This is a genomic window from Mangrovimonas spongiae (genome assembly GCF_003944795.1).
Classification (GTDB): Bacteria; Bacteroidota; Bacteroidia; order Flavobacteriales; family Flavobacteriaceae; genus Mangrovimonas; species Mangrovimonas spongiae.
This window is the reverse complement of sequence record NZ_RWBG01000005.1, coordinates 173,015-230,685: the sequence shown is the minus strand read 5'-3', so window position 1 is coordinate 230,685 and position 57,671 is coordinate 173,015. Positions and strand designations below refer to the sequence as shown.

At 32.6% G+C, this 57,671-nt stretch carries 61 protein-coding genes (1 of these 61 cut by a window edge); 35 read left to right on the top strand and 26 right to left on the bottom strand.

The genetic code is table 11. The features are described 5' to 3' along the window. A protein-coding gene (locus tag EJA19_RS11750; RefSeq protein ID WP_125468568.1) for a DUF5916 domain-containing protein crosses the window boundary here: on the bottom strand, positions 1-1,213 show its beginning. The gene continues 1,214 nt to the left of window position 1, outside the view; 1,213 of the gene's 2,427 nt are visible here — the first part of the coding sequence; it begins with the start codon at positions 1,211-1,213; the stop codon falls past the left edge of the window. 197 nt (positions 1,214-1,410) lie between these two features. On the opposite strand from EJA19_RS11750, the gene folE reads away from it, so the two are divergent. Both folE and EJA19_RS11740 read left to right on the top strand, forming a co-directional pair. Further along, positions 1,411-2,007, top strand: a complete 597-nt coding sequence (folE, locus tag EJA19_RS11745) for a GTP cyclohydrolase I FolE (protein ID WP_125468567.1) — start codon at positions 1,411-1,413, stop codon at positions 2,005-2,007. A 51-nt stretch (positions 2,008-2,058) separates the two neighbouring features. Beyond that, on the top strand, positions 2,059-2,328 hold the full coding sequence (locus EJA19_RS11740) for a hypothetical protein (protein ID WP_125468566.1): 270 nt from the start codon (positions 2,059-2,061) through the stop codon (positions 2,326-2,328). Positions 2,329-2,370: 42 nt separating this feature from the next. On the opposite strand, the gene EJA19_RS11735 is transcribed toward EJA19_RS11740, so the two are convergent. The 8 genes from EJA19_RS11735 to EJA19_RS11700 form a co-directional block, all read right to left on the bottom strand. Beyond that, entirely contained in the window at positions 2,371-4,638 is a 2,268-nt protein-coding gene (locus EJA19_RS11735) for a TonB-dependent receptor (protein WP_125468565.1), read from the bottom strand. Positions 4,639-4,684: 46 nt separating this feature from the next. Next, on the bottom strand, positions 4,685-5,017 hold the full coding sequence (locus tag EJA19_RS11730; protein ID WP_125468564.1) for a hypothetical protein: 333 nt from the start codon (positions 5,015-5,017) through the stop codon (positions 4,685-4,687). After that, the gene (locus EJA19_RS11725; protein WP_125468563.1) at positions 5,018-5,506 is read right to left on the bottom strand and encodes a DUF6787 family protein; all 489 of its coding nucleotides are present in this window, start codon (positions 5,504-5,506) and stop codon (positions 5,018-5,020) included. A gap of 26 nt (positions 5,507-5,532) precedes the next feature. Continuing rightward, positions 5,533-5,964 (bottom strand): DUF6146 family protein, encoded by a 432-nt coding sequence (locus EJA19_RS11720; RefSeq protein WP_125468562.1) that lies wholly within the window; start codon positions 5,962-5,964, stop codon positions 5,533-5,535. Between the two features lie 116 nt (positions 5,965-6,080). Beyond that, complete coding sequence (locus tag EJA19_RS11715; protein WP_125468561.1) at positions 6,081-6,719, bottom strand: DUF937 domain-containing protein; 639 nt, start codon at positions 6,717-6,719, stop codon at positions 6,081-6,083. Positions 6,720-6,816: 97 nt separating this feature from the next. Continuing rightward, the gene (locus EJA19_RS11710) at positions 6,817-7,767 is read right to left on the bottom strand and encodes a D-2-hydroxyacid dehydrogenase (protein WP_125468560.1); all 951 of its coding nucleotides are present in this window, start codon (positions 7,765-7,767) and stop codon (positions 6,817-6,819) included. A 14-nt stretch (positions 7,768-7,781) separates the two neighbouring features. Further along, the gene (serC, locus tag EJA19_RS11705; protein WP_125468559.1) at positions 7,782-8,843 is read right to left on the bottom strand and encodes a 3-phosphoserine/phosphohydroxythreonine transaminase; all 1,062 of its coding nucleotides are present in this window, start codon (positions 8,841-8,843) and stop codon (positions 7,782-7,784) included. 141 nt (positions 8,844-8,984) lie between these two features. After that, complete coding sequence (locus tag EJA19_RS11700; protein ID WP_125468558.1) at positions 8,985-10,043, bottom strand: acyl-CoA reductase; 1,059 nt, start codon at positions 10,041-10,043, stop codon at positions 8,985-8,987. 120 nt (positions 10,044-10,163) lie between these two features. Between EJA19_RS11700 and EJA19_RS11695 the strand changes: the two genes are divergently transcribed. The 4 genes from EJA19_RS11695 (at position 10,164) to EJA19_RS11680 (ending at position 14,246) form a co-directional block, all read left to right on the top strand. Further along, positions 10,164-10,517 (top strand): 4Fe-4S dicluster domain-containing protein, encoded by a 354-nt coding sequence (locus EJA19_RS11695; protein WP_125468557.1) that lies wholly within the window; start codon positions 10,164-10,166, stop codon positions 10,515-10,517. 103 nt (positions 10,518-10,620) lie between these two features. Next, on the top strand, positions 10,621-11,136 hold the full coding sequence (locus EJA19_RS11690; protein WP_125468556.1) for a DUF3124 domain-containing protein: 516 nt from the start codon (positions 10,621-10,623) through the stop codon (positions 11,134-11,136). Between the two features lie 101 nt (positions 11,137-11,237). Further along, positions 11,238-12,332, top strand: a complete 1,095-nt coding sequence (gene ychF / locus EJA19_RS11685; RefSeq protein ID WP_125468555.1) for a redox-regulated ATPase YchF — start codon at positions 11,238-11,240, stop codon at positions 12,330-12,332. A 129-nt stretch (positions 12,333-12,461) separates the two neighbouring features. Beyond that, positions 12,462-14,246 (top strand): hypothetical protein, encoded by a 1,785-nt coding sequence (locus EJA19_RS11680; protein WP_125468554.1) that lies wholly within the window; start codon positions 12,462-12,464, stop codon positions 14,244-14,246. 58 nt (positions 14,247-14,304) lie between these two features. Here EJA19_RS11680 and EJA19_RS11675 read toward each other — a convergent pair whose 3' ends face one another. Both EJA19_RS11675 and aroB read right to left on the bottom strand, forming a co-directional pair. Beyond that, complete coding sequence (locus tag EJA19_RS11675) at positions 14,305-14,601, bottom strand: hypothetical protein (protein ID WP_125468553.1); 297 nt, start codon at positions 14,599-14,601, stop codon at positions 14,305-14,307. Between the two features lie 116 nt (positions 14,602-14,717). Then, positions 14,718-15,785: a 3-dehydroquinate synthase gene (aroB, locus tag EJA19_RS11670; protein WP_125468552.1), complete on the bottom strand. Its 1,068-nt coding sequence runs from the start codon at positions 15,783-15,785 to the stop codon at positions 14,718-14,720. A gap of 94 nt (positions 15,786-15,879) precedes the next feature. Here aroB and EJA19_RS11665 point away from each other — a divergent pair, with 94 nt between their 5' ends. Further along, the gene (locus EJA19_RS11665) at positions 15,880-17,055 is read left to right on the top strand and encodes a proline dehydrogenase family protein (protein ID WP_240640283.1); all 1,176 of its coding nucleotides are present in this window, start codon (positions 15,880-15,882) and stop codon (positions 17,053-17,055) included. 6 nt (positions 17,056-17,061) lie between these two features. On the opposite strand, the gene EJA19_RS11660 is transcribed toward EJA19_RS11665, so the two are convergent. The 8 genes from EJA19_RS11660 to porX form a co-directional block, all read right to left on the bottom strand. After that, positions 17,062-18,510: a polysaccharide biosynthesis protein gene (locus EJA19_RS11660; RefSeq protein ID WP_125468551.1), complete on the bottom strand. Its 1,449-nt coding sequence runs from the start codon at positions 18,508-18,510 to the stop codon at positions 17,062-17,064. Then, entirely contained in the window at positions 18,497-19,645 is a 1,149-nt protein-coding gene (locus tag EJA19_RS11655; protein WP_125468550.1) for a DegT/DnrJ/EryC1/StrS family aminotransferase, read from the bottom strand. The genes EJA19_RS11660 and EJA19_RS11655 overlap by 14 nt, the downstream gene beginning before the upstream one ends. A 20-nt stretch (positions 19,646-19,665) precedes the next feature. After that, entirely contained in the window at positions 19,666-20,259 is a 594-nt protein-coding gene (locus EJA19_RS11650) for a sugar transferase (RefSeq protein ID WP_125468549.1), read from the bottom strand. A gap of 45 nt (positions 20,260-20,304) precedes the next feature. Next, entirely contained in the window at positions 20,305-20,676 is a 372-nt protein-coding gene (locus tag EJA19_RS11645; protein WP_125468548.1) for a hypothetical protein, read from the bottom strand. Between the two features lie 30 nt (positions 20,677-20,706). After that, a complete protein-coding gene (locus tag EJA19_RS11640) occupies positions 20,707-21,906 on the bottom strand; it encodes an alanine dehydrogenase (protein WP_125468547.1) in 1,200 nt (399 codons plus the stop codon). A gap of 58 nt (positions 21,907-21,964) precedes the next feature. After that, positions 21,965-22,516: a G-protein coupled receptor family protein gene (locus EJA19_RS11635; protein WP_240640282.1), complete on the bottom strand. Its 552-nt coding sequence runs from the start codon at positions 22,514-22,516 to the stop codon at positions 21,965-21,967. 247 nt (positions 22,517-22,763) lie between these two features. Further along, entirely contained in the window at positions 22,764-23,171 is a 408-nt protein-coding gene (gene tsaE, locus EJA19_RS11630; RefSeq protein ID WP_125468546.1) for a tRNA (adenosine(37)-N6)-threonylcarbamoyltransferase complex ATPase subunit type 1 TsaE, read from the bottom strand. A 91-nt stretch (positions 23,172-23,262) separates the two neighbouring features. Further along, positions 23,263-24,816 (bottom strand): T9SS response regulator signal transducer PorX, encoded by a 1,554-nt coding sequence (gene porX / locus EJA19_RS11625; protein WP_125468545.1) that lies wholly within the window; start codon positions 24,814-24,816, stop codon positions 23,263-23,265. Positions 24,817-24,852: 36 nt separating this feature from the next. On the opposite strand from porX, the gene EJA19_RS11620 reads away from it, so the two are divergent. The 18 genes from EJA19_RS11620 to hisIE all read left to right on the top strand — a co-directional run bounded on the left by EJA19_RS11620 (position 24,853) and on the right by hisIE (position 42,763). Further along, positions 24,853-26,082, top strand: a complete 1,230-nt coding sequence (locus tag EJA19_RS11620; RefSeq protein ID WP_125468544.1) for an HD domain-containing protein — start codon at positions 24,853-24,855, stop codon at positions 26,080-26,082. 24 nt (positions 26,083-26,106) lie between these two features. Beyond that, positions 26,107-27,135: a UDP-3-O-(3-hydroxymyristoyl)glucosamine N-acyltransferase gene (gene lpxD, locus EJA19_RS11615; RefSeq protein WP_125468543.1), complete on the top strand. Its 1,029-nt coding sequence runs from the start codon at positions 26,107-26,109 to the stop codon at positions 27,133-27,135. Further along, complete coding sequence (locus EJA19_RS11610; protein WP_125468542.1) at positions 27,122-28,528, top strand: bifunctional UDP-3-O-[3-hydroxymyristoyl] N-acetylglucosamine deacetylase/3-hydroxyacyl-ACP dehydratase; 1,407 nt, start codon at positions 27,122-27,124, stop codon at positions 28,526-28,528. The genes lpxD and EJA19_RS11610 overlap by 14 nt, the downstream gene beginning before the upstream one ends. A gap of 4 nt (positions 28,529-28,532) precedes the next feature. Beyond that, entirely contained in the window at positions 28,533-29,318 is a 786-nt protein-coding gene (gene lpxA / locus EJA19_RS11605; RefSeq protein ID WP_125468541.1) for an acyl-ACP--UDP-N-acetylglucosamine O-acyltransferase, read from the top strand. Positions 29,319-29,321: 3 nt separating this feature from the next. Continuing rightward, the gene (gene efp, locus EJA19_RS11600; RefSeq protein WP_125468540.1) at positions 29,322-29,888 is read left to right on the top strand and encodes an elongation factor P; all 567 of its coding nucleotides are present in this window, start codon (positions 29,322-29,324) and stop codon (positions 29,886-29,888) included. Between the two features lie 6 nt (positions 29,889-29,894). After that, positions 29,895-30,839: a UDP-3-O-(3-hydroxymyristoyl)glucosamine N-acyltransferase gene (locus EJA19_RS11595; RefSeq protein WP_125468539.1), complete on the top strand. Its 945-nt coding sequence runs from the start codon at positions 29,895-29,897 to the stop codon at positions 30,837-30,839. A 92-nt stretch (positions 30,840-30,931) separates the two neighbouring features. Further along, a complete protein-coding gene (sucD, locus tag EJA19_RS11590; protein WP_125468538.1) occupies positions 30,932-31,804 on the top strand; it encodes a succinate--CoA ligase subunit alpha in 873 nt (290 codons plus the stop codon). Between the two features lie 110 nt (positions 31,805-31,914). Then, the gene (gene fabG, locus EJA19_RS11585) at positions 31,915-32,661 is read left to right on the top strand and encodes a 3-oxoacyl-[acyl-carrier-protein] reductase (protein WP_125468537.1); all 747 of its coding nucleotides are present in this window, start codon (positions 31,915-31,917) and stop codon (positions 32,659-32,661) included. Positions 32,662-32,664: 3 nt separating this feature from the next. Beyond that, on the top strand, positions 32,665-34,689 hold the full coding sequence (locus EJA19_RS11580) for a VWA domain-containing protein (protein ID WP_125468536.1): 2,025 nt from the start codon (positions 32,665-32,667) through the stop codon (positions 34,687-34,689). A 12-nt stretch (positions 34,690-34,701) separates the two neighbouring features. Further along, entirely contained in the window at positions 34,702-35,517 is an 816-nt protein-coding gene (locus EJA19_RS11575; protein WP_125468535.1) for a prohibitin family protein, read from the top strand. A 238-nt stretch (positions 35,518-35,755) separates the two neighbouring features. Beyond that, the gene (gene hisG / locus EJA19_RS11570; protein ID WP_125468534.1) at positions 35,756-36,613 is read left to right on the top strand and encodes an ATP phosphoribosyltransferase; all 858 of its coding nucleotides are present in this window, start codon (positions 35,756-35,758) and stop codon (positions 36,611-36,613) included. Further along, positions 36,613-37,911: a histidinol dehydrogenase gene (hisD, locus tag EJA19_RS11565; protein WP_125468533.1), complete on the top strand. Its 1,299-nt coding sequence runs from the start codon at positions 36,613-36,615 to the stop codon at positions 37,909-37,911. The genes hisG and hisD overlap by 1 nt, the downstream gene beginning before the upstream one ends. 2 nt (positions 37,912-37,913) lie before the next feature. Beyond that, entirely contained in the window at positions 37,914-38,960 is a 1,047-nt protein-coding gene (gene hisC / locus EJA19_RS11560) for a histidinol-phosphate transaminase (RefSeq protein WP_125468532.1), read from the top strand. Next, positions 38,960-40,096 (top strand): bifunctional histidinol-phosphatase/imidazoleglycerol-phosphate dehydratase HisB, encoded by a 1,137-nt coding sequence (gene hisB, locus EJA19_RS11555; protein WP_125468531.1) that lies wholly within the window; start codon positions 38,960-38,962, stop codon positions 40,094-40,096. Before hisC ends, hisB begins: the two co-directional genes overlap by 1 nt. Beyond that, positions 40,096-40,677, top strand: a complete 582-nt coding sequence (gene hisH / locus EJA19_RS11550; RefSeq protein WP_125468530.1) for an imidazole glycerol phosphate synthase subunit HisH — start codon at positions 40,096-40,098, stop codon at positions 40,675-40,677. Before hisB ends, hisH begins: the two co-directional genes overlap by 1 nt. Positions 40,678-40,687: 10 nt before the next feature. Further along, positions 40,688-41,410 (top strand): 1-(5-phosphoribosyl)-5-[(5-phosphoribosylamino)methylideneamino]imidazole-4-carboxamide isomerase, encoded by a 723-nt coding sequence (gene hisA, locus EJA19_RS11545; protein ID WP_125468529.1) that lies wholly within the window; start codon positions 40,688-40,690, stop codon positions 41,408-41,410. Between the two features lies 1 nt (position 41,411). Continuing rightward, entirely contained in the window at positions 41,412-42,167 is a 756-nt protein-coding gene (hisF, locus tag EJA19_RS11540) for an imidazole glycerol phosphate synthase subunit HisF (protein ID WP_125468528.1), read from the top strand. Beyond that, the gene (gene hisIE / locus EJA19_RS11535) at positions 42,167-42,763 is read left to right on the top strand and encodes a bifunctional phosphoribosyl-AMP cyclohydrolase/phosphoribosyl-ATP diphosphatase HisIE (protein ID WP_125468527.1); all 597 of its coding nucleotides are present in this window, start codon (positions 42,167-42,169) and stop codon (positions 42,761-42,763) included. The genes hisF and hisIE overlap by 1 nt, the downstream gene beginning before the upstream one ends. Before the next feature lie 40 nt (positions 42,764-42,803). On the opposite strand, the gene EJA19_RS11530 is transcribed toward hisIE, so the two are convergent. Beyond that, positions 42,804-43,226 (bottom strand): hypothetical protein, encoded by a 423-nt coding sequence (locus EJA19_RS11530; protein ID WP_125468526.1) that lies wholly within the window; start codon positions 43,224-43,226, stop codon positions 42,804-42,806. Between the two features lie 91 nt (positions 43,227-43,317). Between EJA19_RS11530 and EJA19_RS11525 the strand changes: the two genes are divergently transcribed. Together EJA19_RS11525 and EJA19_RS11520 are read left to right on the top strand one after the other, a co-directional pair. After that, on the top strand, positions 43,318-44,109 hold the full coding sequence (locus EJA19_RS11525) for a tRNA pseudouridine synthase A (protein ID WP_125468525.1): 792 nt from the start codon (positions 43,318-43,320) through the stop codon (positions 44,107-44,109). 62 nt (positions 44,110-44,171) lie between these two features. Beyond that, the gene (locus tag EJA19_RS11520; protein WP_125468524.1) at positions 44,172-45,002 is read left to right on the top strand and encodes a CvfB family protein; all 831 of its coding nucleotides are present in this window, start codon (positions 44,172-44,174) and stop codon (positions 45,000-45,002) included. A gap of 3 nt (positions 45,003-45,005) precedes the next feature. Here EJA19_RS11520 and EJA19_RS11515 read toward each other — a convergent pair whose 3' ends face one another. Next, positions 45,006-45,434 carry a hypothetical protein gene (locus EJA19_RS11515; protein WP_125468523.1) on the bottom strand — a complete coding sequence of 143 codons (429 nt, stop codon included), beginning with the start codon at positions 45,432-45,434 and terminating at the stop codon, positions 45,006-45,008. A gap of 104 nt (positions 45,435-45,538) precedes the next feature. On the opposite strand from EJA19_RS11515, the gene EJA19_RS11510 reads away from it, so the two are divergent. The 3 genes from EJA19_RS11510 (at position 45,539) to EJA19_RS11500 (ending at position 48,168) form a co-directional block, all read left to right on the top strand. After that, positions 45,539-46,378 carry a 1,4-dihydroxy-2-naphthoyl-CoA synthase gene (locus EJA19_RS11510; protein WP_125468522.1) on the top strand — a complete coding sequence of 280 codons (840 nt, stop codon included), beginning with the start codon at positions 45,539-45,541 and terminating at the stop codon, positions 46,376-46,378. 21 nt (positions 46,379-46,399) lie between these two features. Then, complete coding sequence (gene menA, locus EJA19_RS11505) at positions 46,400-47,302, top strand: 1,4-dihydroxy-2-naphthoate octaprenyltransferase (protein ID WP_125468521.1); 903 nt, start codon at positions 46,400-46,402, stop codon at positions 47,300-47,302. Positions 47,303-47,490: 188 nt separating this feature from the next. Then, entirely contained in the window at positions 47,491-48,168 is a 678-nt protein-coding gene (locus EJA19_RS11500) for a metal-dependent hydrolase (protein ID WP_125468520.1), read from the top strand. 62 nt (positions 48,169-48,230) lie between these two features. Here the strand turns inward: EJA19_RS11500 and EJA19_RS11495 are convergent, their stop codons facing one another. Together EJA19_RS11495 and EJA19_RS11490 are read right to left on the bottom strand one after the other, a co-directional pair. After that, a complete protein-coding gene (locus tag EJA19_RS11495) occupies positions 48,231-49,082 on the bottom strand; it encodes a universal stress protein (RefSeq protein ID WP_125468519.1) in 852 nt (283 codons plus the stop codon). An 82-nt stretch (positions 49,083-49,164) separates the two neighbouring features. Next, positions 49,165-50,028 carry a winged helix-turn-helix domain-containing protein gene (locus EJA19_RS11490; RefSeq protein WP_125468518.1) on the bottom strand — a complete coding sequence of 288 codons (864 nt, stop codon included), beginning with the start codon at positions 50,026-50,028 and terminating at the stop codon, positions 49,165-49,167. Positions 50,029-50,129: 101 nt separating this feature from the next. Between EJA19_RS11490 and EJA19_RS11485 the strand changes: the two genes are divergently transcribed. Then, complete coding sequence (locus EJA19_RS11485; protein WP_125468517.1) at positions 50,130-50,771, top strand: YceI family protein; 642 nt, start codon at positions 50,130-50,132, stop codon at positions 50,769-50,771. Positions 50,772-50,777: 6 nt separating this feature from the next. After that, a complete protein-coding gene (locus EJA19_RS11480; protein WP_125468516.1) occupies positions 50,778-51,374 on the top strand; it encodes a hypothetical protein in 597 nt (198 codons plus the stop codon). Positions 51,375-51,383: 9 nt separating this feature from the next. Here the strand turns inward: EJA19_RS11480 and EJA19_RS11475 are convergent, their stop codons facing one another. Together EJA19_RS11475 and EJA19_RS11470 are read right to left on the bottom strand one after the other, a co-directional pair. After that, positions 51,384-52,178 carry an SDR family oxidoreductase gene (locus EJA19_RS11475; protein WP_125468515.1) on the bottom strand — a complete coding sequence of 265 codons (795 nt, stop codon included), beginning with the start codon at positions 52,176-52,178 and terminating at the stop codon, positions 51,384-51,386. A gap of 45 nt (positions 52,179-52,223) precedes the next feature. Further along, positions 52,224-52,970 (bottom strand): LytR/AlgR family response regulator transcription factor, encoded by a 747-nt coding sequence (locus tag EJA19_RS11470; protein ID WP_125468514.1) that lies wholly within the window; start codon positions 52,968-52,970, stop codon positions 52,224-52,226. Between the two features lie 120 nt (positions 52,971-53,090). On the opposite strand from EJA19_RS11470, the gene EJA19_RS11465 reads away from it, so the two are divergent. The 3 genes from EJA19_RS11465 to EJA19_RS11455 are packed head-to-tail and all read left to right on the top strand — an operon-like array spanning position 53,091 to position 56,695. After that, complete coding sequence (locus EJA19_RS11465) at positions 53,091-55,967, top strand: tetratricopeptide repeat-containing hybrid sensor histidine kinase/response regulator (RefSeq protein WP_125468513.1); 2,877 nt, start codon at positions 53,091-53,093, stop codon at positions 55,965-55,967. 6 nt (positions 55,968-55,973) lie between these two features. Next, on the top strand, positions 55,974-56,360 hold the full coding sequence (locus tag EJA19_RS11460) for a response regulator (RefSeq protein ID WP_125468512.1): 387 nt from the start codon (positions 55,974-55,976) through the stop codon (positions 56,358-56,360). Next, positions 56,360-56,695 (top strand): Hpt domain-containing protein, encoded by a 336-nt coding sequence (locus EJA19_RS11455; RefSeq protein WP_125468511.1) that lies wholly within the window; start codon positions 56,360-56,362, stop codon positions 56,693-56,695. Before EJA19_RS11460 ends, EJA19_RS11455 begins: the two co-directional genes overlap by 1 nt. 16 nt (positions 56,696-56,711) lie before the next feature. Here EJA19_RS11455 and EJA19_RS11450 read toward each other — a convergent pair whose 3' ends face one another. Further along, positions 56,712-57,635 (bottom strand): sterol desaturase family protein, encoded by a 924-nt coding sequence (locus EJA19_RS11450; RefSeq protein WP_125468510.1) that lies wholly within the window; start codon positions 57,633-57,635, stop codon positions 56,712-56,714. Positions 57,636-57,671 lie beyond the last annotated feature (36 nt).

Sequence of the window (57,671 nt, the reverse complement as noted above, 5' to 3'; positions counted from 1 at the left end):
TAAATTGCTGGTCGACTACAAAAATGTTATAGTTAGTTAGTGGTTCTACCACTTCGTTTCTGGTTTCTCCTGTTACTGTATTTTTAATTTTTGCGTTTGTTTTTTCGGTAATAGCATTAAAAAAACCAATACCTAAACCATTTTTTGTACGTCCAGACACTTTAATAGCATTAAGAACTTTTACTTTTGAAGGATAATCGGTAATTTCTTCATCGCTAGATAAGTTAGGTCTTCCTACTGGCGCACTTCCCACGCGTCTGGAATAAAATAAGCCTCCTTTATTAAAAAGGTCGACTCCTTCGGTAAAAAACTGACGTTGTTCGGCAAAAGTCTGCTCAAAAGGCCCTAAATTAAGTTGCACATCATCAAAACCTGCTTGACTAAAATCCGGGATTAAAGTGGCATCAAGCGTGAAGTTTTCGCTAATCCCGTATTTTAAATCTAAGCCAAGCGTAAACTTGTCTTCAGAGTTGCCATCTTGTGTAGTATATAAGCCAGATGCAAAAGGATAAAAGCTTAATCGGGTAGGAGGTTGGATGTTTTTTATTCCTGTAAGTTCGCCATGATAAAGACCAATATTACCTTTTGTAGGGTCGATAGGATTCCAGGTATATTGTGATCTATCGGTACGAAAATGTCTATGAAATTGTATGCCCCAAGTTTGCACTTCTTTATTTGAAAAACGCAAACAACGATATGGTATTTTCACTTCAATAACCCAACCATTACTTACTATTTTAACAGCACTTTCCCAAACAGCATTCCAGCCAAAATCTTCTCCTATGCTTGGCGATGCTAAAGCATCGGCTTGGTTTCCAGAAGGAAATACGAAGAATTCGGTGTCGTTTTGTGCATCATTATTAGGATTGAGTATAATACCAAAGAAATCCTGTTGTCCAAAATTGTCTCTTTGGTTAAATTGTTTCATAATATCCTTAGGCTTATCATGCAAAAATGCCGCAAAATATATGGCATCATCATCGTAAGTAGCTTTTACACTTGTTTTTTGGTGTGATGGCAACGTGTTACCAACATCTGGTTTAAATTGAATAAAATTAGTAGCTTCTTGGGCGTCTTTCCAAGCCTTATCATCAATAACACCATCTATTTTAGGTGGTGTAGTAGTACGTTTTATATTAAGATGTTTTTTTTCTTGAGCTTGTATGCTAATACATATAATAAAAAAGTATATGAAGACGGTTACCAGTCTCATTGTTAGTTGGGATTGTTTAGTTGTTAAATACCATAAAGACTACGGTAGTGTGCAAATGTTACAAGGTTAATCGCAAAACTAGGGTTGTTTTTTGGTTTTAGGTGCTAAGTAAACGTTAAAACATTGTTTGCAGTATAAAACACACCTTATTTGTACTATTATTTTTTTGTCTATTTTTATACTTTATAAGACTTAATATGCTATATAAACATTTTGAAGAGTATAATATGCAAGTAACCGACGATGTTAAAGATCGTTATAAGCATATTATAGAAGATTTAGGAGAGGATACTTCTAGACAAGGATTATTAAAAACACCAGAACGTGCCTCGAAAGCCATGCAGTTTTTAACGCAAGGCTATCATCAAGATGCTGCAGAAATTTTACGTAGCGCCATGTTTGATGAATCGTATAATGAGATGGTAATTGTAAAAGATATTGAGTTATACTCGTTGTGCGAACATCATATGTTGCCCTTTTTTGGAAAAGCTCATATTGCTTATATACCAAATGGAAAAATAGTAGGCCTAAGTAAAATACCTAGAATCGTTGATGTTTTTGCAAGACGTTTACAAGTACAAGAACGCCTTACCGAGCAAATTTTAGATTGTATAAACGATACCTTAAAACCTCAAGGTGTTGCCGTAGTTATAGAAGCTTCGCATATGTGTATGATGATGCGTGGTGTACAAAAACAAAATTCTGTGACAACTACTTCAGGGTTTAGAGGGCAATTTGAAAAGATTGAAACTCGTAACGAGTTTTTAAAACTTATTAGTGAAAAGCTGTCTTAAGTTTGGTGCGATTTTTGTCTTAATATTAATAAAACCAAAATATTATAATGAATGACAAAATATAAAAAACTAGGTTTAAGCTTACTTTTAGATGCTTGTGGTTATATTTCTTTCGTGTTTCCTCCGTTTGATTTTGTGTGGGCACCACTTTCCGCATGGATTATGACCAAATTATACAAAGGCAAACAAGGAAAAGTAGCTGCAGTAATCTCTTTTATTGAAGAAGCTTTACCGTGGTTAGATGTTATACCAACTTTTACTTTAATGTGGTTATACACTTATGTATTTAAACAAGAACAACTAGTTAAAGAGCAAGATTAAATATAAAAAAGGCAGTTATTAATAAACTGCCTTTTTTAATTTTTATATGCTATAATGTAATCCTATTGTAATATTTCGTCCCATATTATTTAAGCCATCATATTTTAAACGAGATAAATGATTAACATAAGATTTGTTAGTAAGGTTGGTTCCTGAAATGGTAATTTCTAACGGATTATTAAAAACCTTAACCATACCTCCAAATCCAGCACTTAATAAATTGTAACCATTGGTTTTGGTTTCAAAAGTGCTGACATTATTTTGTTGAAAAGTTGACTTTAATCTTACAAAAGCAAATCCGTTATTCAACCAATTCGTATTGTACTCTACACGTAATGTGTTGTTAATAGAATTAGCTGGTATAAGCGGTAAATAGTTGCTATTATCTTGCTTACCCGTCACTGTTTCAAAACTACTTTCTAAATGTAGCCAATGTACAGGATGTGGATGCAAATGAAATCCTATTTCACCACCATATAATTTAGCATTATCTTGAATATAGTTGTATACAGGATTTTCTTCTATTTCGGTACCATCGGGTGATAAGAAAATATAATTGTTAATATGGTTATAGAAACCGTTAACAAATAACTCTACATGCTTATTTTTGTATTCTAAGTTTACATCTAGCTGTATATTTTGTTCATTATCCAAGTTGATATTTCCAATTTCGTAACGATTAGAACCATGATGTATACCATTTGATGTTAGTTCGGCTAAATTAGGTGCTCTAAATCCAGATGCTACATTTAAACGTGCGCTAATACTTTTTGTTAGGTTTGTTTTAAAACCAATAGCTCCATTAAAACTGTTAAAGTTTCTGTTTAAAGTATTGTAATCTAAGGTGATTTTACGGTTATCGTATCTTGCCCCAAGTTGTACATCGAGATTAGTAAAGTGAATGTGTGTAGTTGCAAGTATACCTATGTCATTAGTTGTAGCATTTGGTATTAATTCTTCTTCGCCATAATTTGTATTGGTTTGATGCATACCTTGTATACCAACTATAGTTTCAAACCTTCCCATTTTGGGTAAGTTGTACTTGACATCGTAATTAAATGTTTTTAATTTCATGTGAAGCGATGGATGTTCTTCTTCATGATTTTCCTCTTCATGAGAATCATGCTCGTCTTCATCTTCGTGATGATCCTCATCGGCATGGTCATCATGCGCGTCGTGTTCATGATGGTGTTCATCTTCAAACTCCTTTCGGTCGTTATAGGTATATCCTAAATTAATATCTAAGCTCGAATTGTTAAAAAACACAGTAGATTTAGAACTAAAAATATGATTTGTTAATTCTTGATTAGGCAGAAGTGGTGTTACATTTGTCGATTGGTCGCCTATTTCTTCTGGAATTCCAATTTTAGAGGCATTAATATTATAACGAAGCTCTGTTTTAAAATTGGTATCTTGAAATCCTAATCCTGCTTTAAAGTCTTTTTCTGTAAATCTAGTATTAGTAATACGATAATCTTTAGTATCATAATCGGCGTGTTCTGCCATACTTCCTCTAAATAGGACTTTAAATTTTTCACCTGACGCTTTATACCCTGCAGATGTGTTAAACCCTTGTGTGTTAGAAAAATATCGACCTGATATATTAGCTTGAGATTCGTTTGAATTTGCAAACCTTTCAGGATTTAAATATAAAACACCTCCTAAGGCATCGCTACCGTAAAGTAGAGAAGAAGGGCCTTTAATAACCTCGACACTTTCTATACCGGCATCGTTAATTCCCAGTCCATGTTCGCTACCAAATTGTTGGTTTTCTAACCTAACGCCTTGTGTATAAACTAATACCCGATTAGAGCTTAAACCACGAATAACAGGTTTTCCAATACCTGTTCCAGTAGTAACACTTTCAACTCCAGCTATGGTTGTAATACCATCGGATAGCGTAACTGCTCCTTTGGTTTTTAGTTCTTGAATACTTTTACGTTCAACTTTCATCACATTTTCACTTTGCAATTTGTGAAAAGGTGTAGAGATAATGACTTCTTCCATTTCGATAGCTGAAGGTGTTAATGAAAAACTAAACGTCTTTTCAGTAGGAAATGTTATTGTAGAGGAATAGGTTTCGTATCCCATAGAAGATATAATTATTTTATAGTCTCCGGTGGGAATATTTTCTAGAGAGAAATCTCCATTTTCGTTGGTTGTTGTGCCTTTTTCTAATTCTGGTAAATATACCGATGCATATATTATAGGTTGCGATGTTGATGCATCAAACACTTGCCCTTTTATTGTGTTTTGGGCATATAAAGCGGGTAATACTAATAGTAGTATTACACTTAAAATACTTTTCATGTAATAAAATTTTAAATGGTTTTTTGTTTAAAAAATGTTCTAAATATTAACCATTTTGTGGAGGCCCACGGAGTGAAAAGGGGAGTTTTTGATAATCGCTTACAAAATGATATTGCGATAAAATTGGACTGTGATTGTCCTTAAACTCGAGTATTTGGTATGAATGTGCTGTAAATGTAAAACTAGAGTTTACTTTAAATTTATAAAACTCACATTCCATATCGAAGTTATGAATATGTGCACCATCAGTACCTAAACATACTTCGTGTTTGTGATGACTAAAGATGTGAGCAAACTTTTGCACAGTAGGCACTAGTAATGTAACTACAAGAAGTATTGTAGTTATTTTATAACCTATGTGTTGTTTTGTTTTGTGCATTTAGTCTATAAAACGTTTTAGGCCAAAACGGCGTAACATTTTCTTTTCAAATTCCCAAAAAAACTTAAATTGTCCAAATAGCCACCCAAAGCTGACTAAGAGAATTTGGTAAAAAATAAGGCCAATGATAATAAAAAGCACCCAATAAATGATAGGGTTTAAGTTTTCTTTAGTAATTCCTAACAATTTTAAAATAGGTCTTCCTATATATGCTGATGTAGACCCTGTAATGGCAAATACAATAAACACGCGAATCATCTCCCAACGGTAATCGAGAATCCATTTGTGTTTTAATTTTTCAAAAATCCAAAGTGTTAGCTTAATTAAAGTAAAGCTTATTGCTATTGTACCAAAGGGAATTAAGTACACCTTATCTATTAAAAGGGATGTTAATTTAAAGGCACTATAACCTATACCTACTATGCCAAGGGCAGGAAATAGGAGTTGCCAATTCTTTTGAATTTCCCAACGTTTTTTAAATTTATCCATAGCTTTTTTAGCTATGCAAATATACATTAAATCCTTGGAACAAATCCTGCTAATTGTTGCTTATACTTTAGTTGAAAGTAAATGAAGTAATTATAGAGCTTATAGTTAAGCTCGTAACCGTAATCGATGTTTTTTTGATAGTTTATCTGCATTTCGTATAGGTTAGGATTGTAACGTTGTGGTTGTAACACACGTTGATTCCATTCGGTGACATAAATCCAATTCCTATTTTCCAAAAAAGATTGCGAGTAGAACCCTTCTGGTTTTGCAGTAGATACTAACCATGTATTAAATCCTGGTTCAATAATAATAATTTCGTATTCAATTTCATCACTGGATATTCTTACGGTGTCGTTTTCTACCGTTTGTTTAGTTTCATGATTAGAGGTTACTGTTTTTGATGTTTTACACCCAATAAGTAACACACAAACTATTATTGCTAAATGCCATGTTTTCATGGGATTACTTTCTTATAAAAATACAAAAAATAAATGATGTTTTTAATAGATGAATTAAAAAAGCCAAACAAATCTGTTTGGCTTTAATACTTGTTTTACTAGTCTAAATATCTATGTTACTTTCCAAATAATCCGCCAAGTAAACCACCTAAACCGCTTTTCTTTTTACTGGCTCCAAGAACCATACCTGCAACATCATCAACAACACTGCCATCGCCATCAGCATCTAAGATAGACTCTAAAAAGCTTTGTTCGTTTTTAGTATCATTACCACCAAGTAACCCACTAAGCATACCGCCTAAATCGTTTTGCGAACTTACATTGTTTTGACGGGCTTGTTTACCTAAAACGCCCATTAAAATTGGCGCAGCAACTTTAAGTATATTGGCAACCGAACTCGTATCTAATCCGGCTTTTTGTCCTATAACTTGCTCAACGCCTTCTTTTTTGCTTCCTAGTATGTGTCCTAAAATTTTATCGCCATCATTTTTAACTTCATCATCAACGCCACCGCCAAATAAACCACCTAGGTTATTTAATATACTACCATCGTGTTTACTGCTATTTATGGCTCCCATAAGGTTTTGTGCGCCTTCATCTGTAGAGGCGTTTCGCTCCATGGCTTTCATGAGTACGGGCAAAGCCATAGTTAAAACGCTATTCGTTTTACTTTGATCGGTTCCTGTAGAACCTGAAACACCGCTAATAATGGTTTTTCCAACATCGCTGTTTAATAAGTCTAATATTCCTGACATAAGTTTATTTTTTATTGATTAAATGAATAAATAACAAGGTACAAAAAAAGTCCTAATGGTAATTATTAGGACTCGTTTTTAATGATTTGGTCACATGTTATTTTAGTAATTCTATTATTTGTGACGCTAGTTCTGTACCTATTCTATCTTGAGCTTCATTGGTAGCTGCACCTGTATGTGGTGTTAAGGATAAAGAAGGGTTCATTAATAGTTGTACTTCTGGCGATGGTTCTTTTTCAAAAACATCTAAGGCAGCACGAGCTACTTTGCCAGATTCTATAGCATTAACTAAAGCAACTTCATCAATTACACCACCACGAGCAGCGTTAGCGATTATAACACCTTCTTTCATAGTATTAAACTCTTCAGCACCAATAATGTACTCTTTTTGTGCTGGAACGTGAAGTGTAATAAAGTCAGATTGTTTTAAAACGTCATCTTTAGCTACCGTTTTTATGTTGAAGACTAGTTTTTGGCCATCGAAAAATTCTAGTTCTAAATCTGCTGTTTCAATGTAAGGATCGAAAGCAACTACTTTCATGCCTAAACCAATGGCAACTTTAGCAGCGGCTTGTCCAATTCTACCAAAGCCAATAACACCAATGGTTTTTCCTTTAAGCTCTGTGCCTTTAGCATAACTCTTTTTTAAATCTTTAAATTTTGAGTCACCTTCTAAAGGCATATCACGATTGGCATTGTGTAAAAACCTGGAAACTCCTAATAGGTGAGCAAAAACAAGTTCTGCTACCGAGTGTGAAGATGCAGCAGGTGTATTAATAACATGTATGCCTTTTTCTTTGGCATAGGCTACATCTATGTTATCCATGCCAACACCGCCACGACCAATTAGTTTAAGGTTAGGGCAACCATCTATGACATCTTTTTTAACTTTTGTAGCACTACGTACTAAAAGAACATCAATATTATTGTCGTTTATATAATTGATTAGTTGCTCTTGGGCAACTTTTGTTGTGATAACTTCAAATCCTGCTTTTTCAAGTGCATCAATTCCACTTTGCGACACACCATCGTTTGCTAGTACTTTCATTTTTTGGTTTTGTTTTATGCTTTTCTTTCTAATTCGCTCATAATTTCAACAAGTACTTTTACACTATCTAATGAAAGTGCATTGTACATAGAGGCTCGATAACCACCAACACTTCTGTGGCCATTAAGACCATTTATTCCGGCTTCTTTCCACATGGTGTCGAAGGTGTCTTTTAGGTTTTCGTTTTCTAGTGTGAATGTTGCATTCATAAAAGAACGGTCTTCTTTTGTAGCGTAGCCTTTAAATAAAGGATTCAAATCAATTTCTGAATACATTAATTGTGCTTTCTTTTCATTTTCTTTCTCAATAGCAGCAATACCTCCTTTATTTTTTAGCCATTGTAGGGTAAGCATAGAAGTGTAAACAGCAAAAACAGGCGGTGTATTAAACATACTACCTTTGCCTATGTGTATTTTATAATCCATCATAGATGGAATTTTACGCGACACTTTACCTAAAACATCTTCTTTTACAATAACTAATGTTGTTCCTGCAGGCCCCATATTTTTTTGGGCTCCTGCATAGATGATATCAAATTTTGTAAAATCTAGAGTGCGTGAAAAAATATCGCTACTCATATCGCACACCATTGGGATAGGCGAGTTTGGAAAGGCTTTCATTTGGGTCCCGAAAATGGTGTTATTAGACGTGCAATGAAAATAATCGTAATTTTCTGGGATGTCGTAACCTTTGGGAATGTAATTAAACCCCGCGTTTTCTGATGAGGCAACTTCATAGATGTCATCAAAAATTTTGGCTTCTTTTATGGCTTTGCTACTCCAGGTTCCTGTATTTAAGTAACCGGCTCTTTTTTCAAGCATATTTAAAGCTACCATTAAAAACTGTGTACTAGCACCACCTTGTAAAAATAAGGCTTTGTAACCTTTTCCTTCTAAACCTAGAAGTTCTAAAGCTAAAGATCTTGCTTGTTCCATAATATCGACAAAAGCTTTACTGCGATGCGATATTTCTATTAAAGATAATCCGTTGTCGTAATCTAGTACTGCTTGCGCAGATTTCTCCATGACTTCTCTAGGCAAAACACATGGTCCAGCGCTAAAATTATGTCTTTTCATTAGTTAAATATGTTGTTTGATTTAGCCCTAAGAGTATTTTTTATGATTGATGATACTAATAGTCTAAAATTAGTTTTTTATCCTGTAACAAATTTTAAAAATTCTCCTTAGATAGCCGTTAATTATTTGATAATTTATCACCTAAATTGTTAACAAAAAATCAATGATATCGATATCGTCTGCGTAATCATGCAGTTCTGGTTGTTGTGTATTACCAAATTCTATTTCTGAATTTAAAAAGTTTTTAGCCACTACACACTGTATTTTCTCTTTATCGGATGCTAACTTGGTTTTTAACGCGTCTAAATCATCATAATATTCATAAAATACAGTAGCAATAGGTGACGCATAGCTACGATCTTCTTTAATCATAAGGAATCCATTTTCTAGCATCTCAAACTCGCTCATTAAATAAACAGCTTTGTTGTAATCGTAATTGTTAGCATATTTTGCTTGATTAATAATAGGATGCCAGTGGTAAATGCCTTTAAAAAAGTTATCGAAATCATATCCTTTAGGCACAAATAACTTGGAAACACTTCTACAGCCTAATCCATAATAAGTAAAAATATCTTGTGATAACGCTTTTAAATCTGCTTCAGATTCATTTCCTGTCAATACGGCAACCGAATTTCTGTTTTTTCTAATAATGGCCGGTTTATCTTTAAAATAATATTCAAAGTATCTGGCTGTATTGTCGCTTCCTGTAGCAATAACGGCGTCAAAATTTTCTAGCTTATCATTAGTAAACGTAATTTTACCTTTAAAAGTTGGTTGAACGTGTTCTAAATATTTTGCTAAAAAGGGAAGTAGTTGCTTATCGTTACTAGAGGGTTTTACTAATACATTATGACCACTAATTAAAACACATAAAAAATCGTGAAATCCAACTAACGGAATGTTTCCAGCCATAACAACTGCCACTGTTTTGGGGTGAATATCGTCTAACTTATAGTGGTTTAACCAATTAGATAGGTTCTCTTCTGTAAGTAGATCACTCCAACCTCTTAGCGCAAATTGAATGTTAGCTTTTGTAAACCACCCGTTGTGTTCTTCAGCTAATTGAATTTGGTGTTTAAATCCATCAAAAAATAAATCATTAAAAGGAATATCATCATTCTTTTTAAAGTTATTATTAGAAAACTGACTTAAAAAGTCGCCTAATTTGGAGAAAGCACTAATTCTTTGCTGTAAATCCATTCTGTGTTTGGTTATGAATAGTTTTGGCTTTATTTTTGTTGTGCAAAGTTAGAAAAATGAACGTGAACACGAGTTTTATTTTAATGGAATATAAAGCTCATAAAAAAAGAAAACCTTATTATGGCAATAATAATAACTGATGAATGTATAAATTGTGGTGCTTGCGAGCCCGAATGTCCTAATACTGCAATTTATGAAGGAGCAGATGATTGGCGTTACTCAGACGGTACAAGTCTAGAAGGTGATGTAGTGTTACCTAATGGTAATGCTGTTAATGCAGACAATGCTCAAGAACCAATAAGTGACGAAATTTATTACATTGTTCCTGATAAATGTACCGAATGTCAAGGATTTCATGAAGAACCACAATGTGCGGCTGTATGCCCTGTAGATTGTTGTGTTCCAGACGAGGATCATGTAGAAACCGAAGAAGTATTGCTTGGTAAGCAGGCTTTTATGCACCCAGATGACTAAAAATGGACTAGCATTATAAATTAACATTATAAAAACCTTAAGCATAGACTTAAGGTTTTTTTTGTTTAAAAAGTGTTATTTTAGCTTGGGTAAACTTATTTGTATGAAATATTATTTAATCGTTCTTGTTTGTGCATGTTGTTTGCTTTCATGTAACGAAACTACTAAGCAAACCGAGGATCCTTTGCCATCAATTAATTGGAAAGCCAGAAAAACAACAGTATTTGCAGATTCTACATTTGTTACAGGAGCTACATATCTTTCGGTGTATTCTCAAATATATAGTCTTACCGAGCACAGGACTCACAACTTAACAGCAACTGTAAGTATGCGAAATGTGAGTCCAACAGATACAGTTTATATAGATAAAGCCGATTTTTACGACACTCATGGCGATTTAGTTAATTCATACATAGAATTTCCAGTATACCTAAAACCACTTGAAACTTTAGAAATAGTTATTAAAGAATCGGATAAAAGTGGAGGCACAGGAGGGAATTTTATTTTTAATTGGCATGTTCCTAAAACAACTCACGATCCTTTATTTGAAGCAGTAATGATTTCCACTATGGGACAACAAGGCTTATCATTTTCGACAGAAGGTAAGCGTATAGAATAATTTAAACGTATTATCGAGTTGTCTTAAAAAAACAATTTCATTTCATTAAAATACTAAGCAAGGAATTAATTACATTTGCAGCCTTAAAAAATACTAATACAATGAAAGCAGGAATTGTAGGATTACCTAATGTAGGAAAATCAACGTTATTTAATTGTTTGTCTAATGCCAAGGCACAAAGTGCCAACTTTCCTTTTTGTACGATAGAACCTAATGTTGGGGTTGTAAATGTACCAGATCCTAGATTATCTAAATTAGAAGAACTCGTAAATCCAGAGCGCGTTATTCCTGCTACAGTAGAAATAGTCGATATTGCTGGTTTAGTAAAAGGTGCTAGTAAAGGTGAAGGTTTAGGGAATCAGTTTTTAGCTAATATTCGTGAAACCGATGCTATTTTACACGTATTACGTTGTTTCGATAACGATAATGTAGTGCATGTTGATGGTAGTGTTGATCCAATTCGTGATAAAGAAACTATCGATATCGAGCTTCAACTTAAAGACTTAGAAACGGCAGAAAAGAAACTAGATAAAGTAAAACGAGCAGCCAGAACAGGCAATAAAGAAGCTCAAGCCGAAGAAACAGTATTGTTAAAAGTTAAAGACGGTTTAGAATCTGGTATTTCTGTTAGAGCTTTAGAGTTTAGTGACGAAGATTATGAGGAATACGTTAAACCACTACAATTTATTACAGACAAACCTGTGATGTATGTTTGTAATGTAGATGAAGGTTCTGCAGTGTCTGGTAATGCTTATGTTGACAAAGTACGAGATACCGTAAAAGATGAAAATGCTGAAATTTTAGTATTAGCCGTAGGAACAGAAGCCGATATTAATGAGCTAGACGACTACGAAGAGCGTCAAATGTTTTTACAAGATATAGGACTAGAAGAACCAGGATCATCAAAGTTAATTCGTTCGGCATACAAACTTTTAAATCAACAAACTTACTTTACTGCAGGTGTTAAAGAAGTGAGAGCTTGGACGGTAAACGTTGGTGCTTCTGCACCACAAGCAGCAGGTGTAATTCATACCGATTTTGAAAAAGGTTTTATTCGTGCCGAAGTTATTGCTTATAACGATTATGTAAGCTACGGTAGCGAAACTAAAGTTAAAGAAGCTGGAAAAATGCGTGTAGAAGGAAAGAATTACATTGTAAAAGATGGCGATATTATGCATTTCTTATTTAATGTGTAAACATTTTTTTATACTAAATAATAAAGTCCCCATTTACTTATGTAAGTGGGTTTTTTATGAAATATACTCAAATTGAGTATTGCCTAAACACTCTGTATTCAATAGATTTGTAGGAAAAGTCTATATTTTATGAAACGATTTATCTTACTTTTTACATTAATTACTCTATTAGGTTGTAGCTCAGACGATAGTTCAGATAATCCCCCAGAAACAACTATTATAAATGGAGGCGTTATACGTACCTCTCAATTTGTTAAGATTAATTTACAGCAAAACATTACTCAAGACACCTATACTGGAACACTTGATGATATGTCAATTTCTTTAGTGAAACTTAGCGAAAACTCAATAGGATTTATTGTAGGTGAAGACTTTCCTTTTGGCGAAAGTACTTTAAATATACCTAATTTTAATACAAAGGTAAAATATACTATAGAAGATACTGTACTAACCCAAACAGTAGATGAGGTATTAACAGAATATACGACCAATTTAACTACTTTTGGAGAAAACTTTCCTTACGGCAATAGTGTATATGACCAAGAAGCAATTGCAGCATTGAATGATTATAACACTACTATTTCTCAATTAAATGAATTAGAAAAAGCGCAATTGGCTAAATTTTATGTTGCCAATGAAGATTTAATAAACGATTTATTAAATACAGATTATTTAGCACCATTAGAGAATGCTAGGTTTGGACGAGATAATTATATTGATGACCTTATAAATGGTATGAATGAAAACCAATTATACGTTGCCATGGGCGGGGCTATTTTTACATTTGGCGAAAGTGTTTGGTTAGCATATGGTTGTATTACACTTGGTCAACCATGGGCAGCAGCTGGTTTTGCCACAGTAGCTTTAACAGCTTATGTAACTACAGGCAAACTTATGACAGAGATTGAGTCTCGAAAACTAAAACGAGTAGATGCCGCTATTGATGGTATTATTTCTGATACGGGAAGAGGATCTACTATGTTATCATTTAACTCTGGTGAACAGAAAATGATGGATTTAAATATTGCAGCAAGAACATTAAATTCTGACGATAGAAATGATTCTTCAAGCATTATTTCTGGATTTTTTACGGCTTTTGACGATCTTAATGAGTTAATTGATAAAATTAATGAAACTATTTTATGGATTAATGAGAATACTTGGTTTACACTATCAGAGAAAGAACATGTTGGACCAAATAACTCTACCCCAACTTTTGAGTCAGTAACATCAAATACTTTTAATGGATTCTCATTTTCCGTTTCCCATAATGATTTATCAATAAACTCTATCAGTTTTGAAAATAACCAATTAGTTATGGCTATTGATGTTAGTGAAGATGCCAATGTTGGCGAAGATGAATTTATAGAGTCTACTTTAAACTACTCTTATAATGATGAATTAAATAGCTTTAACGGTAGTTTTCCTATTAGAGTTTATCCTGAGGAGATAAATATAGATTTATCAGGTAATTGGATTATGGAAATTAGTGGCGGCTATCTATTTGGAACCTATGATGATGAAGCGGCATTATACCGTTTTGAATTTAATGCTAGTTCCATAACATTTAATCAAGTCACGATATTAAGTGATGGATACCAAGAAGGAGGAAACGAATTAAATTCTGCGTTTAGTAATAATGCTTATACGCTTGAAGGCACTCAATTAAGTATGGATTTTTCTGGAGATAGTGCAATAACACCTAGTTGCTATAATTCAGATACAGAAGAATGGGAAGATTATTCACGTGATTTTACATTTATTTTTACTGTAGAAACCCAATATAATTTTGATACCGAAATGTTTACTGGAACTGTAAATGAAATTATAGATTATAGCACAGGAGAAGTAATTCCATGTGAGTCTACTACTGATTATGATGGCACGAGTGCTATTCAAATTTATAGAGAATAACTTAATAAAATAGTTTAATATAATTTAAAACAGGTTGCTATTTTTCAACCTGTTTTTTTTATTCTTCCTCACCATAAGCATCTTCTTGTAAATCGTAATTTAAAATAACGTGTCCATCATCGTTAACTTCTAACTCATCTGCAGAGAAATTTGTTAAGGTATAATGTAGCTTACTGTTAATTTTTACAAGATAAATACATGCGTCAGTTTTAAGTTCAACTGCTTCAATAGTGTGATTATGATGGTCATCAAATGTTATAACATCGCCATCATTATAGCCGTCAGGAAATTTTTGGTTTAGTAACTCAAGAATTTCCGGAGTGATCTTTTTGTAGTCTACGATTACTCTTTTCATTACTAAAGATTTAAATTAATATTCGTCTCTATCTTCTTTAGCAATTTTTATAAAGTTACGAAAAAAAATGATTCGTTTTTACTTGATTATCAGTATTTAAGTGTAATTTGTTTTTATTATGAGTTGTAAAACTGAAACGCTTCGTGTAATAAAGATGTTTCTACTTGGCAATCTATTTTTGGCTGACTAATATTTTCTAATAGCACAAAATTAATATTCCCATGTTCGTTCTTTTTATCGTATTTTAAAAGGTCGATTATAGGCGTTATATCATTGTTACCAATATTAACACGGCCAAATATTTTAAGAATGGTTTCTTTTATGTCTAAAACAGTTGTTTTAGGAAGTCCTTCTTGTTTTGAAGCAATATAACTTTCCATAATCATGCCAATGGCAATAGCTTCACCATGCAATAAGGCTTCTTTTTCGGTGTTGTTTAAAAAGTAAGTTTCGATAGCGTGGCCAAGTGTATGGCCAAAATTTAGTATTTTTCTTAAACCTAATTCGTTAGGATCTTCTTCAACAACGGCTTTTTTTATAAGGATAGATTCGTAAATTAATGTATCAAACTTTTCTTGTGTCATGCTTTCCAATGTCTTAAAAGCATTCCAGTGTTTTTCATCTTGAATTAATCCATGTTTTAGCATTTCGGCAATGCCAGATCGCATTTGGTTTTCTGGAAGACTACTTAAAAAAGCTGTGTCTATTAAAACCATATCACCAGAATTAATAACACCTATTAGGTTTTTTAGTCCGCCAAGGTCAACCCCTGTTTTTCCACCAATAGAGGCATCTACCATGGCTAATAAAGACGTTGGAACATTTATATAAGCCAGACCACGTTTATAGGTTGAGGCAATAAATCCACCAATATCGGTTATAACACCACCGCCAAGATTTATCATAAGGCTTTTTCTGTCGGCATTAAGTTCGGTTAACGCTTTCCAAACACCTAAACACGTTTCAATATTTTTATGTTCTTCACCAGATTCAATCTCTATAATTTCTATAGGTAAGTTTGTTTCTACATGTCCTAAAAAATAAGGTAAACATGCATTATGAGTATGATCATCAACCAAAAGAAAAATTTTAGAGATGTTATTGTTATGTAAATACTTGTTTAAATGTGTATAACAAGATTTGTTAAAATGTATATCGCAATTATTAGTTTTTATAGAAATCATGCTTATTGTAAAATATGATGTGAAAATAAGATGTATTTTTTTATAATAAAACAGTAACTCCTAATTATATTTGCACAGTAAATTTTTTGAGGAATTGAGTAAACGTATTTTCGATAATACCGAAGTTGCTTTTGCGCTTAAAAGTAACTCCGAATTAAACAGGGCTTATTACCTGTTTAAAATGATTGCTTATGAACCACTTGTAAAACTAGGTAAGTGGTTAACACATTTTGCTATTAAGGCAAAACTTCCTGTAGATGGCTTAATAAGAGCTACCGTTTTCGATCATTTTTGTGGCGGAGTAAACGAGAAAGATTGTTTGCCCGTAATTGATGCTATGTATTCCAAAGGCGTGTGTTCGGTTTTGGATTATTCGGTTGAAGGCAAAGCCAATGAGGCACATTTTGATGATGCCATGCAAAAGATTGTTGAAATCATAAAATTTTCAGCAAATAAACAGGCTATGCCTATTGTTGTTTTTAAACCAACTGGGTTTGGGCGATTTTATCTTTATCAGAAAAAAGGCGAAGGAAAAGCATTTACAAAAGATGAAGAAGCCGAATGGAATCGTGTTGTAGAACGTTACGATACCGTTTGTCGCTTAAGTAAAGAAAAGGATGTAGAAATTTTAATTGATGCCGAAGAAACTTGGATGCAAGATGCTGCTGATAATCTTGTAACTTTAATGATGAAGCGTTATAACACCGAAAAGCCTATTGTTTATAATACCTTGCAAATGTATCGCCATGACCGAATGGCCTTTTTAAAAAACGAGCATGAAATGGCCAAAAAGGAAGGTTATTTTTTAGGGTATAAAATAGTAAGAGGTGCTTACATGGAAAAAGAAAATGAGCGTGCTTTAGAGCTTGGTTATCATTCGCCAATTTGTGATAGTAAATTAGCAACCGATGTTAATTTTAATACAAGCGCAAAATATATCTTAGATTATATCGATTTAATTTCTGTTTTTGTAGGTACTCATAACGAAGAAAGCTGTTACCTTGTAATGGATTTAATGGCTGAGAAAGGCATCTCTAAAGACGATAATCGTGTGTGGTTTGGTCAATTGTATGGTATGAGCGATCATATAAGTTTTAACTTGTCTGAGCTAGGTTACAATGTGGCTAAGTATGTTCCTTTTGGTCCTGTAAAAGATGTGTTGCCATATTTAATACGTAGAGCAGAGGAGAATACGTCGGTTTCTGGGCAAACTGGACGCGAATTAACATTACTTTCTATAGAAAAGAAACGTAGAAAAATGCTAGTATAGTAGGGCTTAAGAACGGAATTTAGGGTTATTTGGGTTATACTCGGGTACTATACTTTTAATTTTTGAAACAATTTCTATGTCTTGTGTTTCTGGAGAAATTTCACATAGCTCTTCAATAGCATGATATGTTTTATTAATTTGAGTGAATTTGCCCACGACTTTAATTATTTTTTTATTCTCTGTAGGTTTTGTGTCTTCGTTATCTGTAAGAAGCTCTTCATGAATTTTTTCACCTGGCCTTAATCCTATTATTTTTATATTAATGTCTTCTGGATATTTTAATTCAGAAAGCTTAATCATACTAAGAGCTAGGTCAAATATTTTTACAGGTTTACCCATATTAAAAAGAAATGTGTCATGATTATTTCCCATTGTGGAGGCTTCTATTATTAATTGACAAGCTTCAGGAATAGACATAAAATAGCGGCTCATATTTTTGTGAGTAATTGTTAATGGACCGCCATTTTCAATTTGTTTTTTAAATAATGGAATTATAGAGCCATTTGAACCTAAAAGGTTGCCAAAACGAGTCGTTATAAATGTTGTTTTTCTATTTCTTTTTTGATATCCCAAAAGCATTTCAGCAATACGTTTTGTAGCCCCCATAATACTGGTAGGATTTACAGCTTTATCTGTTGATATTAAAATAAACTTGTCAGCGTTAAATTCTACAGCATTATTAATAAGATTTTTAGTGCCAAGAACATTTACTTTAACAGCTTCGTAAGGGTTTTGCTCCATAAGTGGCACATGCTTATAAGCAGCAGCATGAAATACAATATTAGGTTTATAAGTATTGAATACTGTTTTAAGTTTAAGATTATCCCTTATATCTGAAATAATAAATGTTATATCATTCCTGTGGTCTAAAAAAAGTTCTTGCTGTAAATTATATAGTGCAGATTCTACATTATCGATAAGAATAAGTTGTTTAAACTTAAAAGGGATTAATTGTTTAACCAATTCGCGACCAACAGAGCCAGCAGCACCTGTTATTAAAATGGTCATATTTTGATATACTTTATTTAGTCTTTCAGGTGATTGATTTATGGGCGATACTTCTAATAGATCTTTTATAGTAATATTTTTAATTAGATGACTTGTTTTATGGTTATTCACCTGCGAAACTATTTTAACATTTAGATTAATAGAATAAAAATGATTAATTAACTGAAGTAACTTATTAGAATCGATATGTGATTTAGCAATAATAATATCATCTATTTTATATTTATCTATGAAGTCTTTTGTGAGGTTTTCTAAATGATAAATATTTAGAGCTTCAATTTTTGTTTCATTTTTATCTTCACCAATAAAGCCTAAAACATTATAATTAGTACTTTTTGATTGTGCTAATAAATTATAGGTCTCTTTTGCTAAAGTGTCAACGCCATAAATTAATATTGTTTTATGATTTTTGCTTGGTCCTAAATTATTGTTTTTAAGTTTCTCCAAAATATGACTTAATTATATTAACAATGCGTTGTAAATCTTTTTCGCTAAGGTTTGAACCGCTAGGTAAGCATAAGCCTCTTCTATGCAATTCGCTTGAGACACCATTTAGGTATGCTGGAGTATTTTTGTATACTGGTTGTAAATGCATAGGTTTCCATGAAGGCCTAGATTCTATATCATGATTATTTAACCATTCCATTACATTGTTTCTGGTGGTTTCATTATCCAAAAGCATACAGGTTAACCATCTGTTTGAACGATATCCATTAGGTTCTTTTAAAAATGTAATTCCTTTTATATGATTCAGACTTTGTTGATAATATTTAAAGTTTCTTCGTCTTAACGAAACATACTCATCGAGTACTTTTATTTGACCTCGGCCTATACCAGCAATAATATTAGACATGCGGTAGTTGTAACCAATAGTTTGGTGTAAGTAGTGTTCTCCTGGTTCTTTTGCTTGAGAAGCAAGAAAAATAGCCTTGTTTTTAAAACCTTTAGATTTTGATATTAATGCGCCGCCGCCTGAGGTGGTTATAATTTTATTACCGTTAAATGAAAGGATAGAAAAATCTCCAAATGTGCCACATTTTTTTCCATTAAGGTCACTTCCAAATGCTTCGGCACAATCTTCAATTACTGGAATATCATATTTTTTAGAAATGGTTTCAATTTGTGTTGCATTATACGGCATACCATATAAGCTTACTGCAATAATAGCTTTTGGTTTTTTGCCTTTGCTCATTCTATCTACTATAGCTTCTTCTAGCAATTTAGGACATATATTCCAAGTCTCTTTTTCACTATCAATTAAAACAGGTGTGGCGCCTAAATATTTAACTGGGTTTACAGAAGCTACAAATGTTTTTGTTTGGCATAAAACTTCATCATTAGCTTTAACTCCAATCATTTTTAAAGCAAGATGAATAGCCGCAGTTCCCGAATTTAAAACAGCTACATGTCTATTTTGATTGAGGTATAACTCTATATCATTTTCAAAACTATCTACATTTGGTCCCAATGGTGAAATCCAATTTTGCTCAAAGGCGTCTTCAATAAACTTTTGTTCATGACCACTCATATGAGGTGGCGATAACAAAATTTTTGAATGTAATTTGGATTTATTATTCGTCATTTAAGTAATAATGATAACTGTTATTCTTTTATAATCCGTTGTAATGTTTTAAAAATAAGTTTAATATCAGTTATTATTGTAGAATTGTTAATGTATTTTTTATTGAGAGCTATTTTTTTCTTTAAAATCTCATTTAAGTACATTTTTTCAGGGTCTTTTGCTTTTTTAAGAAGCTCTGCTTCATTTCTAAAAACAATTGAGGCATAATCGGTAATACCTGGTTTTACATTAAAAACCTCTAAATCTTCTTTAGAGTAATAATTTACATATTCTCTTACTTCTGGTCTAGGGCCTACAAAACTCATTGTACCATTTAACACATTAATTAATTGTGGTAGTTCGTCGAGTTTATATTTTCTAAGATAATAACCTATTTTTGTTACTCTAGCATCATTATTTCCTATAGTTAATAGGCCATCTTTGTCTGCCCCAATGAACATGGTTCTAAATTTATAAATTTTAAAATCATTATTGTTTTTACCTACCCGAGTTTGAGTAAAGAATATGGGGCCTTTAGAGTTTAGTTTTATTAAAATGGATAGTAATAAAAATAAAGGCAGTAAAATAATAATACCTGTAAAAGAGAAAACGATATCGAAAATACGTTTAATCATTTAAAAAATAGATAATACAATGGGAAACTCATATTAAAAGATTTATCATTCCCAAGTAAACGCTTTTACGGTAGCAATACTGTCGCAGTTTTCAACTTGAAGTGATGCTGCTTTACTATCAATTTCACCTTCTATAAAGTAGATGCCGCATGGTGTGCTTCGTGGCGTGCTTTTAGAGAAAATTACGTCACCTTCTTTAAGAATTTTGTCAATTAAAAGAGAATCTAATTCACCTGAGAGGACTTTAGATTCAATGTTAGCATTATATTGTAAAGGCTTGTTGTTAATATTCTTTTTAACTCTAGCTTCAGGACCATAGTCGCAGGATACCTTTTTTCCATTTAGGAAAAAAAATAAAAAAACAAGACCGATAGAAAATCCACCAAGATAAAAGCCTAGTCTATGAATAAATTTCATGTTATTTTTTCAATTGAGAATTGATAGCGATTAAAAAATCAATAAATTAATATCGCTGTGTTTTAAATCAAACCATTCGCCAACCGATTTGTTGGTAAGAATGCCGTGGTAAAAGTACAAACCATTTTTTAAACCTCTATCAAATCGTAAAGAATTTTCTAAACCACCGTCATCTGCTATTTTTAAGATATAAGGGGTAAACATATTACTTATTGATATGGATGCCGTTCTGGAAAATCGCGCTGGTATGTTAGGTACGCAATAATGAATAACACCATGTTTTTTAAATGTAGGTGCCTTATGGGTAGTAACTTCACTGGTTTCAACACAACCTCCCATATCTATACTTACATCTATAATAACAGCACCAGATTTCATGTTTTCAACCATAGTCTCTGTAACTATAATAGGCGAGCGATTTTTACCTCGTACAGCTCCAATAACAATATCGCAACGTTTTAATGCTTTTAAAAGGTTTTTGGGTTGTATGGTGGACGTAAATAAAGGTTGTCCTAAGTTTTTTTGTATTTCACGTAATCTGGTAATAGAATTATCAAAAATTTTCACATTAGCTCCTAAACCTAAAGAACTTCTTGCTGCAAATTCTCCTACAGTTCCTGCACCTAAAATAACAACTTCTACAGGAGGAACACCACTAACATTACCAAACATTAAACCGTTTCCTTCGTTAACATTGCTTAATAATTCGGCAGCAATTAAAACTGAAGAAGTGCCTGCAATTTCACTCAATGATTTTACAGCCGGATAAGTTCCATCATCATCTTTAATAAATTCAAAAGCTAATGCAGTAACACGTTTTGCAGCTAATGTTTCAAAATATTTTTTAGTTTGTGTTTTGAGCTGTAACGCAGAAATTAAAATGGATTGTGGATTTATTAATTTAATTTGATCTAGAGTAGGAGGCTCAATCTTTAAAATCATGGGGCAAGCAAATACTTTAGCCGTGTCTTTTGTTATTTCGGCACCAGCTTCAGAATAATCTTTATCACTAAAGTTGGCACCTTTTCCAGCGCCAGACTCAATTAAAACACGATGCCCATTATTAACAATAGCAGAAACAGCATCGGGTGTTAGGCAAACACGCTTTTCTTGAAAAGCTGTTTCTTTAGGAATACCAATAAATAGGGAGCTTTTACTTTTTAAAATCTCTAAGCGTTCTTCTTGAGGAATTAATTGCTGCTTAGTAAAAGGTGATAAGGATTTTGACATGTTGAGTCCTGTTTAAAAACTCAAATTACAAATTAATTTTTATCTGTAACGAAATATTTTAAAAATACTGTTTGATTTTTCCCCAAAGTGTTGTTGGTTTAATTTTAAACTCTTCTTCAAGTTCTTCCATGGATTTATTAACACTTGTAAGTTTATTAAACATTTGGGCTCTGATTAAATATATTGACGGGATAACAATAGCCATTACAGGTAGTAAATAAATTATTAAATTTTCATCAACCCAATACAAATCACTATTTAAAATTTCTATTATTTGATAAATAAACATTGCTATTGGCACTATCAATGTGTGATACCACCAATGGCGACAAGTAAAAAACCAAATTAGGATTAGGAAGAGAGGGATTATTTTGCCTATAAGAGTCCATGCAAGTACATATGCACTTTCATAATATTTACTATCATAAGTAAATAGAAAAGTGTTCCAAACTTTTTGGTCTGGAACACTTTCATGTAATGTAAATAAAAAAGGTGTTAAAGCTATAAAAGTAGCTATTAAACTACCAAATAACAACTCTTTTCTATTATTCTTAGAGCTGTCTTGGCGCTTTGATTCTTCTCTTTTCGATTTCTGTAGTTTGTTGTCCATCTAGGTCAATTAAATTTGTCGCTTGAGCTGTAAACAACATTCCACCGAAAATTGCAATTGCAATAACATACTTTTTAGTTTTCATAATTTAAGGGATTTAATTAATTAATTACAATCCAAAAGTATGTTTACAAGTAGTATCTTTTACGGTTAAAATGTTAAAATTATGTTAAAAACCATGGTTTAGGTGGTTTTTAGTTACGGTTTTTCCGTAAAAGAACTTGTTTCCGGTAGAAAAGGTGCTTAGTTATATACTGTTTACACTTAAAATTCTACTATTTATATTATTAAACTTTATGGCAACTGTATCATAATCAGACACTAGTTGCTCGATTAATTCAGGCCATTCAATAATTTTCCAATGATCTGAATAGATGTAATCTTCAATTCCAAAATCGTAAGCTTCGTCTATATTATTAATGCGATACAAATCAAAATGAAAAATTTTTTCACCATTACATTTGTACTCATTTACTATTGAATAGGTCGGACTACTAACTTCATCTTGACTACCTATACGTTTTACCAAAGCTTTAATGAAAGTGGTTTTTCCAGCTCCCATTTCTCCATAAATTAATATGGTTCTTGTTTTAAGATGAGTAAGAACTTGACTTGCAATATCTTCTACATCGCTAATTGTATATATTATATCCAATCTATCAAAAATTACTTTGCAATGTAATAAGAATAAATGAAAAAAACCAACAAAGAATGTATTTCATCGGTTTTTTTTGCATTACATAGAGTTATTTAGGTGACATTGTGATAAATGGAATAATCATTTCTTCTAAAGAAACACCCCCATGTTGATAGGTATTTCGGTAATAACTAACATAGTGATTGTAATTATTGGGGTAGGCAAAAAATAAATCACTTTTAGCAAAAATAAAGGAACTACTCATAGTAATTGAAGGTAAGTGAATTGTTTTAGGGTTTTTAGCTACTAAAACATCTTTGTCTTCATAAGTTAAACTTCTACCGGTTTTATATCTTAAGTTTAAACTCGTGTCTTTATCACCAATAACTTTTGATGGGTTTTTAACATTTATGGTACCATGATCTGTAGTTATAATAAGTTTAAAACCTAATTGTTGCGCTTGTTGAATAATTTCTAACAAAGGTGAGTTTTTAAACCAGCTAAGGGTTAAAGAGCGGTAAGCTTTATCATTTGCTGCTAATTCTTTAACCACATCCATTTCGGTTTTTGAGTGAGATAGCATATCTACAAAATTGTATACCACAACTGTTAGGTCGTTATCTTTTTGAGATTTGAAATTATCGGCCAACTTTTTTCCAGATTTTAAACTTGTTATCTTATGATACTCGTGTTTTATATTAGTAAGCCCTAAACGTTTTAATTGTGCTTTTAAAAAATCGTTTTCATGAAGGTTTTTTCCGCCTTCATCGGTGTCGTTTTTCCAAAGATCTGGATGTAATTTTTCCATATCGGCGGGCATTAGTCCAGAAAAAATAGCATTTCTTGCATATTGTGTTGCCGATGGTAGAATACTGTAATAAGGGGACTCTTGTTCTTTTTTATAATAATTATTTAAAACAGGCTCAAAAGCTTTCCACTGGTCGTAGCGTAAATTATCTACTACAATTAAAAGGGTTGGTTGTTCTTTACTTATTTCGGGAACTATTTTTTCTCTAAATAGGGTATGAGACATTACAGGTGAATCTACATTACCATCAAACCAATTAGGGTAGTTTTTGTCAATAAACTTTCCAAACTGAATATTCGCTTCATTTTTTTGAGATTCTAAAATCTCAAACATACCAATATCTTCAATATCTTCAAGCTGCAGTTCCCAATAAATAAGTTTTTGGTATAAGTTTGCCCATTCCTCGTAAGAATTCACCATGGTTAAATCCATCGCAATTTTTCTAAACTCTTGTTGATAGTTAGAAGTCGTTTTTTCTGATACTAATCTTGAATGATCGAGGTTTTTCTTTAAACTAAGTAATATTTGATTTGGGTTTACGGGTTTAATTAAATAATCGGCAATTTTATTACCAATAGCTTCTTCCATAATATATTCCTCCTCACTTTTGGTGATCATAACAACAGGAAGCGCATTATTTATGGCTTTAATTTCATTAAGTGTTTCTAAGCCAGTTAAGCCTGGCATATTCTCATCTAAAAAAACAATATCAAAAGTAGAGCTCTCTAAGGCTTCGATGGCTTCGGTACCACTTTTACAGGTAGTTACGTTGTAGTTTTTCTTTTCTAAAAATAAGATATGAGGTTTTAATAAATCAATTTCATCGTCAACCCAAAGAATATTTATATTGTTCATGTATATTTGTTTAAATTAAAATGTAATAGATAAAGTTTGAAAGCACAAAACAAACTTAAAATATTTAACGATCCAATTTACGGATTTATTACCATTCCTAATACGCTTATTTTCGATTTGATTGAGCATAAGTATTTCCAAAGACTTCGCAGAATTACACAAATGGGCTTATCTTATTTGGTGTATCCTGGAGCTCACCACACAAGATTTCATCATGCCATAGGGTGCATGCATTTAATGAAAAAAGCAGTAAATGTGCTTCGTTTTAAGGGAGTTACTATTTCTGAAGATGAAGAAAACGCACTTTATATTGCTATTTTATTGCACGATATTGGTCATGGGCCATTTTCTCATGCCATGGAACACAGTATAGTAAACGGTGTCTCTCATGAACAAATTTCTATGCTTTTTATGGAGCGCTTAAACAAAGAATTTAACTCAAGTTTAACGCTAGCCATCAATATTTTTAAAGGAGAATATCACCGTAAATTTCTTTGTCAGTTAATTTCTGGACAATTAGATATGGACCGTGCCGATTATTTAAAGCGCGATAGTTTTTATACTGGTGTAGCAGAAGGCAATGTAAATAGTGAGCGTTTAATTACCATGCTTAATGTGGTAAATGATAAATTGGTTGTTGAAGAAAAAGGGATTTACAGCGTAGAAAAATTTCTTTTAGCAAGACGCTTAATGTACTGGCAAGTATATTTACACAAAACAAGTTTGGTAGCCGAACAGCTTCTTATTAGGGTTTTAAAACGAGCTAAAGAATTAAAAAGTCAAGGTGTTAACCTTACAGCAAGCTCAGCATTAAACTATTTTTTAGATCATAATATTTCAATAGAAAATTTCGATACCAAAACTTTAGATACGTTTTCACAGTTAGATGATTATGATATTGTATCTGCAATGAAAGAATGGCAATTTCATGATGATTTTGTGTTAAGTAATTTATGCGATATGATTGTTAACAGAGATTTGTTAAAAATCAAAATAAAGAAGAAAGCTATTAAGCTTGAAAAACTTGACAAGCAAATAGACAAATTAATGAATAGGTATAACATAACTAATCATGAGGCTAACTACTTTGTGTTTTCAGGAGAAATAACCAATCAAGCATATAAGTCAGAAAACCAAAACATTAACATTCTGCATAAAAACGGCAAAATAGGCGATATTATTAATGCTTCAGATCACTTTAATTTAAAATCGTTAGCAAAACCAGTAACCAAATTTTATATCTGCTATCCTAAGCAGAAAATTTAACAGTTTTTTCATATTTTTGCAAGAATGAAATTTACAGCACAACAGATAGCAGGAATTTTAGAAGGTGATATTGTAGGAAACCCAGATGTTGAAGTTTCCAAACTTTCTAAAATAGAAGAAGGCACTAAAGGCTCTTTAACCTTTTTAGCCAATCCTAAGTACCAACAATATATATATTCTACCAAAGCTTCGGTAGCCATAGTTAACAAAACTTTTCAACCAGAAAGCAATATTGATACCACACTAATAAAAGTAGACGATGCTTATAAAGCGTTCTCCAAATTATTAGAGTATTACAATATGGTAAAGCTTAATAAAGAAGGTATCGAGCAACCTTCTTTTATAGCAGAATCAGCAAAAAAAGGAGACAATATATATATAGGCGCATTTTCTTATATAGGAGAAAATGTAACAATTGGTAATAATGTAAAAATATTTCCAAATAGCTACATAGGAGATAATGCTGTTATTGGAGACCATACCATAGTGTTTTCTGGGGCAAAAATTTACTCCGAATGTATTATAGGAAACAACTGTGTGGTTAATTCTGGAGCTATTATTGGTGCAGATGGTTTTGGATATGCGCCAAATGAAAATGGTGAATATACTAAAGTACCACAAACAGGTAATGTTATTCTGGAAGATTATGTTGATATTGGAGCAGGAACAACAATAGATCGTGCCACCCTAGGATCAACTGTTATACGTCGTGGTGTTAAGTTAGACAATCAAATACAAATAGCACACAACGTAGAAATTGGCAAAAACACCGTAATAGCAGCTCAAACAGGCATTGCAGGATCAACAAAAATTGGCGAGAACTGTCAAATTGGTGGACAAGTAGGTATTGTAGGGCATATTGTAATAGGTGACAATGTAAAAATTCAAGCCCAATCTGGTATTGGTAGAAATATTAAAGATAACGAAGTATTACAAGGATCACCTGCGTTAACTTATGGCGACTACAATAAGTCCTATGTATATTTTAAAAAATTACCACAAATTGTAAAAAATATAAACGATTTAGAAAAGAAAGTCAATGGCAATAGTTAGTACCGAAATAAAACAAAAAACTATAAAAACGCCTGTATCGCTAACGGGTGTTGGGTTACATACTGGTAAAAATGTCACACTTACATTCACACCAGCACCAGTAAATACAGGGTTTGCTTTTAAACGTGTTGATTTGGAAGGCATGCCAATAATAGAAGCCGATGCTAATTATGTAACAAACACACAACGTGGCACATGTTTAGAAAAAAATGGTGTTGTAATACAAACATCAGAGCATGTTTTAGCCGCATTAGTAGGTTTAGATTACGATAATATTATTATTGAATTAGACGCTTCCGAGCCTCCAATTATGGATGGTTCATCTAAGTTTTTTGTTGAAGCTTTAGAAAAAGCAGGGATTGAAGAACAAGAGGCATTTAGAGAAGAATATGTGGTTACAGATGTTGTTTCTTACAGCGATGAAGAATCTGGTAGCGAAGTGCTTGTTATGCCAGCCGAAGAATATCAAATAACTACAATGGTAGATTTTGGTACTAAAGTTTTAGGTACGCAAAACGCCACATTAAAGCACGTTTCAAATTTTAAAGAGGATATTTCAGACTCTAGAACATTTAGCTTTCTACATGAAATAGAAATGTTATTGGAGCACGGATTAATAAAAGGTGGCGACCTTAATAATGCTATTGTTTATGTAGACAAAGAAATTTCTCCAGAAACCATAGAAAAACTTAAAAAAGTATTTAATAAGGATACTATATCAGTTAAACCTAATGGTATTCTAGATAATTTAACACTTCACCACCCTAATGAAGCAGCAAGACATAAACTTCTTGATGTTTTAGGAGATTTAGCGTTAATAAGAACACGAATAAAAGGTAAAGTAATAGCAAATAAACCAGGACACTATATAAATACACAATTTGCTAAAAAACTGTCTAAAATAATTAAAAACGAACGCCGTAACCATGTACCAAAGGTAGATTTAAATAAAGAGCCTTTAATGGATGTTACGCAAATTATGGCTATGTTACCACATAGACAGCCATTTTTATTAATCGATAAAATTTTCGAGTTAACAGATTCTACCGTAATTGGTATGAAAAATGTTACCATGAACGAGCCATTTTTTGCAGGACATTTCCCCGGAGCTCCAGTAATGCCAGGCGTGCTTTTAGTTGAAGCTATGGCTCAAACAGGTGGTATTTTGGTATTAAGTACTGTGCCAGACCCAGAAAACTACTTAACATTCTTCATGAAAATAGATAATGTTAAGTTTAAACAAAAAGTTGTTCCGGGAGATACCGTAATTTTTAAATGTGATTTAATTTCACCAATACGCCGTGGAATTTGCCATATGCAAGGATATGCTTATGCAAATGGTAAACTTTGTGCAGAAGCAGAGTTGATGGCACAAATCTCTAAAGTAAAATAATCTTATGAATCAACCACTTGCTTACGTTCACCCAGGAGCAAAGATTGCTAAAAATGTTGTAATAGAACCTTTTTCTACAATTCACAATAACGTTGTTATAGGTGAAGGAACTTGGATAGGCAGTAATGTTACCATTATGGAAGGTGCTAGAATAGGAAAAAACTGTAATATTTTCCCTGGAGCCGTTATTTCAGCTGTTCCTCAAGATCTTAAATATAACGATGAAGACACTACGGTAGAAATAGGCGATAACGTAACAATAAGAGAATGCGTTACCATTAATCGTGGCACAACAGATAAAATGAAAACCGTTGTTGGCGATAATTGCTTAATCATGGCGTATTGCCATATTGCTCACGATTGTATTGTAGGAAACAATTGTATTTTCTCTAATAATTCAACATTAGCCGGACATATAAATGTTGGCGATTATGTTGTTTTGGCAGGTATGACAGCAGTTCACCAGTTTTGCTCTATAGGAAATCATGCGTTTGTAACAGGAGGATCTTTAGTAAGAAAAGATGTACCACCGTTTGTAAAAGCAGCACGTGAACCCTTATCTTATGTTGGGATTAACTCTGTAGGATTAAGGCGCCGAGGCTTTTCAACCGAAAAAATTAGAGAAATTCAAGATATATACAGAATACTTTATCAAAAAAATTATAATAATACCCAAGCAGCCGATATTATTGAAGCTGAAATGGAAGCCACGCCTGAGCGTGATGAAATTCTTCAGTTTATCAAAGATTCACAACGCGGTATTATGAAAGGATACTTTAAATCAAATTAATTTATGGCAAATACATCAGATATTAGAAACGGACTTTGTATTCGTTACAATCATGATATTTATAAAATTGTAGAGTTTTTACACGTAAAACCAGGTAAAGGACCTGCTTTTGTAAGAACAAAACTTAAAAGTGTTACTACAGGAAAGGTTATCGAGAATACCTTTTCAGCTGGACATAAAATAGATGATGTACGTGTAGAAACACATCAATTTCAGTTTTTATACAACGATGGCGAGTTTTTCCATTTTATGAACACGGCTGATTATACACAAATTAGACTTTTAGAAGCCGCTTTAGACCGACCAGACTTGTTAAAAGAAGGCGAAGTTGTAACGGTTATTATTAATACCGAAGACAACATGCCGCTTTCTGTTGAAATGCCAGCAAGTGTTATACTAGAAGTAACCCACACCGAGCCTGGAGTAAAAGGAAATACAGCAACCAATGCAACAAAACCGGCAACAGTAGAAACAGGAGCAGAAGTTAATGTCCCTCTATTTATTAATGAAGGTGACAAAATAAAAATTGAAACTGAAAAGGGAACATACAAAGAACGTATTAAAGAATAATCAGTTTTGAAATTTCCTAAACCCTATACACTTCAAGAAATCGCCACTTTAATAGATTGCGATTTTGTTGGAGATAAAACGTTTCCTGTATTAGGCATGAACGAAATTCATGTTGTAGAAGAAGGCGACATTGTTTTTGTAGATCATCCAAAATACTACGATAAAGCTTTAAATTCAGCAGCAACAATTGTTTTAATTAATAAGGATGTAGATTGCCCAGAAGGCAAAGCATTATTAATTAGTGACGATCCTTTTCGTGATTTTAATAAACTAACACAGCATTTTAAACCCTTTCAAGCAAGTCACGTTTCTATTTCTGAAACAGCTAGAATAGGGAAGAATTCAATAATTCAACCCAATTGCTTTATAGGTAATAATGTCGTTATTGGTGATAATTGTATCATACACTCCAATGTAAGTATTTACGATGATACGATTATTGGAGATAATGTTATCATTCATGCAGGAACAGTTCTAGGAGCAAGTGGTTTTTACTATAAAAATAGACCAGAAGCTTATGATCAACTCCTTTCTGGAGGTCGCGTTATTATAGAAAACGACGTACATATTGGAGCCGCATGTACTATAGATAAAGGGGTAACGGGTGATACAACTATCGGAGAAGGTTCAAAACTAGATAATCAAATACAAATAGGTCATGATACTGTAATAGGTAAAAAGTGCTTAATCGCATCGCAAACAGGAATAGCCGGTTGTGTTGTTGTAAAAGATAACGTAACCATTTGGGGGCAAGTTGGCATTAAAAGTGGTATTACCTTGGCCGAAGGAACTGTGCTATATGCGCAATCTGGATTAGGTCACTCAACAGATGAAGGTAAAACCTATTTTGGCTCACCAGCAGTTGAAGCCCGTGAAATGTTTAAACAAATGGCTTACATAAAAGAAATTCCTAATATACTTAAGCGTCTTAAAAGAGATAAAAAAGCCTAAATAACTTTAAAATAAAACAAGAAAATACTTTATAAATAAAGAGCAAAAACTTACTTTTGTTTCGTTATAAAAACAATAAAAATCAGATTTAAATGAGTGTTTTAGTAAATAAAGATTCAAAAATAATAGTTCAAGGATTTACAGGTAGTGAAGGTACTTTTCACGCTGGTCAAATGATTGACTATGGAACCAATGTAGTTGGTGGTGTAACACCAGGAAAAGGTGGGCAAACACACCTAGACAAGCCAGTTTTTAATACAGTAAAAGAAGCTGTAGATAAAGTTGGAGCAGATACAACTATTATTTTTGTACCGCCTGCATTTGCTGGTGATGCTATTATGGAAGCAGCCGATGCTGGTATAAAAGTTATTATAACTATTACCGAAGGAATACCTGTAGCCGATATGATTAAGGCTTCAGATTATATAAAAGACAAAGACTGTAGATTAATTGGCCCAAATTGCCCAGGAGTTATCACTCCAGGAGAAGCAAAAGTTGGTATCATGCCAGGGTTTGTTTTTAAACAAGGAAAAGTAGGTATCGTATCTAAATCTGGAACATTAACTTACGAAGCAGCCGACCAAGTTGTAAAGCAAGGTTTAGGAATTACAACTGCCATTGGTATTGGTGGAGATCCAATTATTGGAACAACAACTAAAGAAGCGGTTGAGTTATTAATTAACGACCCAGAAACGGAAGCTGTTGTTATGATTGGTGAAATAGGTGGACAATTAGAAGCCGATGCCGCTAACTGGTATAAGGAAAGTGGTAGCAAAAAGCCTGTTGTAGGGTTTATTGCTGGTGAAACGGCTCCTGCTGGACGTACCATGGGACACGCTGGTGCCATTGTAGGTGGTAGTGACGATACTGCGCAAGCAAAAAAGAAAATTATGCGCGAATGTGGTATCCACGTTGTAGACTCTCCTGCCGAAATAGGAAAAAAAGTAGCCGAAGTATTAGGCTAAATACATAAGAATATTCAATAAAAAACCTCACAAGAATTTGTGAGGTTTTTTTTATTTCATACAACTTGTAATTAGTATATTTGAGCATCAACTAATATTGTAATTAAACTATGAAATTATTAGAAGGAAAAACAGCCATAATAACTGGTGGTAGTCGCGGTATAGGTAAAGGGATTGCACAAGTTTTTGCACAACAAGGTGCTAATGTGGCTTTCACTTATAGCTCTTCAGTTGAAGCTGCAAATGAACTTGAAAAAGAACTTAATGCTTTAGGAGTTAAAGCCAAAGGTTACCAAAGTAATGCTGCCGATTTTAAGCAATCGCAAGACCTATCAGCAGAAGTTGTTAAGGAGTTTGGAAGCATTGATATTCTGGTTAATAATGCAGGAATTACTAAAGATAATTTGTTAATGCGTATTAGTGAAGAAGACTTTGACAAAGTAATAGAAGTCAACCTAAAATCGGTTTTTAATATGACAAAAGCCGTACAACGCACCATGTTAAAACAACGAAAAGGATCTATTATAAACATGAGCTCAGTTGTTGGCGTTAAAGGTAATGCAGGACAAACAAACTATGCTGCTTCGAAAGCAGGAATAATAGGATTTTCTAAATCTGTAGCATTGGAGTTAGGGTCTAGAAACATAAGAAGTAATGTGGTTGCACCCGGTTTTATTGAAACCGAAATGACAGCAAAGTTAGATGAAGATACCGTTCAAGGTTGGCGCGATGCTATTCCTTTAAAACGTGGTGGAACACCAGAAGATATTGCCAATGCATGTGTATTTTTAGCGAGTGATATGAGTGCCTACATTACAGGACAAACCTTAAATGTAGATGGTGGAATGTTAACATAATTTATGAATACAGAAACCCTACTATATATTATATTATCTGGAGTTATAGCGCTATTATTAGCGCTATTTCAGTATAAATATAGATCTAAAACTAAAAATATTTTTTTAACGTTTTTACGGTTTCTTAGTCTGTTTGCCATATTTATTTTATTAGTAAACCCAAAAATAGAAACAAAACAGACCTACATACAAAAACCTTCTTTGGCCATTGTTTTAGATAACTCTAATTCTATTAATTACTTTAAACAAGAAACAGAAGTTAAGCAACTGTTATCTGAAGTAAAATCACGAGCAGATTTATCGAGAAAATTTAATATTGACTATTTTACCTTTGGCAAAACCTTAAGTAAAAGTGACAGTCTGACGTTCTCTGAAAAACAATCGAATATAAGCGATGTTTTTACACAACTTCAACAAATTTATACCAATCAAACAGCGCCAACAATTCTGGTAACAGATGGAAATCAAACCTTTGGAAGCGATTACTCTTTTGTTTCTAAAAACTATAACCAGGTAGTTTATCCTGTAGTTGTAGGTGATACCACGGCACACAGCGACTTAAAAATTCAACAATTAAATACAAATAAATACGCGTATTTAAAGAATAAATTCCCAGTGGAAGCTATTGTAGTATATCACGGGCAAAAAAACATAAGTACTACATTAACTGTTAAACAAGGAGATGCTGTTATTTTTACCAAGCCTTTATCATTTTCAAAAGAAAACACATCTGATGTTGTTACATTTTATTTACCAGCTAATAAAGTAGGCGTGCAAACTTACAAAGTACATGTTAATGCCATAACAGGAGAAAAAAACACCTTAAATAATACCAAAAATTTCGCTGTTGAAGTTATAGACGAAAAGACCAAAGTTGCCATTGTAAGTAGTATAACTCATCCAGATATTGGTGCCATAAAAAAAAGTATAGAAACCAACGAACAACGCCAATGCGATATAATATCTCCAGGAGAGTTTATAGCGCGTGTTAACGACTATCAATTGGCTATTTTATATCAGCCTGATAGTAAATTTAAGCCCATAATTAATGCTTTAAAACAAACACCTATAAACACCTTTATTATTGCAGGAACTAAGACCAATTGGCAGTTGCTTAATAGTGAAAATTTAGGATTTAAACACGATATAAATAATCAAACCGAAGCATTTCAAGCACAGTTAAACCCAAGCTATTCAAATTTTATTATAGAGGATTTAGCTTTTTCAAGCTTTCCACCATTAAAAGGTGTTTTTGGCGATATTTCTTTTGAAAAAAATCATAGTATCCTTCTTTACAAGCAAATAGGGAATGTAATTACCGAGTCGCCACTTTTAGTGACGACCGAAAATAATGGTGCTCGAAATGCCGTATTGTTAGGAGAAAATATATGGCAGTGGCGAGCGCAAAGTTATTTAAACTCCTCATCGTTTAATACTTTTGACAATTTTACAGGAAAACTTATTCAATATTTGGCCTCGAAAAAACGAAAAGACAGATTGGTATTAGATTATAATTCGTTTTACGAAGGAAGTACACAGGTTATTTTAAAAGCCCAATACTTTAATAAAAACTATGAGTTTGATGCCAGAGAGAAGTTACATATCCGTTTAACAAACAAAAAAACGCAAGAAACTTTTGAATACCCATTAGTTTTAAAAAATAATTACTTTGAAGTTAATTTAAGCAACTTACCACCTGCCGACTATGACTTTACCGTTAAAACAGCAAATTCAAACTTATCAAAATCTGCTAGTTTTAAAATATTAGCGTACAACATAGAACAACAATTTTTAAATGCAGATGTAACAAAACTATCCCAAATAGCAACTAATAGTAAAGGAAACCTATTTTTCTCATCAAATTACAAGTTACTTTTTAATAACTTGCTTAAAGATGAAAGGTTTAAACCCATTCAAAAAACAACAAAAACAACATTGCCCTTAATAAATTGGAAATACCTTTTGGCGTTTATTGTTTTTTGCTTATCGTTAGAATGGTTTATCAGAAAATATAAAGGACTAATTTAAAAACACTAACACATGGAAAGATTACCCAAAATTGCATTACCATTCGTGGTATTACTTATTTTTATTGTTATTCTTATTTCAAAATCGGCTGTCACCATAGATTCTGGTGAAGCAGGCGTTTTATACAAAAGATTTGGAGGTGGCGTTGTTACAGATGAACCAGCCTTAGGAGAAGGGTTTCATATTGTAGCCCCTTGGAATAAAGTGTATGTTTATGAAGTACGCCGTCAAGAGATTTTTGAAAAAATGAAAGTGCTTTCTTCAAACGGATTAGACATTCAACTAGATGCTTCAACGTGGTATAAACCAGAAATTAATAACTTAGGAAAGTTACACCAAGAAATTGGTGAGGACTATTTAAACAGAATTATTTTGCCAACCATTCGTTCTGCAGCAAGAAGTGTTGTTGGACGCTACACACCAGAGCAATTATATTCTAGCAAACGTGATGCTATTCAAGCCGAAATTTTTGAAGAAACTAAAAAAATTGTAGACGATCAGCATATTGTTATTGATGAGATTTTGGTTAGAGATGTTACTTTACCACCAACAATTAAAGATGCGATTGAACGTAAATTACGTCAAGAACAAGAGTCTTTAGAGTATGAGTTTAGGTTAGAAAAAGCCCGAAAAGAAGCTGAACGCCAACGTATTGAAGCAAAAGGAAAAGCCGATGCTAATAAAATATTAAGTGCATCGCTAACCGATAAAATTTTACAAGATAAAGGTATTGAAGCTACCAACAAACTATCGGAATCTCCTAATAGCAAAGTGGTTATAATAGGTTCTGGAGAATCTGGTATGCCTATTATTTTAGGAAATCAATAATTAAAATTTGGATTTCTAAATTATTTTTTGAAACCTTTGTTTGGTTAAAGAAAACAAATGACTTTTATTCAATTACACCATCATCATTTTCATACTTGCACTCAAGCGAGCTGAAAATGTATTGACTAAATTGAAGTAAAATATATTGAAACCCGTTTGAGTAAATCAAACGGGTTTTTTGTTTTCTATAATACCATAAACCTTCATTTGATTTACTCAAACACAATAAACATTAAGAATGAGTAAATTAAAAATTGCTGTACAAAAATCAGGTAGGTTACATGACGATTCTATGAAAATACTAAAAGATATTGGTGTTTTTGTAGATAATGGTAAAGACCAGTTAAAAACCTCGGCCGCCAATTTTCCTTTAGAAATTTTTTATTTACGTAACGGCGACATCCCTCAGTACCTAAAGGACGGTATTGTTGATGCTGCAATTATTGGTGAAAATGTGCTTTTTGAAAAAGCAGATAATATTACCGTAATAGAAAAGTTAGGTTTTTCAAAATGTAAAGTATCTATCGCAATACCCAAAACCAAGCAATATTCAAGTATCAAAGACTTACAAGGTAAGCGTATTGCAACATCTTACCCTAATACTGTAACCAAATTTTTAAATAAAAATAATGTTTCAGCCAATTTGCACATTATTAATGGTTCGGTAGAAATTGCACCAAATATAGGTTTGGCTCATGCTATTGTAGATATTGTATCAAGTGGAAATACATTATTTAAAAATAATCTTAAAGAGGTAGATGTTTTATTAAAATCTGAAGCTGTTTTAGCAGTATCTCCTAAAATACATAATATACAAAAAAGTATACTAAGCAAACTACAGTTTAGAATACAATCGGTTTTAAAAAGTCGTCAAAACAAATATGTACTATTAAATATCCCAAATGAAAAAATCAAAGACATTATAAATATACTTCCAGGTATGAATAGTCCTACTATTATACCATTAGCTAGAAGCGGATGGAGCTCTTTACACTCCGTAATTAATAAAAACACATTTTGGGAAGTTATAGATGAGCTTAAAGCAAACGGCGCAGAAGGAATATTAGTTTGTCCAATAGAAAATATGATACTGTAATGAAAACAATTATAAATCCTAAATCATCTGATTGGTCCGAGATTTTAAAACGACCAACCCAAACTATTAATAACATTGAACAAACTGTTAATGAAATTTTTAATGATGTAGAACGTCAAGGAGACAAAGCAATAATAAAATACACAACAATATTTGATGGTGTTGAGCTTAAGAACTATAAAGTTTCAAAGAAAGAAGTTGATGATGCATGTAAAAAAATATCAGAAAACTTAAAAGCAGCTATATATATGGCTAAAGATAATATTGAAGCTTTTCATGCTGCTCAAAAAACATCCAAAATAGAGATTGAAACTTCACCTGGAGTTCGATGCTGGCAAGAAAAACGTCCTATAGAAAAAATAGGATTATACATTCCAGGAGGAACAGCGCCATTATTTTCTACGGTATTAATGTTAGCAATTCCAGCAAAAATAGCAGGTTGCAAAGATATTGTAATTTGTACGCCACCAAATAAAGAAGGAGATATAGCAAAAGAAATTTTATTTACTGCTCAACTTTGTGGGGTAAAAAAAATTATAAAAGTAGGAGGTATTCAAGCTATAGCTGGAATGACATTTGGCACCAAAACAATACCTCAGGTTTATAAAATATTTGGTCCGGGAAATCAATTTGTTACTATAGCGAAACAATTGGCAATTAAACATGGTGTAGCTATAGACATGCCTGCTGGGCCAAGCGAGTTGTTGGTATATGCCGACGATTCTGCAAAGGCTTCTTATGTGGCATCAGACCTGCTTAGCCAAGCCGAACATGGTGTAGATAGTCAGGTAATTTTAATATCGACTTCAGAATCTCTTATTGAAAGCGTAAAAACTGAAATTTCTATTCAAATTAAAGAGTTGCCTAGGAAATCTATTGCAGAACAAGCGATACAAAATTCAAAATTAATTTTAGTAGAAAGTGATGATATAGCTTTAAAAATGATTAATGAATATGCTCCAGAACACTTTATAATTTGTGCTAAAAATGAAGCGTTATTTATTAATAAAATTAATAATGCAGGATCTATTTTTATAGGAAATTTCACCCCTGAAAGTGCTGGTGATTACGGTTCTGGCACTAACCACACTTTACCAACAAATGGGTTTAGCAAAATGTACTCTGGAGTAAACTTAAATAGTTTTACAAAAAGTATCACCTTTCAAAAAATCACTAAAAAAGGATTGAAAAATATAGGTGAAACCATAGAAATTATGGCAGATGCCGAAGGGTTACAAGCTCATAAAAAAGCTGTTTCCATTAGACTTAATGATATAATAAAATCAAGCAAAAAATAACAATGAATCGCTCATTTAATATAGAAAACTTAATAAGACCATCGGTAAAATTAGTCACACCATATTCTTCTGCAAGAGAGGAATATAAGAGTTTTAATAACAATATGATTTTTTTAGATGCCAACGAAAACCCTTATAATAATGGATTAAACCGTTACCCAGATCCACAACAAATAAAAGTAAAAGAATGCCTTTCAGAATTAAAAAATATTGATATTGATAATATCTTTTTAGGAAATGGTAGTGACGAAGTGTTGGATTTATTAATTCGTTCCTTTTGCGAACCTAAGAAAGACCAAATCATAATTTTACCACCAACATACGGTATGTACCAAGTGTTGGCAAACATAAATAATGTGTCAAGTACTTTAGTACCACTTGATGATAAGTTTCAATTACAAGTAGAAAATATTTTAAACGCTACAACAAACAATACAAAAATATTATTTCTCTGTTCGCCTAATAATCCATCTGGAAATCATTTTAAATCAAAGGACATTGAATTATTACTTAACAGTTTTAATGGGATTGTTGTTCTTGATGAAGCATATATCGATTTTTCAACTCAGGAAAGCTGGTTAAATAGATTAGATCATTTCCCTAATCTAGTAATTACGCAAACATTATCAAAAGCTTTTGGTATGGCTGGAATTAGGCTGGGAGTATGCTATGCATCAAAAACAATTGTTAATATCTTAAATAAGATAAAATTGCCATATAATGTTAATACGCTAACTCAACAATATGCTTTGCAGCAACTACAAAAAACAGAGAAGATAAAAAGCAGAATTCAAATTATAATAAAACAAAGAGAACTTTTAAAAACAGCTTTAAAAGAGATCTCATTTGTAAAGCAAGTTTTTCCAACAGAAACAAACTTTATTTTAGTTAAGGTGGACAATGCTACAAAAAGATACCAGCAACTAATTAATAAAGGAATTGTTGTACGAAACCGAACATCTCAATTTGGCTGTAAGAACTGCTTGCGTTTCACTATAGGAACTAGCCGTGAAAATACCGTATTAATCAACACCTTAAAAACACTATAATGGCGCAGAAAGTATTATTTATAGATAGAGATGGCACATTAATAAAAGAGCCTAAAGATGAACAAATAGATGCTTTTGAAAAGCTAGAATTTTATCCAAAAGTATTTCAGTATTTAAGCAAAATAACAAACGAGTTAGATTATGAATTGGTTATGATAACTAATCAAGATGGGTTAGGCACAGTAGCTTTTCCAGAAAATACATTTTGGCCAGTGCATAATTTTATAATGAAAACCTTTAAAGCCGAAGGAATCGTTTTTAAAGAGGAGATTATTGACCGAACTTTTGCAAAAGATAATGCCCCAACAAGAAAGCCAAATACAGGCTTATTAACCACGTATTTTTCCGAGAAGTATGATTTAAAAAACTCATTTGTAATAGGAGATCGCTTAACCGATATTCAACTAGCCAAAAACTTAAACGCAAAAGGTATTTTTATTAATAACCAATCATATTTAGGAAGTGAGGAAATTACGGTAAAACGAGAGGAGTTAAATCCTTATATAGCATTAGAAACCAAAAACTGGCAAGAAATTTACGAGTTTTTAAAACTAACCGATAGAACAGCTACTATAGTAAGAAATACTAACGAAACACAAGTAGCAATTCAATTAAATCTTGATGGAACAGCAAAGAGTAACATAAATACAGGAATAGCTTTTTTTAATCATATGTTAGATCAAATTTCACGTCATAGTCAAGTAGATTTAGACATTAAAGTTAATGGCGATTTAGAGGTTGATGAACATCACACTATTGAGGATACAGCGATTGCTTTAGGAAACGCTTTTAATAAGGCTTTGGGGTATAAATTAGGTATTGAACGTTATGGGTTTTGTTTACCAATGGATGACTGTTTAGCTCAAGTAGCTATCGATTTTGGTGGCAGAAATTGGTTAGTATGGAATGCCAATTTTAAACGTGAAATGATAGGAAAAATGCCTACAGAAATGTTTTATCATTTTTTTAAATCGTTTACTGATGGTGCTAAATGTAATTTGAATATTAAAGCAGAAGGAATTAACGAGCACCATAAAATTGAAGCCATTTTTAAAGCTTTTGCTAAAGCTATTAAAATGGCTATAAAACGAGATGCCGAAAATATGATGTTACCATCAACAAAAGGGGTTTTATAATGAAAGTTGTTATTATAGATTACGGAGCAGGAAATATTAAAAGTATACAATTTGCATTTCAGCGTTTAGGCATAAACACAGAATTAACAAGTAGCAAATCCACCATTCTAAAAGCCGATAAAGTTATTTTTCCTGGTGTAGGAGAGGCTAGTAGCGCAATGAACATGTTACAACACTCTAGTTTGGACAGATTAATACCAAACCTACAACAACCTGTTTTAGGCATCTGCTTAGGAATGCAGTTGCTGTGTAAATACACAGAGGAAGGAAGTACTCATGGACTAGGTATTTTTGATGTAAAAGTGAAAAAATTTGATACTCGTGTAAAAGTTCCGCAAGTAGGATGGAATGTTATTAAAGATTTGAAATCTGACGTATTTGTTGGAATTCCTGAAAAATCATACATGTATTTGGTACATAGCTATTATGCTGAAATCTGTGATGAAACCATTTCAAAGACAGATTATGGACTAGAATATACGTCGGCTTTGCAAAAAAAAAATTTTTATGGAGTTCAATTTCATCCAGAAAAAAGTGGTGATTTAGGCGAACAGATTTTAAAAAACTTTATAGAAATTTAAAAAGAAAGATATGCGTATCATACCTGCAATAGATATTATAAATGGTAAATGTGTAAGATTAACAAAAGGCAATTACAATACTAAAAAAATATATAATGAAAACCCTTTAGAAGTTGCTAAACACTTTGAAAGTGTTGGTGTTAAACACATTCATTTAGTCGATTTAGATGGTGCTAAATCCAACCGAATTATTAATTATAACATATTAGAACAAATTGCAACTGAAACAAATTTAAGTATAGATTTTGGTGGCGGCTTAAAATCTGATGAGGATTTGTATATAGCTTTTAGTTCTGGTGCAAAACAAGTTACAGGTGGGAGTATAGCAGTTAAAAGTCCTAACGTTTTTGATAACTGGATTCGTAAATATGGTCAAAATAAAATTATTCTTGGTGCCGATTGTAAAGATGAAAAAATTGCCACTAATGGTTGGCAAGAACAAAGTAATTTAGCTCTTATTCCATTTATAAAAAATTATCAGAAAAAAGGAATTCAATATGTGATTTGTACAGATATTTCTAAAGACGGTATGCTGGAAGGACCATCGTTAGACTTATATAGAAACATTATTTCAAAATGTAATGATAATCCTATAAAACTAATAGCGTCAGGCGGGGTGTCTAATATTAATGAATTACATATACTAAAAAACATAGGTTGTGAAGGTGTTATTATAGGAAAGGCTTTGTATGAAAATAAAATCACATTAAAAGAATTAGAAAAATTTATTTAAGATGCTGACAAAACGTATAATTCCTTGTTTAGATATTAAAGATGGACGGACTGTAAAAGGTATTAATTTTGTGAATCTTAGAGATGCTGGTGATCCCGTTGAATTAGCAAAACAATACGCTAAAAAAGGTGCAGACGAACTTGTTTTTTTAGATATTTCGGCAACTAAAGAAGCCAGAAAAACCACTAGAGAAATGGTTTTAAAAGTTGCAGAACAAGTAAATATTCCCTTTACTGTTGGTGGGGGAATTTCCTCTGTAGAAGATGTATATATTCTTTTAAATAATGGTGCAGACAAAATATCAATTAACTCATCTGCAGTTAAGCGTCCAGAGTTGATTAATAATTTAGCTAATAAGTATGGAAGTCAGTGTGTAGTTGTTGCCATTGATGCTAAGAAGATTAATAGCTCTTGGAACGTACATTTAGCTGGTGGCAGTATCCCAACAAAAATAGATGTATTTGATTGGGCCAAAGAGGTTGAGTCTCGAGGAGCAGGAGAAATATTATTTACTTCAATGAATCATGATGGCACTAAAAATGGTTTTGCAAATGACGTCCTTGCTAAATTGTCTTCAGAATTAAATATTCCAGTTATTGCATCAGGTGGGGCAGGAAAACAACAACATTTCATAGATGTGTTTAAACAAGGAAAAGCCGATGCGGCTTTAGCTGCTAGCGTGTTTCATTTTGGTGAAATAAACATTGTCGATTTAAAGAAAACATTAAAACAACAACAAATAGAAGTACGACTCTAATGAAAATAAATTTTAAAAAAAATATAGATGGCCTTGTTCCAGTAATTATTCAAGACTCTGAAACCAAAACAGTTCTAATGCTGGGCTATATGAATGAGGAAGCTTATAAAAAAACCATAAAAACTAAAGTGGTTACCTTCTATAGTAGATCGAAACAGCGTTTATGGACTAAAGGTGAAGAAAGTGGACACTATTTAAAGCTTGTAAATATTAAAAGTGATTGCGATAATGACACATTATTAATTCAGGTAAAACCAACAGGCACAGTTTGCCATAAAGGTAGTGATACATGTTGGGGAGAAAGTAACATATCATCTTATGGGTTTATCTCTAAATTAGAAACAATTATAACAAACAGAATAGAAAACAGCGATTCAAATCAATCTTATGTGGCTTCACTATTTTCAAAAGGAATAAATAAAATAGCTCAAAAAGTAGGGGAAGAAGCTGTTGAAGTTATTATTGAAGCTAAAGATAGTAATGATAATCTGTTTTTAAACGAAACAGCCGATCTATTATTTCATTACTTAATACTATTACAAGCCAAAGGATTTAGTATCAACGATGTTGTTAATATACTAAAAAAAAGGCATTAGAGCTTGTCTAATGCCTTCAGTTACATTGTATAAATATTCCTTAGGAAATCCATTGTTTTTTTGAAGCGTATTGAGAAAACCAAACCAAGAAAACAGCAAAAACTACAATAGCTGTGGTCATTCCCATATTGTCTAAATGGCCTTCGGCAAACGAATATCCCATTTGGATAAGTACAGCCAACAAGGATACCCAGAATAATAATTTAGCAATCATTTTTCTTATAAAAAGTGCTAAACATCCTAAAACACCACTAAAAACAGCAATAGCAAATACTGCTGTGTACCAAGCAGGCATGCTGTTAATTATATTAAGTTGTTCTTCAGTATAACCGCTTCTCCAAGCTTCGGTATTATAAGCTTGTCCTAAATATTGCATAACCCCCATAGCATTCCATATAAGAGCAATAACGGCTATAACCCAATACCAAATGGGGGGCTTTTTTGTAGTTGATTCTGTTGTCATAAAATTAATTTTAATTGGTTAGTTACAGTACAAGTTAGGAAAAATTTGCCATATAATTAAAAAAAGCTACTTTCGGCCATTAGAAATTATCATGTCAGCATTCGCACCTAAAAAATATTATTACGTTTTCAAAATCCAGTATTTAGGGTATCGTTTTCATGGTTGGCAAAAACAACCTAATTTAAAAACGTTGCATTTAATGATAGATAGAACATTTAAATATGTTCTAGAAGGAAAACCATTTAAAACACTAACCTCAGGAAGGACAGACGCAATGGTATCGGCTAACGAAACAGCGTTTGAGTTGTTTTTAGAGCATGAAATAGAAAACCATACGGAGTTCTTGGAGTGGTTTAACTATAATTTACCACAAGACATAAGAGCATTATCTATAACAGAAGTAGATAACAAGTTTAATATTATACAGCACCCTAAGGTTAAAGAATATATTTATCTTTTTGCTCATGGTGAAAAATGTCACCCATTTTGTGCGTCAATTTTAACGACTATCTTAGATAAGCTTGATATAGACATTATGGTGAAAGGCGCCAAGTTGTTTGAAGGCTCTCATAACTTTAAAGACTATTGTTATAAAGCTACAGGAGAGGGTAAGTACGAACGAACTATTTTTACTTGCGAGATAGTTGAAAATACAGCATACACCGCCAATTTTTTTCCAAAAAAAACCTATATGTTGCGAGTACAAGGCGAAGGGTTTGGGCGAAATCAAATAAGACTTATGATGGGAGCCTTAATAAGATTAGGCAAAGGCGATATAACTTTGGACTATATTAAAAAGTCTCTTAAAACCCCCAGCGAAACACCTTACTACTACATTGCTCCAGCCTCTGGTTTAATTTTAAATAAATTAGACTTTAAATAAAATGTAGTATTGTAAAGCTTTCTACTAGTATTAAATTCAGGAAATAAGATTACCTTTGCATCATGATAAATTTAGGAGAATACAATACATTAGAAATACTAAGAGAAAGAGAGCCAGGATTATTTCTTGGCGATCAAGACGATAATGAAATTCTGTTACCAAACAGATATGTTCCTAAAGAGTTTAATATAGGAGATCACATAGAAGTTTTCGTGTATTTAGATAATGAAGAACGTCCTGTTGCTACAACCGATAAACCCTATATAAAAAAAGGCGATTTTGCATTATTACGTTGTAACGAAGTCAATAAATATGGTGCTTTTTTAGACTGGGGAATGGTTAAAGAATTGTTTTGTCCGTTTAAGGAACAAGCCTTTAAAATGACGCCTGGTTTATGGTATTTTGTATATTGTTATTTAGATGAAGAAACCAATAGATTAGCAGCCTCTAGTAAAACAAACCATTTTTTAGATAACACAAATTTAACTGTAGAAAAATTTGATGAAGTTGATATTATTATCTCACATCCAAGCGAATTTGGTATGAATGTCGTAGTTAACAAAAAACATTTGGGTCTAATTTTCAAGGATAATATCTTTAAAGAACTTAATATAGGCGATCGTATGAAAGGCTATGTTAAAAAAGTACGTCACGATAATAAGTTAGATATTGTTCTTAATCAAATAGGGTATAAAAATATTGAACCTACAGCAGAAAAAATACTCCAAGAATTAGAAGACAATAGCGGCTTTTTACCACTTCATGATAAATCATCACCAGAAGACATAAAAGAAGCACTAGAAATGAGTAAAAAAAGCTTTAAAAAAGCTATAGGCTCTCTATACAAACAAAAAATAATAGATATTAAAAACGATGGTATCTATTTAAAATAAAAGCTATTTAAGCTTGATTTGTGTTTTATAAATAGCCATTTCATTTGTCACCCAATTAGACGCCGCCAAAAGAGAGGTAAAACGTTCTCGTTTTAAATTAAAATAGTAGTCTTCAACCGCTAAAACTCGTTTTGCGCTTAGATTGTAAGTCACGATTGCATAAGTATGTATTTGATTAAGTTTTTCAAAATGCTTATTCATATCTATAACATCTATAGAATATGAATTTATCCGGTTAGATATAAAACCGTATGATTCACCGTTATAGTAATCAAGCAATAAATCATAAACTTCTTTTAAATCGCTAAAAGAAACACAAACCCCTTGCTTAAATTCAGCTATTAAGTAATTTTCAAAAAAATGAAAATCGCCAATTTCAAGACAATAAGTTGCCTCAACATGCTTAGCTAAAGGAGATTTTAAAACTTTCATAATCAATAATTAATCAAGCAAAATTACATCGTACCAATAGTCTATTTAAAAAAATAAATAGTTATTAGATGTAATTACTTATTTTTACGGCGAAATAGATTATTATGAGTAAAATTGACTGGCAAACAGTAAAGGAATACGAAGATATTACCTACAAAAAGTGTGATGGTGTAGCACGAATAGCGTTTAACAGACCTAATATTAGAAATGCCTTTCGCCCAAAAACAACAAGCGAATTATATGATGCCTTTTATCATGCCAATGAAGATACAAGTATTGGCGTAGTGTTACTTTCTGCAGAAGGGCCATCGACAAAAGATGGTATCTGGAGTTTTTGTTCTGGCGGCGACCAAAAAGCTCGAGGGCATCAAGGATATGTAGGAGACGATGGCTACCACAGATTAAATATTTTAGAAGTTCAACGGTTAATACGCTTTATGCCAAAAGCTGTTATTGCTGTCGTTCCTGGCTGGGCTGTTGGTGGCGGACACAGTTTACACGTAGTATGCGATTTAACTTTAGCCAGTAAAGAACATGCCATTTTTAAACAAACCGACGCCGATGTTACAAGTTTCGATGGCGGTTACGGTTCAGCTTATTTAGCCAAAATGGTTGGACAGAAAAAAGCGCGCGAAATTTTCTTTTTAGGAAGAAACTATTCCGCACAAGAAGCTTACGACATGGGAATGGTTAATGCAGTTATTCCTCATGAAGATTTAGAAAATACGGCCTATGAATGGGCTCAAGAAATATTAGCAAAGTCTCCTATATCTATAAAAATGCTAAAATTTGCCATGAACCTTACCGACGATGGCATGGTTGGCCAACAAGTGTTTGCTGGTGAAGCAACCAGACTTGCATACATGACAGATGAAGCAAAAGAAGGACGTAATGCTTTTCTAGAGAAAAGGAAACCTAATTTTGATAAAAAATGGATTCCTTAATCTAAAAAAATCACTCTTTTTATGAGCAATTTTAAAAAGTGGCTTTCTGCCTTTAGGTTAAGAACATTACCACTTTCCTTGTCAGGAATAATTATAGCAGGCTCTTTGGCCGAATATAATGGTGTTTTTAAGCTAAGTACTTTTGTTTTAGCCTTATTAACAACGATAAGCTTACAAATTTTATCTAATATAGCGAACGATTATGGCGATGGCACTAAAGGTACAGATAACGACGATAGAATAGGGCCTAAACGCGCCATTCAGAGTGGCGATATATCACCATCACAAATGTTTAGTGCTATTAAAATTAATATTCTTATTACTATTTTATTAGCCTTTTTACTTGTTTTTACATCTTTTGGTTCTAAAAATGTGTTATTAGCTTTTATTTTTATTGGCTTAGGAGTCCTTTCTATTTATGCCGCTTTAAAATACACTGTAGGCGATAATCCCTATGGATATAAAGGTCTAGGCGATATTTTTGTATTTGTCTTTTTTGGGCTTGTTAGTGTTATAGGCTGCTATATTTTATTTGCTAAAAAAATTGATCATATTACCATATTGCCAGCTTTTACAATAGGTTTACTTAGTGTTGGCGTATTAAACCTTAATAACTTAAGAGATATTGAATCTGATAGAAAAGCCAATAAAAACACCATTGCTGTTAAATTAGGGTTTAATAAAGCAAAAAGGTATCATTATACGTTAATTGGTTTAGCCATTTTGTCGTCTTTTATGTATGGTATATTGTACTACGTTTCTATATGGAATATTGTGTTTTTTATAACTTATATTCCTTTAATTGCTCATATATTACGAGTAAAAAGAACAACCAATCCTGTAAATTTAGATCCTGAACTAAAAAAGTTAGCCTTAACAACATTCCTTTTAAGTGTCTTATTAGCTATAGGTCATTTGCTTTAATATTTAACACTTAAACTATTGTTGTTTAGATGTTTAATTTGTATTTTTAAAAGGTAGATATTATTTATCAACATAATGAAGTGCTTAAAAAGCTTCATATTTTTGGGATTAAAAACTCAAACAGATTTTTAATAAAGTTTGTTTGAGTTTTTGTATTTTGAACCAGTAACTAAAAAATAAATCTTGACATGAAAATTACTTTTTACGGACACGCCTCTTTAGGTATTCAAGTAGGAGACATTCATATTTTGGTAGATCCATTTATAAGTGCAAATGAAAAAGCATCTCATATAGATATAAACAATTTAAAAGCTGATTATATTTTAGTAACTCATGCACATCAGGATCATATTCTTGATGTAGAGACCATTGCAAAACAAACCGATGCCGTTATTGTTTCAAACTTTGAAATTGCCACACATTATCAAAATAAAGGATTTGAAGTACACCCTATGAACCATGGCGGTTCTTGGGATTTTGAATTTGGCACCGTTAAATATGTTAATGCTATTCATACATCGTCTTTTCCAGATGGTAGTTACGGTGGGCAACCAGGTGGCTTTGTTATAGAAGGTGAGCACAAAAATATTTATATAGCAGGCGATACGGCATTAACTATGGATATGAAGTTAATTCCGTTACAAACAAAGTTAGACTTAGCAATTCTTCCTATAGGAGATAATTTTACTATGGGAATTAATGATGCTATTTTGGCGAGCGACTTTGTAGCATGTGATAAAGTTTTAGGCTATCATTTTGATACGTTTGGTTACATAGAAATAGACCATGAAGAAGCTAAACGAAAGTTTTTCGATAAAAATAAAGACTTAATGCTTCTTGAAATAGGAGAGAATATCGAGTTATAAAACAATATGATTTGTTAAAAAAAAGTCCACTAAAGTTTAATTACTAAGTGGACTTTCTTTGTTTAAAAATCGGTTTCATTAAATATAATTAATGGCACTTTAGCATGGTGACTTATAGACTTACTTTGACTTTTATTAAATAATCTTTCAAAAAAGCCATGTTTTTTAGCAATGACACACATCATATCCAATTGGCGACTCTCACTAAATATTCTTGTTCCTAATTCTACAGAAACATCTGTTAAATTATAAAAAGTAGTAGGTACAGGCTTTAAATAACTTTCTAATTCAATTTTGCTTGATAACATTTCTGCCGTTAACTCTTTGTGCTTATTTAAGATGTGTACTACAGATATTTTAGATTCGTAATGCGTGGCAATATCTTTTAATAAATCTAACCCTTTATCGTACGACTTTATTGAGAAATCTACAGCAAAACCAATTTCTTTTACATCTTTTAAAACCACATTTGTAGGAACAGCTATAATTGGGCATGACAATTTACCAATAAGGTTTGCTGTGTTACTACCTAAAGTAATTTCTTTTAAACCACTAGCTCCTTTGGTGCCTAAAATAACAGCATCTATACCTAGTTCGTTAACTTGTGTTTCTACAGCATCTGTAAAATAATCATTAGCTATTATTGTTTTAAAGGTATGGTTTTCGTTTAATGGTAGACTATTTATTTGTTTTAACACTTTCTGTAATCCTAAGGTAGCTTCATTTTTTATAGACTCCATAATTACAGAATTAGCGCGTTTGGATGTCACTGCTGTAGAAGGTGCAGAAACTTGTGGCTCATAAGAATGCATTAAATAAAACGTACACTCGCCATCTTGAAATAGATTTATAGCGTATTCTATAGCTTCCCAGGAATTTTGCGAAAAATCTGTAGGTAGTAATATATTTTTCATGAATTTGTTCTTTAAATTGATTGTTAGCTAAATTTAAAAAATTTTTATCTAATTATTTATGACATTTGTTACATAAAAAATACTAATCTATAACTAATTTGTAACCAACGCCATGTACATTGGTGAGTTGTATTTTAGGATCCTCTTTAAGTTTTTTCCTTAATTTAGAAATATATGTGTCTAAACTTCGTCCAACAACAACACCGTTATCTTCCCAAATGCGTTTTGAGAGTTCTTCACGTGAAATCACCTCATTGGGCTTCTCGGTTAGAATTTCGAGAATTTCGCACTCTTTTTTTGACAAACGGATTTCCTCTGCCTGTTTTACCAATTTATGTTGCTCAGGATAAAAGGTAAAACTACCTAAACTAACTTGTAGGCTACTGTTTGAATTGTTGTCCAATATTTGCTTTCGTTTCCAGATGAAAAAAGCGAACAACCCTAAAACGAGTAATGATATTGTCCAAATCCATAAGTAATAACTTTTTTCATCCTTTTTAAACTTAACAAAAAGTACATAACACGATTTAGGTAAAACCCTACTGCCACAAGGAATGATGTCTGTGTCTTTCTCACGCTTCATTTGGTAGCTATAGGCTATTTCGCCATTGGCACATTGTGCTATTTCAACAATGTAATGTTGTGGCAATTTAGCTTTTTTAAAAGTATGCTCAATAATGCTTACCAAGGTATTGGGAGCAATGGAAAGAGGGTTTTCAAATTTTAGTTTATAGTTTGTGTCATTTATTTTTTTAACAGGTAAAACCAATGATGTAGAATCTTGCTGCGCCAGTAATAATTTGTGCCCCACTGTACGCAACGCTACCTTAACTTCTTTGGTGTTAAGTTGTTGTGCATTTTGTGAACAAGCAAATTGAACATATGCAACACATAAAGTAAGAATATAATAACGGATTATTTTCATAAGCAATGTAAATAACAGCATTTTAATCAGGTTTTACAAGGCTTGACATTTCTTTTACATTTTTTTGACATTTTTTGAATGCTTTCAGGATAGTTTTGAGTGGAATAAAAAATAATTCAATTATGAAACAAAAAATCATTGTACTCAGTTTATTATCAATAGTTATGTTTAACTGTAAAACAGAAACTAAACCAGAAAACAACAGCCTCTTGGTAGCTAATGAAGAAAAGCCAGTACTAACCAAAACATTAGATGGGAAAATACCCATAGATCTCGAGAAAAGTGTGGTTAATTGGCAAGGGTCTATGCTATTTAGTTTTGGTAAACACTATGGAACGGTTAATTTTAAAGAAGGTTTTCTGGAATTTGACAATGGTAAAATCATGGGCGGACATTTTACGGTAGCCATGAATACCATTGTAAACACCGATGGCGATTATAACGAAGATTTGATAAGTCATTTAAAAAATGAAGATTTTTTTGATGTGCCTCAATTTCCAGAATCTCAATTGGAATTTCTGACTTTTGAATATGTTAATACCAATCGGTTAAGAATTGATACTAACTTAACCATAAAGGGTATTACCAAGCCAATTACAGTTTATAATGTAGATTTTTTTCCAGAGGAATCTAAACTTTATACCAAATTCAAAATAGATCGCACCGATTTTGGTATATCCTACAATACCAAAAGTTTGGCTAAGGTTAAGAATTATGCTATTTCGGATGCTGTAGAACTAGAAGTTGAATTATATTTAAAGTAATAACCAATGAAAAAACTGATAACAATTACCATAAGTTTTATTTTAATGTGTTCTTGGTGTTTCTCACAAGATCAGAGCACTACCAATCTATTGACTGTTGATAGTTTATGGACAAAGGAATGGTTTGAGTTTCCTATTCATTTTGCACCCAATATGAACTATAAAGGTTATGAAGAAGCTTATTTCCCAGAGCATTGGTCTAATCAAGATAGTCCAGACTATTGGTCGTATGTGTTTGTATGGAACATTGATGGACAGCTGCCTCTTGGAGAACAACAATTGGAACACGATTTACAACTGTATTTTGATGGTTTGATGACCGTTGTTAATAAAAACAAAGATTTTAAAGTGCCACAATCTACCATTGTAATTATACAACAAAACAAGAATGCTTTCAAAGGAAAAATGCGACTCTATAATGCATTTCATACCAAACGTATGATGCTGTTGAATGTTATGGTTAGCTCACACTATTGTAAAACACAAAATAGAACGCTAGTGTTGTTCAGGTTTTCGCCAAGCGATTTTAATACCGAAATATGGAATAAATTAAACCGTATTACTTTACAATCAAATAGTTGTAATGCAATCCTTAAAAAGTGAATTAGTGTATTATCTAACTTGACTTTTTAAAATAAACTTATGCAAAAGTTTAGGAAAAAACCGTTTTAAATATACACCAAGAACTTCTTTTTTTCCAATGTAGGCTTCAAATTTTTCACGTTTAATAGCCGTTATCATTTTTTTTGAAAATGTTTCTACCGTCAATCCGTTTTTTGTGGCTGTATCTTGGGTATTTTGTTGCGAGCCATTACCTGTTAAAGCATTTTTTGCTATATCGGTGTTTACAAACCCTGGGCAAATCATGGTAACTTTAATATGGTCTTTGTCATGTTCTAACCGAAGAGCATCAAAAAAACCATGCAAAGCATGTTTCGCACCACAATAACCAGATCGATAAGGTGAAGAAAATTTCCCCATTAAACTGGTAACGGTTACAAAATGACCGTTTTGTTTTTTAATAAAGTAAGGAAGGAGCGCTTTACTTAAGGAAACAGTACCTAGATAATCTATTTCCATAAGTTTTTTGTCTACTTCAATAGCAGTATCAATAATTAAGGAGCGTTGACTAATACCTCCGTTGTTTATTAAAATATCGATAGAGCCAAAGCAATTAAGAGCTTTTTCTACAACAAAGTTCATGTTATTATAGTCTTGTAAATCAAAAGGCAAAATGGCTATGTTTTCGTTTTTGTTGCATTGCTCTTTTACATGTTCTAAACCGTCTTGTCGTCTTGAGGATAAAATAAGTTTACATGGGTAATTTTTAGATAGCTCTAAAGCCAATCCTTTTCCAATACCGCTGCTTGCTCCTGTTATCCAAATAACTTTATTGTTTAGAGTCATAGTTGATGTTTGGTTGGAATTTATATGGATTTATTTCATAATTTATTATTTATTACTGCTGGAATTCAACCAACTTTTTGCCTCACTTTTTTTCCGTCGTGAAACTGGAATTTCTATATTGTTTTTTAAAATAAAACAATCATTATTTAATTCTGAAATAGAAATTTTATTCACCAAAAACGACCGGTGACTTCTAAAAAAACCTTTGTCTTTCAAAATGTCTTCAAAATAAGCTAAATTTTTAGAAGAGAGTTCTTTGTTGCCATTGTTTAAGTAAATATAACTGTAATTTCGTTCACTTTCAATATGGCTAATCTGCTTTAAGGCAAACCGCAAGGTACCCGTTTGCGTGGGTAAAATTAGTTTTTGGTCGGATATTTTTTGGGTTTCAAGATTGGTTAAAGCTGTTTTTACATCGTTTACATTAGCACTAGATTTCAAACAGCGTTTTATGGCTTCGGTCAATTCATCTTCTTTTATGGGTTTTACCAAGTAATCCAAGGCATTAAATCTGAAAGCTTTTATAGCATAATGGCTATGTGATGTGGTAAAAATGGTTTTAAACGGTATTTCATCAAGCTGACTCAACAATTGAAAACCTGTCATATCGGTTAATTCTACATCCAAAAACACCACATTGGGTTGGGTGTTTTTAATCATTTCAAGCGCTTTTTGTCCAGAATTGGCAACTCCTAAAACCGAAACATATTTGGTGTGCAACTGTAACATATCCTGTAATACAGTAACCATAAAAGTATTGTCTTCTACTATTAAAGCCTTAAGTTTTTTCATTGTGTAAGTTAAAGATAAGCAATTATTTACAACCGTTGGATAAGTGACATAACTGCCGGATAACTAAAACACATCAATTCACCATATTGACGAGTAAATTGAAGTTATAAAAGTTTACCAATGGCAACATTTACAAGAATACTTATCGTCGTATTGGGTTTAATAACCATTCAAATACCCAAAGCATATGGTCAAGTTAAAAATGCCGATTCTTTATATACGGTATGGAAGAACAAAAACAATCATGATTATGAACGCATCAAAGCCTTTTATACCCGATTGGCTACACCAGAAGAAATGCCTACGGCAGAGCTTAATAAATGGATGGCTGACACCGAAGAAGGACTTGAAATTGCCAAACGATTGAACGCGAAGGAGTATTTAGGGTTCTTTTATCTACTCAATGGTGGACGCCTTATTATGAGGGAAAGCAATCAAGAATTAGGTTGTTCCTACTACGAAAAAGGATTGAGAATAGCCGAAAAACAAGAAGACTATCTCATCCTTTTATTGGCTTTACCTATTATCTCAGATTCGTATTGCCCCAAGTTTCCAGATAGCAAATTATTGGAAATAATAGACAGGATAAAACCCAAAATAAAGAACCATATTGGGTTATGGGAAAGTGCTAAAGCATATTTCTATAAAGATGACTCTAACCAAGCTGAACAATACTGCAACTTATTAAAAGCTAGTTATAGTAAGAGTGTAAAAGAGCAGGTTTATATGGTTGCTTTTAAAGCTATTTCCGAAATGATTACGGCAAATTGTTTTGATTATTCTATTGAAGATATTAATGAACTTTTATTGCCCATAGAAAACAATAAAGATGATAAGGTCTCGCTAACAACATCTTTAAGAGAAGTCTATTACCAATTGTTACAGAATTACTATTATGAAAAAAATGAGTTTCCAGAAGCTTTAAAAGCAGCTCAGAAAATCATTCAACTGTCAAAGGAACTGGGGTTGTATGATGATAAATATTTTTTAGCGTTGGTTAATTCCGGGCACATTCATAATGAAATAGGTAACTATCCCGAAGCCGAAAACTATTTTCTAGATGCCTTAAAGCTATCAAGAACTATGGACAATCTAAATTATATAGGCCAGAACTATATGGGACTTGCCAATTTATATGTCAATAAAAAACAACAGATTTTAGCTGAAACCTATTTGGATTCTGCCATTTATATTATGCGGGATGTAAAGGAATGTGAACCTTGCTTTGCACTTGCAAGGGTGGAAAGAGCTGGATTAAATAACTTAAAGAACAACCACCAGGAGGCCTTAAATGAATTGAAAGACTTGCAACAAAATTTTTTCGGTCCACAGCAATTAAATAATAATATGGCACATTTTTATACCGAATTAGGAAAAGCCTATTTAGGTTTAAAGCAATATAGTAATGCCATTGAAGTTTCAAAAACAGGTTTAACAAGCAAAGCATTTATGATGCTTTCAAAAAAAGCTGAATTGCATTATATATTGTACCAGGCTGAAGAACAATTGGGTAGATATAGGTCAGCATTGAGTGACTACAAAAAACATATCACCTATAAAGATTCACTTACTGTCCTTCGAAATAGCGAGGAGACTACGCGTTTGGAACTCGAAAGCCAATTTGCACAAGAACGTTTGGCAGATAGCTTACAAGTAGCTCAACAAAAACTGGAAACCGAGCTCACTTTTCAAAATAAACTCAACAAACAGAAAGCCACTAAAGACCTTTTGATTGTTTTAGGAATTGGAGCATTATTGTTTGCTATAGGTCTTTTTTACCGCTTACGTTATATCAAAAAAACCGAAAAAGCGCTCAAACAAAAAAATGAAATCATAGAAGCCGAAAAGGAAAAAGCCCAAGCCAGTGAGCGCGCCAAACACCAGTTTTTGGCCAATATGAGTCACGAAATCCGCACCCCTTTGAATGCCATTAAAGGTATGACGGATATTTTGTTGCGGCGCAAACCCAGAAAAGACCAAACCGAATATTTAGATGGCATCAAACAGTCAAGTGATTCACTGCTGGTCATCGTCAATGACATTTTGGATATTTCAAAAATTGAAGCGGGTAAAATTGAACTGGAACACGAACCGTTTTCCATTAAAAAAGTAGTGAACAACGTACAGACCATTATGCACTTTAAAGCTGAAGAAAAAGGGTTACAGTTAAAAACCAATTTGCCTCAACATGAATTAATGGTAAAGGGAGATGACATACGGCTAAAACAAATACTTATTAATTTAATTGGAAACGCCATCAAATTTACCGAAAAAGGAATGGTCACTACGACGATGACTTCCAAAACAGAAGACGGTAAACTAAATCTGCATTTCACGGTTTCAGACACAGGTATTGGCATAGAACAAGACCGATTGGAGAAAATCTTTAAATCCTTTGAGCAAGCCTATAGTGATACCACAAGAAAGTTTGGCGGTACCGGTTTGGGATTGAGCATTTCCCAAAAACTCGTAGAATTGCACAATGGCAAAATCTGGGTTGAAAGTGAAAAGGGTAAAGGCAGTCAGTTTCATTTTATGATTCCTTATAATGTAGCTGAAAACATGTCAACTGAAAAAAAATCCCTAAAAACTTCAGAAAACAATATTTCTGAACAACTGAAAGGCATCAAAGTGTTGTTGGTTGAAGATAACCAGTTCAATGCCGTGGTCGCTGAAGAAGAATTGGAAGATGCTATTGAAAACGTAACTGTTGATGTTGCTGAAAATGGTACCATTGCGTTGGAAAAAGTAGAATCAGATAATTATGATGTTGTTCTTATGGACGTACAAATGCCTGTAATGAACGGTTACCAAGCGACTGAAAAAATAAGAGCATTATCAAACGAAAAAGCAAACGTCCCCATCATTGCAATGACCGCTAACGTGCTTAAAGAAGAAGTTGATAAATGCTACGAAGCTGGTATGGACGATTTTATAGGCAAACCATTCGATACAACAGAATTGATTCAAAAAATACATAAACTCACCAAAAAATAAATAGTTATGCAAAATACCAATCCCACCGTTTTTATTGTAGATGATGAGCCATTATTAACCACAATGCTCACCGATTATTTAAAAGAACAATATGTAGGTTTTAACTTAAGAACCTTTCCAACAGGTGAATCTTGTTTAAAGCACCTACACGAAAACCCAGATATTGTAATATTAGACTATTATCTAAACTCCAAAGAGAAGGATGCAGCCAACGGTATAGATATTCTCAAAGAAATAAAGCATAGAAACAAAAACTTACCAGTTATTATGCTATCAAGTCAAAAAAGCTACGGAACAGCTTCAAAAACCATAATGTATGGTGCCGTGCATTACGTGATAAAAGGACAGGATGCTTTTGAGGAAATTTTTAAACTTATAAAAGGCAATGTATAATGGTAGATTTAAGTTTTTTGGAGAAATTCACGAAAGGCAATACCAAAAAGATGCAACGCTACATCAAACTGTATTTGGATGTGGCGCCTCAAACCTTTGAACAAATGCAGCAGAATCTTAAAGATAAGGATTGGGAACAATTGCGAATAAATGCCCATTCCTTAAAACCTCAAACAGATTTTGTTGGCATTCACGAGCTAAAAGGTATTTTAATTGCTATTGAAGAAGCTGTTAAAAAAAACAATTATTCAGTTTTAGAAAGTCTTTTTAAACAGGCAAAAACATTAAATCAGGAATCGGTAATTCAATTGAAAGTACATTTGAACGAATTTTAGTGGCTACCTAACAACCTTAATTGTTGGTTTTCAATTCTTCATTGTTAATATAATCTAACCATTCTTGGCGTAAATCGTTACTTAATTTTCCTGTGCCATCATGCTTCCAGCCTGGTGGTTTTGTGAGGTAATTCCAACGATCTTTTAAAGATTTTTTTCCTGTAAAAGCATCTTTAAACATGTAAACCCATTCCAAGAATGCTATTTTTACAGGATTATACGTATTTATATTTTTTACCAAGCCATACTGTACTTTTTCATGTTCTAACTCAGGTTGAAATGTCCCAAAAAGTTTATCCCAAATAATTAATATCCCTGCGTGATTTCTGTCTAAGTATATAGGATTGCTCCCATGATGTACACGATGATGAGAAGGCGTATTAAAAATAGCTTCAAACCATTTGGGCATTTTATTAATGGTTTCTGTATGAATCCAAAATTGATACAATAAACTAATAGACATTTGTAGTAAGATCATAGCAGGATGAAACCCTAAAAGTGGTAACCACAACCAAAAAATAAACGAATAAAACCCACCAGACCACGTTTGTCGCAAGGCAGTACTTAAATTATAATGTTGAGATGAGTGATGTACCACGTGCGATGCCCAAAATAAACGACATTCGTGCGAGATACGATGAAACCAATAATATGAAATGTCATCAGCAAAAAACAACAATACAAAACTCCACCAAGCTACAGGAATAGTAAATAACCTGAAGTTATCATAAATAAGCACAAATGCCCACAATACAATAACTTTGCTTAAAAATCCTAGAAAAACATTGCCTAATCCCATAGCTATTGAGGCAATAGCATCTTTGGTTTCGTAACCCTTAGTTTCCTTAAACTTTTCACGTGTTGTAACATACAATTCTAGTGCCATTGATAGCACAAAAAATGGAATAGCAAAATGAATGATGTTTGGAAAGTCTGGCATTAAGTAAGATATTTGTGTCTTTAAAAATAATGCTTT

Excerpts from the sequence above, each read along its gene's own strand:
- folE (WP_125468567.1), top strand. The coding sequence starts at position 1,411 with ATGCTATATAAACATTTTGAAGAGTATAATATGCAAGTAACCGACGAT.
- EJA19_RS11740 (WP_125468566.1), top strand. The coding sequence starts at position 2,059 with ATGACAAAATATAAAAAACTAGGTTTAAGCTTACTTTTAGATGCTTGT.
- EJA19_RS11735 (WP_125468565.1), bottom strand. The coding sequence starts at position 4,638 with ATGAAAAGTATTTTAAGTGTAATACTACTATTAGTATTACCCGCTTTA.
- EJA19_RS11730 (WP_125468564.1), bottom strand. The coding sequence starts at position 5,017 with ATGCACAAAACAAAACAACACATAGGTTATAAAATAACTACAATACTT.
- EJA19_RS11725 (WP_125468563.1), bottom strand. The coding sequence starts at position 5,506 with ATGGATAAATTTAAAAAACGTTGGGAAATTCAAAAGAATTGGCAACTC.
- EJA19_RS11720 (WP_125468562.1), bottom strand. The coding sequence starts at position 5,964 with ATGAAAACATGGCATTTAGCAATAATAGTTTGTGTGTTACTTATTGGG.
- EJA19_RS11715 (WP_125468561.1), bottom strand. The coding sequence starts at position 6,719 with ATGTCAGGAATATTAGACTTATTAAACAGCGATGTTGGAAAAACCATT.
- EJA19_RS11710 (WP_125468560.1), bottom strand. The coding sequence starts at position 7,767 with ATGAAAGTACTAGCAAACGATGGTGTGTCGCAAAGTGGAATTGATGCA.
- serC (WP_125468559.1), bottom strand. The coding sequence starts at position 8,843 with ATGAAAAGACATAATTTTAGCGCTGGACCATGTGTTTTGCCTAGAGAA.
- EJA19_RS11700 (WP_125468558.1), bottom strand. The coding sequence starts at position 10,043 with ATGGATTTACAGCAAAGAATTAGTGCTTTCTCCAAATTAGGCGACTTT.
- EJA19_RS11695 (WP_125468557.1), top strand. The coding sequence starts at position 10,164 with ATGGCAATAATAATAACTGATGAATGTATAAATTGTGGTGCTTGCGAG.
- EJA19_RS11690 (WP_125468556.1), top strand. The coding sequence starts at position 10,621 with ATGAAATATTATTTAATCGTTCTTGTTTGTGCATGTTGTTTGCTTTCA.
- ychF (WP_125468555.1), top strand. The coding sequence starts at position 11,238 with ATGAAAGCAGGAATTGTAGGATTACCTAATGTAGGAAAATCAACGTTA.
- EJA19_RS11680 (WP_125468554.1), top strand. The coding sequence starts at position 12,462 with ATGAAACGATTTATCTTACTTTTTACATTAATTACTCTATTAGGTTGT.
- EJA19_RS11675 (WP_125468553.1), bottom strand. The coding sequence starts at position 14,601 with ATGAAAAGAGTAATCGTAGACTACAAAAAGATCACTCCGGAAATTCTT.
- aroB (WP_125468552.1), bottom strand. The coding sequence starts at position 15,785 with ATGATTTCTATAAAAACTAATAATTGCGATATACATTTTAACAAATCT.
- EJA19_RS11655 (WP_125468550.1), bottom strand. The coding sequence starts at position 19,645 with ATGACGAATAATAAATCCAAATTACATTCAAAAATTTTGTTATCGCCA.
- EJA19_RS11650 (WP_125468549.1), bottom strand. The coding sequence starts at position 20,259 with ATGATTAAACGTATTTTCGATATCGTTTTCTCTTTTACAGGTATTATT.
- EJA19_RS11645 (WP_125468548.1), bottom strand. The coding sequence starts at position 20,676 with ATGAAATTTATTCATAGACTAGGCTTTTATCTTGGTGGATTTTCTATC.
- EJA19_RS11640 (WP_125468547.1), bottom strand. The coding sequence starts at position 21,906 with ATGTCAAAATCCTTATCACCTTTTACTAAGCAGCAATTAATTCCTCAA.
- EJA19_RS11635 (WP_240640282.1), bottom strand. The coding sequence starts at position 22,516 with ATGGACAACAAACTACAGAAATCGAAAAGAGAAGAATCAAAGCGCCAA.
- porX (WP_125468545.1), bottom strand. The coding sequence starts at position 24,816 with ATGAACAATATAAATATTCTTTGGGTTGACGATGAAATTGATTTATTA.
- lpxD (WP_125468543.1), top strand. The coding sequence starts at position 26,107 with ATGAAATTTACAGCACAACAGATAGCAGGAATTTTAGAAGGTGATATT.
- EJA19_RS11610 (WP_125468542.1), top strand. The coding sequence starts at position 27,122 with ATGGCAATAGTTAGTACCGAAATAAAACAAAAAACTATAAAAACGCCT.
- lpxA (WP_125468541.1), top strand. The coding sequence starts at position 28,533 with ATGAATCAACCACTTGCTTACGTTCACCCAGGAGCAAAGATTGCTAAA.
- efp (WP_125468540.1), top strand. The coding sequence starts at position 29,322 with ATGGCAAATACATCAGATATTAGAAACGGACTTTGTATTCGTTACAAT.
- sucD (WP_125468538.1), top strand. The coding sequence starts at position 30,932 with ATGAGTGTTTTAGTAAATAAAGATTCAAAAATAATAGTTCAAGGATTT.
- fabG (WP_125468537.1), top strand. The coding sequence starts at position 31,915 with ATGAAATTATTAGAAGGAAAAACAGCCATAATAACTGGTGGTAGTCGC.
- EJA19_RS11580 (WP_125468536.1), top strand. The coding sequence starts at position 32,665 with ATGAATACAGAAACCCTACTATATATTATATTATCTGGAGTTATAGCG.
- EJA19_RS11575 (WP_125468535.1), top strand. The coding sequence starts at position 34,702 with ATGGAAAGATTACCCAAAATTGCATTACCATTCGTGGTATTACTTATT.
- hisG (WP_125468534.1), top strand. The coding sequence starts at position 35,756 with ATGAGTAAATTAAAAATTGCTGTACAAAAATCAGGTAGGTTACATGAC.
- hisD (WP_125468533.1), top strand. The coding sequence starts at position 36,613 with ATGAAAACAATTATAAATCCTAAATCATCTGATTGGTCCGAGATTTTA.
- hisC (WP_125468532.1), top strand. The coding sequence starts at position 37,914 with ATGAATCGCTCATTTAATATAGAAAACTTAATAAGACCATCGGTAAAA.
- hisB (WP_125468531.1), top strand. The coding sequence starts at position 38,960 with ATGGCGCAGAAAGTATTATTTATAGATAGAGATGGCACATTAATAAAA.
- hisH (WP_125468530.1), top strand. The coding sequence starts at position 40,096 with ATGAAAGTTGTTATTATAGATTACGGAGCAGGAAATATTAAAAGTATA.
- hisA (WP_125468529.1), top strand. The coding sequence starts at position 40,688 with ATGCGTATCATACCTGCAATAGATATTATAAATGGTAAATGTGTAAGA.
- hisF (WP_125468528.1), top strand. The coding sequence starts at position 41,412 with ATGCTGACAAAACGTATAATTCCTTGTTTAGATATTAAAGATGGACGG.
- hisIE (WP_125468527.1), top strand. The coding sequence starts at position 42,167 with ATGAAAATAAATTTTAAAAAAAATATAGATGGCCTTGTTCCAGTAATT.
- EJA19_RS11530 (WP_125468526.1), bottom strand. The coding sequence starts at position 43,226 with ATGACAACAGAATCAACTACAAAAAAGCCCCCCATTTGGTATTGGGTT.
- EJA19_RS11525 (WP_125468525.1), top strand. The coding sequence starts at position 43,318 with ATGTCAGCATTCGCACCTAAAAAATATTATTACGTTTTCAAAATCCAG.
- EJA19_RS11520 (WP_125468524.1), top strand. The coding sequence starts at position 44,172 with ATGATAAATTTAGGAGAATACAATACATTAGAAATACTAAGAGAAAGA.
- EJA19_RS11515 (WP_125468523.1), bottom strand. The coding sequence starts at position 45,434 with ATGAAAGTTTTAAAATCTCCTTTAGCTAAGCATGTTGAGGCAACTTAT.
- EJA19_RS11510 (WP_125468522.1), top strand. The coding sequence starts at position 45,539 with ATGAGTAAAATTGACTGGCAAACAGTAAAGGAATACGAAGATATTACC.
- menA (WP_125468521.1), top strand. The coding sequence starts at position 46,400 with ATGAGCAATTTTAAAAAGTGGCTTTCTGCCTTTAGGTTAAGAACATTA.
- EJA19_RS11500 (WP_125468520.1), top strand. The coding sequence starts at position 47,491 with ATGAAAATTACTTTTTACGGACACGCCTCTTTAGGTATTCAAGTAGGA.
- EJA19_RS11495 (WP_125468519.1), bottom strand. The coding sequence starts at position 49,082 with ATGAAAAATATATTACTACCTACAGATTTTTCGCAAAATTCCTGGGAA.
- EJA19_RS11490 (WP_125468518.1), bottom strand. The coding sequence starts at position 50,028 with ATGCTGTTATTTACATTGCTTATGAAAATAATCCGTTATTATATTCTT.
- EJA19_RS11485 (WP_125468517.1), top strand. The coding sequence starts at position 50,130 with ATGAAACAAAAAATCATTGTACTCAGTTTATTATCAATAGTTATGTTT.
- EJA19_RS11480 (WP_125468516.1), top strand. The coding sequence starts at position 50,778 with ATGAAAAAACTGATAACAATTACCATAAGTTTTATTTTAATGTGTTCT.
- EJA19_RS11475 (WP_125468515.1), bottom strand. The coding sequence starts at position 52,178 with ATGACTCTAAACAATAAAGTTATTTGGATAACAGGAGCAAGCAGCGGT.
- EJA19_RS11470 (WP_125468514.1), bottom strand. The coding sequence starts at position 52,970 with ATGAAAAAACTTAAGGCTTTAATAGTAGAAGACAATACTTTTATGGTT.
- EJA19_RS11465 (WP_125468513.1), top strand. The coding sequence starts at position 53,091 with ATGGCAACATTTACAAGAATACTTATCGTCGTATTGGGTTTAATAACC.
- EJA19_RS11460 (WP_125468512.1), top strand. The coding sequence starts at position 55,974 with ATGCAAAATACCAATCCCACCGTTTTTATTGTAGATGATGAGCCATTA.
- EJA19_RS11455 (WP_125468511.1), top strand. The coding sequence starts at position 56,360 with ATGGTAGATTTAAGTTTTTTGGAGAAATTCACGAAAGGCAATACCAAA.
- EJA19_RS11450 (WP_125468510.1), bottom strand. The coding sequence starts at position 57,635 with ATGCCAGACTTTCCAAACATCATTCATTTTGCTATTCCATTTTTTGTG.